The organism is Gayadomonas joobiniege G7 (assembly GCF_000300815.1).
GTDB classification, from domain to species: Bacteria; Pseudomonadota; Gammaproteobacteria; order Enterobacterales; family Alteromonadaceae; genus Catenovulum; species Catenovulum joobiniege.
This window is the reverse complement of the sequence record NZ_AMRX01000003.1, coordinates 57,672-115,342: the sequence shown is the minus strand read 5'-3', so window position 1 is coordinate 115,342 and position 57,671 is coordinate 57,672. Positions and strand designations below refer to the sequence as shown.

Annotated in this window: 53 protein-coding genes (2 of these 53 cut by a window edge); 10 read left to right on the top strand and 43 right to left on the bottom strand. The window is 42.3% G+C overall.

What is annotated here, in order from left to right; translation table 11 throughout:
- The 3 genes in view from C727_RS0104520 to ectA are tightly spaced (at most 11 nt apart) and all read right to left on the bottom strand, a layout consistent with a single transcriptional unit that may run on beyond the window.
- Positions 1–154, bottom strand: partial view of an ectoine synthase gene (locus C727_RS0104520; protein WP_017444437.1) — the 5' portion only. The gene continues 245 nt to the left of window position 1, outside the view; 154 of the gene's 399 nt are visible here — the first part of the coding sequence; it begins with the start codon at positions 152–154; its stop codon lies off the left edge, out of view.
- Positions 155–165: 11 nt separating this feature from the next.
- Complete coding sequence (gene ectB / locus C727_RS0104515) at positions 166–1,440, bottom strand: diaminobutyrate--2-oxoglutarate transaminase (protein WP_026052559.1); 1,275 nt, start codon at positions 1,438–1,440, stop codon at positions 166–168.
- Positions 1,437–1,967, bottom strand: a complete 531-nt coding sequence (ectA, locus tag C727_RS0104510; RefSeq protein WP_017444435.1) for a diaminobutyrate acetyltransferase — start codon at positions 1,965–1,967, stop codon at positions 1,437–1,439. Before ectA ends, ectB begins: the two co-directional genes overlap by 4 nt.
- Before the next feature lie 330 nt (positions 1,968–2,297).
- On the opposite strand from ectA, the gene C727_RS17960 reads away from it, so the two are divergent.
- Together C727_RS17960 and mdh are read left to right on the top strand one after the other, a co-directional pair.
- Positions 2,298–2,855 carry a MarR family winged helix-turn-helix transcriptional regulator gene (locus C727_RS17960; RefSeq protein WP_017444434.1) on the top strand — a complete coding sequence of 186 codons (558 nt, stop codon included), beginning with the start codon at positions 2,298–2,300 and terminating at the stop codon, positions 2,853–2,855.
- A 123-nt stretch (positions 2,856–2,978) separates the two neighbouring features.
- On the top strand, positions 2,979–3,917 hold the full coding sequence (gene mdh, locus C727_RS0104500) for a malate dehydrogenase (protein ID WP_017444433.1): 939 nt from the start codon (positions 2,979–2,981) through the stop codon (positions 3,915–3,917).
- A 75-nt stretch (positions 3,918–3,992) separates the two neighbouring features.
- Here the strand turns inward: mdh and C727_RS0104495 are convergent, their stop codons facing one another.
- From C727_RS0104495 to C727_RS0104475, 5 genes are all read right to left on the bottom strand, one after another.
- On the bottom strand, positions 3,993–5,480 hold the full coding sequence (locus C727_RS0104495) for a purple acid phosphatase family protein (protein ID WP_026052558.1): 1,488 nt from the start codon (positions 5,478–5,480) through the stop codon (positions 3,993–3,995).
- Positions 5,481–5,495: 15 nt separating this feature from the next.
- Positions 5,496–6,935 carry a purple acid phosphatase family protein gene (locus C727_RS17955; RefSeq protein WP_017444431.1) on the bottom strand — a complete coding sequence of 480 codons (1,440 nt, stop codon included), beginning with the start codon at positions 6,933–6,935 and terminating at the stop codon, positions 5,496–5,498.
- A gap of 49 nt (positions 6,936–6,984) precedes the next feature.
- Entirely contained in the window at positions 6,985–9,906 is a 2,922-nt protein-coding gene (locus C727_RS0104485; RefSeq protein WP_017444430.1) for a TonB-dependent receptor, read from the bottom strand.
- Between the two features lie 140 nt (positions 9,907–10,046).
- The gene (locus tag C727_RS0104480; protein WP_017444429.1) at positions 10,047–11,030 is read right to left on the bottom strand and encodes a FecR family protein; all 984 of its coding nucleotides are present in this window, start codon (positions 11,028–11,030) and stop codon (positions 10,047–10,049) included.
- Positions 11,020–11,541, bottom strand: coding sequence for an RNA polymerase sigma factor (locus C727_RS0104475; protein WP_017444428.1), 522 nt, complete (start codon positions 11,539–11,541; stop codon positions 11,020–11,022). The genes C727_RS0104480 and C727_RS0104475 overlap by 11 nt, the downstream gene beginning before the upstream one ends.
- A 198-nt stretch (positions 11,542–11,739) precedes the next feature.
- Between C727_RS0104475 and C727_RS0104470 the strand changes: the two genes are divergently transcribed.
- Together C727_RS0104470 and C727_RS0104465 are read left to right on the top strand one after the other, a co-directional pair.
- Positions 11,740–12,396, top strand: a complete 657-nt coding sequence (locus C727_RS0104470; protein WP_017444427.1) for a 2OG-Fe(II) oxygenase — start codon at positions 11,740–11,742, stop codon at positions 12,394–12,396.
- A 14-nt stretch (positions 12,397–12,410) separates the two neighbouring features.
- Entirely contained in the window at positions 12,411–13,145 is a 735-nt protein-coding gene (locus tag C727_RS0104465) for a 16S rRNA (uracil(1498)-N(3))-methyltransferase (protein ID WP_017444426.1), read from the top strand.
- 6 nt (positions 13,146–13,151) lie between these two features.
- On the opposite strand, the gene C727_RS0104460 is transcribed toward C727_RS0104465, so the two are convergent.
- Entirely contained in the window at positions 13,152–13,640 is a 489-nt protein-coding gene (locus C727_RS0104460) for a DUF2938 family protein (protein WP_017444425.1), read from the bottom strand.
- Positions 13,641–13,717: 77 nt separating this feature from the next.
- On the opposite strand from C727_RS0104460, the gene C727_RS0104455 reads away from it, so the two are divergent.
- Positions 13,718–14,116, top strand: a complete 399-nt coding sequence (locus tag C727_RS0104455) for a helix-turn-helix domain-containing protein (protein WP_017444424.1) — start codon at positions 13,718–13,720, stop codon at positions 14,114–14,116.
- Positions 14,117–14,156: 40 nt separating this feature from the next.
- Here the strand turns inward: C727_RS0104455 and C727_RS0104450 are convergent, their stop codons facing one another.
- From C727_RS0104450 to C727_RS0104430, 5 genes are all read right to left on the bottom strand, one after another.
- Positions 14,157–15,935, bottom strand: a complete 1,779-nt coding sequence (locus C727_RS0104450) for a TIGR03545 family protein (protein ID WP_017444423.1) — start codon at positions 15,933–15,935, stop codon at positions 14,157–14,159.
- 2 nt (positions 15,936–15,937) lie between these two features.
- Positions 15,938–16,447 (bottom strand): TIGR03546 family protein, encoded by a 510-nt coding sequence (locus C727_RS0104445; protein ID WP_017444422.1) that lies wholly within the window; start codon positions 16,445–16,447, stop codon positions 15,938–15,940.
- Positions 16,448–16,664: 217 nt separating this feature from the next.
- Entirely contained in the window at positions 16,665–17,063 is a 399-nt protein-coding gene (gene mutT, locus C727_RS0104440; RefSeq protein WP_017444421.1) for an 8-oxo-dGTP diphosphatase MutT, read from the bottom strand.
- Positions 17,064–19,760 (bottom strand): preprotein translocase subunit SecA, encoded by a 2,697-nt coding sequence (gene secA / locus C727_RS0104435; RefSeq protein ID WP_017444420.1) that lies wholly within the window; start codon positions 19,758–19,760, stop codon positions 17,064–17,066.
- 55 nt (positions 19,761–19,815) lie between these two features.
- Entirely contained in the window at positions 19,816–20,745 is a 930-nt protein-coding gene (locus C727_RS0104430) for a M23 family metallopeptidase (RefSeq protein ID WP_017444419.1), read from the bottom strand.
- An 11-nt stretch (positions 20,746–20,756) separates the two neighbouring features.
- Between C727_RS0104430 and C727_RS0104425 the strand changes: the two genes are divergently transcribed.
- Complete coding sequence (locus C727_RS0104425) at positions 20,757–21,215, top strand: hypothetical protein (RefSeq protein ID WP_017444418.1); 459 nt, start codon at positions 20,757–20,759, stop codon at positions 21,213–21,215.
- A gap of 14 nt (positions 21,216–21,229) precedes the next feature.
- Here C727_RS0104425 and lpxC read toward each other — a convergent pair whose 3' ends face one another.
- The 17 genes from lpxC to C727_RS0104340 form a co-directional block, all read right to left on the bottom strand.
- Entirely contained in the window at positions 21,230–22,141 is a 912-nt protein-coding gene (lpxC, locus tag C727_RS0104420) for a UDP-3-O-acyl-N-acetylglucosamine deacetylase (RefSeq protein WP_017444417.1), read from the bottom strand.
- A 129-nt stretch (positions 22,142–22,270) separates the two neighbouring features.
- Positions 22,271–23,431 (bottom strand): cell division protein FtsZ, encoded by a 1,161-nt coding sequence (gene ftsZ / locus C727_RS0104415; protein WP_017444416.1) that lies wholly within the window; start codon positions 23,429–23,431, stop codon positions 22,271–22,273.
- Positions 23,432–23,461: 30 nt separating this feature from the next.
- On the bottom strand, positions 23,462–24,694 hold the full coding sequence (gene ftsA / locus C727_RS0104410) for a cell division protein FtsA (RefSeq protein WP_017444415.1): 1,233 nt from the start codon (positions 24,692–24,694) through the stop codon (positions 23,462–23,464).
- 24 nt (positions 24,695–24,718) lie between these two features.
- Positions 24,719–25,456 carry a cell division protein FtsQ/DivIB gene (locus tag C727_RS0104405; RefSeq protein ID WP_017444414.1) on the bottom strand — a complete coding sequence of 246 codons (738 nt, stop codon included), beginning with the start codon at positions 25,454–25,456 and terminating at the stop codon, positions 24,719–24,721.
- 2 nt (positions 25,457–25,458) lie between these two features.
- Entirely contained in the window at positions 25,459–26,364 is a 906-nt protein-coding gene (locus C727_RS0104400; protein WP_017444413.1) for a D-alanine--D-alanine ligase, read from the bottom strand.
- The gene (murC, locus tag C727_RS0104395) at positions 26,364–27,845 is read right to left on the bottom strand and encodes a UDP-N-acetylmuramate--L-alanine ligase (protein WP_017444412.1); all 1,482 of its coding nucleotides are present in this window, start codon (positions 27,843–27,845) and stop codon (positions 26,364–26,366) included. Before murC ends, C727_RS0104400 begins: the two co-directional genes overlap by 1 nt.
- Positions 27,842–28,918: an undecaprenyldiphospho-muramoylpentapeptide beta-N-acetylglucosaminyltransferase gene (gene murG, locus C727_RS0104390; protein ID WP_017444411.1), complete on the bottom strand. Its 1,077-nt coding sequence runs from the start codon at positions 28,916–28,918 to the stop codon at positions 27,842–27,844. Before murG ends, murC begins: the two co-directional genes overlap by 4 nt.
- The gene (gene ftsW / locus C727_RS0104385; protein WP_017444410.1) at positions 28,911–30,128 is read right to left on the bottom strand and encodes a putative lipid II flippase FtsW; all 1,218 of its coding nucleotides are present in this window, start codon (positions 30,126–30,128) and stop codon (positions 28,911–28,913) included. Before ftsW ends, murG begins: the two co-directional genes overlap by 8 nt.
- A gap of 2 nt (positions 30,129–30,130) precedes the next feature.
- A complete protein-coding gene (gene mraY, locus C727_RS0104380) occupies positions 30,131–31,216 on the bottom strand; it encodes a phospho-N-acetylmuramoyl-pentapeptide-transferase (RefSeq protein ID WP_017444409.1) in 1,086 nt (361 codons plus the stop codon).
- Positions 31,210–32,592 (bottom strand): UDP-N-acetylmuramoyl-tripeptide--D-alanyl-D-alanine ligase, encoded by a 1,383-nt coding sequence (locus C727_RS0104375; RefSeq protein WP_017444408.1) that lies wholly within the window; start codon positions 32,590–32,592, stop codon positions 31,210–31,212. The genes mraY and C727_RS0104375 overlap by 7 nt, the downstream gene beginning before the upstream one ends.
- Positions 32,589–34,076 (bottom strand): UDP-N-acetylmuramoyl-L-alanyl-D-glutamate--2,6-diaminopimelate ligase, encoded by a 1,488-nt coding sequence (locus C727_RS0104370; RefSeq protein ID WP_017444407.1) that lies wholly within the window; start codon positions 34,074–34,076, stop codon positions 32,589–32,591. The genes C727_RS0104375 and C727_RS0104370 overlap by 4 nt, the downstream gene beginning before the upstream one ends.
- The gene (locus tag C727_RS0104365) at positions 34,069–35,811 is read right to left on the bottom strand and encodes a peptidoglycan glycosyltransferase FtsI (protein ID WP_017444406.1); all 1,743 of its coding nucleotides are present in this window, start codon (positions 35,809–35,811) and stop codon (positions 34,069–34,071) included. The genes C727_RS0104370 and C727_RS0104365 overlap by 8 nt, the downstream gene beginning before the upstream one ends.
- Positions 35,811–36,155, bottom strand: a complete 345-nt coding sequence (ftsL, locus tag C727_RS0104360; protein ID WP_017444405.1) for a cell division protein FtsL — start codon at positions 36,153–36,155, stop codon at positions 35,811–35,813. The genes C727_RS0104365 and ftsL overlap by 1 nt, the downstream gene beginning before the upstream one ends.
- A 4-nt stretch (positions 36,156–36,159) precedes the next feature.
- Positions 36,160–37,101 carry a 16S rRNA (cytosine(1402)-N(4))-methyltransferase RsmH gene (gene rsmH / locus C727_RS0104355; protein WP_017444404.1) on the bottom strand — a complete coding sequence of 314 codons (942 nt, stop codon included), beginning with the start codon at positions 37,099–37,101 and terminating at the stop codon, positions 36,160–36,162.
- Positions 37,102–37,117: 16 nt separating this feature from the next.
- Positions 37,118–37,576 (bottom strand): division/cell wall cluster transcriptional repressor MraZ, encoded by a 459-nt coding sequence (gene mraZ, locus C727_RS0104350; RefSeq protein WP_026052555.1) that lies wholly within the window; start codon positions 37,574–37,576, stop codon positions 37,118–37,120.
- A 423-nt stretch (positions 37,577–37,999) separates the two neighbouring features.
- Positions 38,000–38,527, bottom strand: coding sequence for a D-glycero-beta-D-manno-heptose 1,7-bisphosphate 7-phosphatase (gene gmhB, locus C727_RS0104345; RefSeq protein ID WP_017444402.1), 528 nt, complete (start codon positions 38,525–38,527; stop codon positions 38,000–38,002).
- A complete protein-coding gene (locus C727_RS0104340; RefSeq protein WP_017444401.1) occupies positions 38,520–39,572 on the bottom strand; it encodes a glycosyltransferase family 9 protein in 1,053 nt (350 codons plus the stop codon). Before C727_RS0104340 ends, gmhB begins: the two co-directional genes overlap by 8 nt.
- A gap of 84 nt (positions 39,573–39,656) precedes the next feature.
- On the opposite strand from C727_RS0104340, the gene C727_RS0104335 reads away from it, so the two are divergent.
- The gene (locus C727_RS0104335; RefSeq protein WP_017444400.1) at positions 39,657–40,382 is read left to right on the top strand and encodes a 3-deoxy-D-manno-octulosonic acid kinase; all 726 of its coding nucleotides are present in this window, start codon (positions 39,657–39,659) and stop codon (positions 40,380–40,382) included.
- On the opposite strand, the gene C727_RS17950 is transcribed toward C727_RS0104335, so the two are convergent.
- The 8 genes from C727_RS17950 to C727_RS0104295 form a co-directional block, all read right to left on the bottom strand.
- Positions 40,353–41,618 (bottom strand): 3-deoxy-D-manno-octulosonic acid transferase, encoded by a 1,266-nt coding sequence (locus tag C727_RS17950; protein WP_017444399.1) that lies wholly within the window; start codon positions 41,616–41,618, stop codon positions 40,353–40,355. The two genes, C727_RS0104335 and C727_RS17950, sit on opposite strands and share 30 nt — an antisense overlap.
- A gap of 1 nt (position 41,619) precedes the next feature.
- A complete protein-coding gene (hldE, locus tag C727_RS0104325) occupies positions 41,620–43,062 on the bottom strand; it encodes a bifunctional D-glycero-beta-D-manno-heptose-7-phosphate kinase/D-glycero-beta-D-manno-heptose 1-phosphate adenylyltransferase HldE (RefSeq protein WP_017444398.1) in 1,443 nt (480 codons plus the stop codon).
- A 3-nt stretch (positions 43,063–43,065) separates the two neighbouring features.
- A complete protein-coding gene (locus tag C727_RS0104320; protein ID WP_017444397.1) occupies positions 43,066–43,647 on the bottom strand; it encodes a D-sedoheptulose 7-phosphate isomerase in 582 nt (193 codons plus the stop codon).
- A gap of 70 nt (positions 43,648–43,717) precedes the next feature.
- Positions 43,718–44,611 carry a DUF6492 family protein gene (locus C727_RS0104315; protein ID WP_017444396.1) on the bottom strand — a complete coding sequence of 298 codons (894 nt, stop codon included), beginning with the start codon at positions 44,609–44,611 and terminating at the stop codon, positions 43,718–43,720.
- Between the two features lie 2 nt (positions 44,612–44,613).
- On the bottom strand, positions 44,614–45,375 hold the full coding sequence (locus tag C727_RS0104310) for a glycosyltransferase family 2 protein (RefSeq protein WP_017444395.1): 762 nt from the start codon (positions 45,373–45,375) through the stop codon (positions 44,614–44,616).
- Between the two features lie 9 nt (positions 45,376–45,384).
- A complete protein-coding gene (locus C727_RS0104305) occupies positions 45,385–46,368 on the bottom strand; it encodes a glycosyltransferase family 4 protein (RefSeq protein ID WP_017444394.1) in 984 nt (327 codons plus the stop codon).
- Positions 46,365–47,135 carry a glycosyltransferase family 2 protein gene (locus tag C727_RS0104300; protein WP_017444393.1) on the bottom strand — a complete coding sequence of 257 codons (771 nt, stop codon included), beginning with the start codon at positions 47,133–47,135 and terminating at the stop codon, positions 46,365–46,367. Before C727_RS0104300 ends, C727_RS0104305 begins: the two co-directional genes overlap by 4 nt.
- A gap of 80 nt (positions 47,136–47,215) precedes the next feature.
- On the bottom strand, positions 47,216–48,277 hold the full coding sequence (locus tag C727_RS0104295; protein ID WP_017444392.1) for a glycosyltransferase family 4 protein: 1,062 nt from the start codon (positions 48,275–48,277) through the stop codon (positions 47,216–47,218).
- A gap of 116 nt (positions 48,278–48,393) precedes the next feature.
- On the opposite strand from C727_RS0104295, the gene C727_RS0104290 reads away from it, so the two are divergent.
- Positions 48,394–49,428, top strand: a complete 1,035-nt coding sequence (locus C727_RS0104290; protein WP_017444391.1) for a glycosyltransferase family 4 protein — start codon at positions 48,394–48,396, stop codon at positions 49,426–49,428.
- Here C727_RS0104290 and C727_RS0104285 read toward each other — a convergent pair.
- Both C727_RS0104285 and C727_RS0104280 read right to left on the bottom strand, forming a co-directional pair.
- The gene (locus C727_RS0104285) at positions 49,406–50,215 is read right to left on the bottom strand and encodes a hypothetical protein (protein WP_017444390.1); all 810 of its coding nucleotides are present in this window, start codon (positions 50,213–50,215) and stop codon (positions 49,406–49,408) included. The genes C727_RS0104290 and C727_RS0104285 overlap by 23 nt on opposite strands.
- 44 nt (positions 50,216–50,259) lie before the next feature.
- Positions 50,260–51,099, bottom strand: a complete 840-nt coding sequence (locus tag C727_RS0104280) for an ATP-grasp fold amidoligase family protein (protein ID WP_017444389.1) — start codon at positions 51,097–51,099, stop codon at positions 50,260–50,262.
- Positions 51,100–51,209: 110 nt separating this feature from the next.
- Between C727_RS0104280 and waaA the strand changes: the two genes are divergently transcribed.
- Entirely contained in the window at positions 51,210–52,553 is a 1,344-nt protein-coding gene (waaA, locus tag C727_RS0104275; RefSeq protein ID WP_017444388.1) for a lipid IV(A) 3-deoxy-D-manno-octulosonic acid transferase, read from the top strand.
- 68 nt (positions 52,554–52,621) lie between these two features.
- A complete protein-coding gene (gene rep, locus C727_RS0104270; RefSeq protein WP_017444387.1) occupies positions 52,622–54,631 on the top strand; it encodes a DNA helicase Rep in 2,010 nt (669 codons plus the stop codon).
- Here rep and C727_RS0104265 read toward each other — a convergent pair.
- Together C727_RS0104265 and C727_RS0104260 are read right to left on the bottom strand one after the other, a co-directional pair.
- On the bottom strand, positions 54,598–57,156 hold the full coding sequence (locus C727_RS0104265) for a diguanylate cyclase domain-containing protein (protein ID WP_017444386.1): 2,559 nt from the start codon (positions 57,154–57,156) through the stop codon (positions 54,598–54,600). The genes rep and C727_RS0104265 overlap by 34 nt on opposite strands.
- A 181-nt stretch (positions 57,157–57,337) precedes the next feature.
- A protein-coding gene (locus C727_RS0104260) for a c-type cytochrome (protein WP_420196316.1) crosses the window boundary here: on the bottom strand, positions 57,338–57,671 show its 3' portion. 116 nt of this gene lie beyond the right edge of the window; 334 of the gene's 450 nt are visible here — the last part of the coding sequence; its start codon lies beyond the right edge, outside the window — the gene reads right to left on this strand; it ends in the stop codon at positions 57,338–57,340.

Here is a 57,671-nt window from a genome sequence, read left to right as displayed (position 1 = left end):
AGTGAAGGTGTAACTCAGCATCACGATAAATAGTGGTGATATGAAACGAAAAGCCCATGCCATCATTTTTTAAACATAAACGAGTGCTATCCCAACCTTCACTTACGATTTTACGATCAGACTGTTCAGCATCTTTTAAATTTCTAACTATCATTTAAATTCTCCTTAACTAGCGGCTTGCAGTTTATTGTTAAACTCAGCTGTCACCGCATTTTGTATAATTTTTAAACCTTTTTCTAAATCTTCGTGGCTAATTGTCAGCGGACAAAAACACTTAACGACCTGGCTGTGATTACCCGCAGTTTCAACGATTAAACCTTCGTCAAAACAGGCACCTGTAATACGATCAGCAATCTCGCCATTTCGAAACTCAATACCTTGCATCAAACCGCGGCCTTTAAGGCGTGCATGAGTGACCCCTAACTCGTCAACAATGGCCTGAAAATATTCGGTGACTAACGCTGCACGCTCGCAAATTTGTTTTTCAAAACGGTCATCGGCCCAATAATGATTTAGAGTAGCTGTTGCAGTGATAAACGCATGATTATTACCACGGAAAGTACCATTGTGTTCACCGGGAGCCCATTCGTCCAACTCAGGTTTTAATAAAACAACAGCCAAGGGTAACCCAAAACCACTGATAGATTTTGATAAAGTCACAATGTCAGGTTTAATCCCCGCGTCTTCAAAGCTAAAAAAGCGCCCTGTGCGACCACAGCCCGCTTGAATATCATCTAAAATTAGCTTTGCACCATGTTTATTAGCCAGTGCCTGTAAACCTCGCAGCCAATCAAAGGTAGCCACGTTTAAGCCACCCTCACCTTGCACACTTTCAACAATAAACGCCGCTGGTGCGTCAATGCCGCTAGAGGGGTCAGACAATTGTTTGTCTAACATTTTTAGCGTGTCTGCGTTATAACCATAATAACCACAATACGGCATCCGTGTGGTTCCAGATAATGGAACACCGGCACCGCCTCTATGATGCTGATTACCCGTTGCACTCACAGCACCTAAAGTGACACCATGAAAGCCATTGGTAAAACTAATAATATTAGTACGGCCAGTGACTTTACGGGCGAGTTTCATCGCAGCTTCAACCGCGTTTGCACCAGTTGGGCCGGTAAACTGCATTTTGTAGTCTAAGTTGCGCGGTTTTAATATAAGCGTTTGAAAAGCCTGCATAAAGCCGGCTTTGGCATCAGTATGCATGTCTAAACCATGAGCGACACCATCGGCCAAGATGTAGTCGACCAAAGCTTTTTTTACCGGCTCTGGATTATGACCATAATTTAGTGAACCAGCACCTGCTAAAAAATCTAAATAAGCACGGCCCTGTGTATCATATAAATAAGCACCTTTTGCACGGTTAAAAGTAACCGGAAAAGAGTTGGCGTAACACTGTACGTTCGATTCCATCTGCTCAAAAATACTCATCATTCTTCCTCTTTAATACTGGCTATTTTAAATGGCCCCAAACGGATGAGATGCTCATCATCATGCTGGCCACCAAAGTGTTTTTCGCGGGTAAAAAATTCGCTCTCATTTAATTCACAAGCCAAACGGTCGGCTAAACGTTTAAATACGCCCCGCGAAGCAGCATTATCAGACGTGATGGTTGTATCGATAAACTGTATACCACTGCAAACTTCTCGCACCAGTAAATGCTGTAACATTTTGCGTGCTAACGATCGTCCTCGCGCTTTTTCTGAGACCGCCATTTGCCAAACAAATAAGGTATCAGGTTGTTTTGGCTCAATATAACCAGACACCCAGCCGACAATCTCATTGTCTAGCTCGGCAACAACGCAAGTTTCTGAAAAGTGTGAACATTGCAATAGGTTGCAATAGGCAGAATTGGTATCAAGTGGCGGACAAGCCGCTATTAACTGATGTACGGGGTAGCCGTCTTCGGCAGTTGGACAACGTAATTTCAGTTGTCCGTTCAGATTGTCTGATTTATCCATAGTGGATTATTAATTCTCTTGTTGCTCGCCATTAGGCGCGAAATTATTTAGATGTCTAAACAAACAAATATATAGTACACTAAAGATTATGTAAAAATCCAGTGTTTATATGTTTAGCATTTTTTCTGACTATCTATACGGATTAAGTTTAGCCTCAGATCAAATGCACAATTATTAATCACTTATAATATTTTTATATAGTAAACAAAATAAGTGGTCTAAAGAATTTGAACTGTTTTTATGTCGTTAATCGGCAAAAGTCTTTTGTATAAAAATCTTCACAGTAAAAAGTTTTTATTAATAGATGCAGGATAAAAATGAGAGCTTATAATGCCCAACAAAAAAGAATATAAGGTAACCAGTCAATTGAGTGGAACATCTGAACCTATAGAAGAAGTATTAGTGATGTTGCGCCGCCTCATCCGGGCGACCGACCTGCATTCAAAACAATTAGTAAAAACGGCGGGTATTACTGGCCCTCAGGTTTTATTGCTGCGCGCCATCTTAGAAAATGGCGAAGTCACCATTGGCGAAATCGCCAATCAGGTTAGCTTGAGCCAAGCCACTGTCACTAGCATTTTAGACCGCCTTGAAAAACGAGGTTTAGTCTACCGCGCGCGCTCAAAAATGGATAAACGTAAAGTCCATGCTTATTTAACGCCTGAGGGAAAAGCAGTATTAGCCAATGCACCACCGCCATTGCAAGAACACTTTATATCTAAATTCAGTAGCTTAGAAAGCTGGGAACAGAGTATGATATTGTCGTCGTTGCAACGGGTTGTGCAGATGATGAACGCTGAAAATCTAGACGCTGCACCTATGCTTGAAGTGGGTGAATTAGATAGTTATAACAACCCGCTTAGCAAAACAAAAAAAACAAGCAATTAACAGGCTATTATCAATATAATTTATAGGCAAGATAAAGCAGCTGTTAATAATTGTTATTTAGCTGTTTATCTTTTATCTTGTAACAGATAATTCGCGTCTAAAAGCAAACGAATGGAGAACACAATGAAAGTTGCCGTTATTGGTGCCGCTGGTGGTATTGGTCAGGCCTTAGGTCTGTTATTAAAACTGAATCTGCCTGCAGGTTCTAAACTGAGTCTGTATGATATTGCACCTGTTACCCCTGGTGTTGCCGCAGATCTAAGCCACATTCCAACTGATGTTGAAGTGACTGGGTTTGGTGGTGAAGACTGCAGCCCTGCCCTTGAAGGTGCAGACGTTGTATTGATTTCAGCCGGTGTTGCTCGTAAACCTGGCATGGACCGAGCTGACTTATTTAACATTAATGCTGGTATTATTAAATCATTAACCGCTAAAGTGGCTGAAGTTTGTCCCAAAGCGTTATTAGGTATTATTACCAATCCTGTGAACACTACTGTGCCTATCGCTGCTGAAGTTTTGAAAAAAGCAGGCGTATACGATCCTAAACGTTTATTTGGTGTGACAACATTGGATGTTATCCGTGCAGAAACCTTTATTGCAGAGGCAAAAGGCAAAGCATGTAGCGACATTAAAGTAAATGTTATTGGCGGCCACAGTGGCGTGACCATTTTACCATTATTGTCGCAAGTTGAAGGCGTCTCTTTTACTGACGAAGAAGTGACCGCGTTAACAACCCGTATCCAAAACGCCGGTACTGAAGTAGTTGAAGCAAAAGCTGGCGGCGGCTCTGCAACCTTATCTATGGGTCAAGCAGCGGCTCGTTTTGGTTTGTCTTTAATCAAAGGCTTACAGGGCGAAGAAGTGATCGAATGTGCATATGTTCAAGGCGCTGGCGATAACGCTGAGTTTTTTGCCCAGCCAGTTAAATTAGGCAAAAACGGTGTTGAAGCCATTTTAGATTATGGTTCAATCAGCGAATTTGAGCAAAAAGCTTTAGATGACATGTTACCTACGCTTAAGGGTGACATTGAAAAAGGCGTTGAGTTCGGCCAAGCTGAATAATACAGCTAAATAACCACCAGCTAACAAGAGACCAAACAAGGTAGCTTATGTTAGCTGGTGATTTATACTTGCTGGTTAATGCCGCAAATCATCCCATTTTTTATAGGGTCCTAGCGCGTCCCCATCCCGAATTGGCCCTGAGGCCGCTGCGTGATTTTTGATGGTTTTTTGCTTACCTTTTTTGTTTAGGGAAAATGCATCATACAAGTTTCCAACAGGATCATAGGCCGCAAACCTTAACTCTTTTTCGTCAATTTCCACTACCGCAAAAATTGGTGTTTTGTTTGCGTATCTTGTTAGTGCATATTCTCCTTTAGTTTGCTCGCTAAATCTGTCCCATCCTTCTACTTTTGTATCCCCGCGTTTTGTAGAAGACGCAGTGACCACAAAAACTGTATCAACTTGATGCGCTTGACCTACGTTAAAGCGTGCAAGGTTTTCTCCTTTTTCCGCTCTTTGATAGGTATGACGATGTCCGGTGAGTACTAAATCAACGTCGTGCTCTGCTAACACATTCGCTAATAACAGACGTCGCTCCTTAGCTGCTGGGTGTTCACTGCCTCCCACAAATGAAAATAACGGGTGATGCATGGTGACAATACGCCATTTGGCTTTGCTCATCGCTAGCTCTTTTGCTAACCATTTCATTTGTTTATCAAACTCTATGCCCGAGCTATCTATTGCAAATATATGCAAGTTGTCATTGTAAAGGATCGCATAAACAGTTTCATGAAGTGCTAAAGGCAAACCTTTTTCAATTGGTAAAGTAAACTGAGCGCGCCACCAAGGTGTGACTGTTTTGTCAGCAACAAATAGCTTGCCGCCCTCTCTTTTACCTAGCCCTTTACGCACCGAAAAATTGACGTAGTCATGATTCCCTGGCACTAATAGAGACGGTACCATACGGTATGAGCGACCTCCGGCATCAAACCATTCAGCCCATTCTTGATCGTATTCAGCCGTATTCACTAAATCTCCTCCATGTATTAACAAATCAGCATCTGGCGCAACTTTTGCCGCAGCCGCGATCGTACGGCTAACATGAGAACGAATTCCTGTTTGTGCGTCACCAAAAAATACAGCTTTCACGTGACCAGTAGATGGGGCTGTTTTAACTTGATACCAAGCACTCCACTTACCCACTTCACCCCGTACTCGGTACGCGTATAAAGTATCTGGCTTCAGCCCAGAAAAAGTCACCGAGTGATAAACCACTTTATCAAGGCCCTGATTGAGCACAATATCTTCTTGGCCTTCGGGCGTGGCAAGCACAGCAGGATCAAATAACTCACTAGTTGCTTTTACGGTTTTGGCATTTAAATCAAACCTTGCATCGGCAGTTGCTGGCACAATTTCGGCCAATGCCACGCCAACCGTTTTACTCGTTCGCCAATTCACCGAAAAGCTGTCGGAAGGTGAATTAGTCACGGTCGCTACAATGCGATCGGGCCAAGTGGTTGGTGCTTGCCAAGGTGGGATCTGGTGATGGCCTCCATGAGCATTTGATTTGGAGCTAAATATGACTACAATCATTAGTAGTACTATTCTATTTATTTTATTCATTATTTGTCCTACCCTTTAACGTAAATCGTACCAGTCGATATATTTACCAGTATTGGTAAACAGGCGTTGCTCTCCGAATGCTGCTTTACCTTCGGTGAGTAGATTTCCTTGTGCGCTTTTTGTTAATGTAAATGCATCATACTGACTGCCGACGCCTGTATAGGCACGGTAATTTAAACTGTTACCTTCAATAGTAATAGCCTGATACATAGGTGTATTGCCCGCGTGGCGAGATATTTGCAGCAAACTATTTTTATCGTTTGCATATTCATCTATGTCGCTATCTAAATTGGTGTTTTTGGCACCCGATGAAGATACGACAAATACCGGGCCCATTATCTCACTAGCAGTTGTTATGGAGTCAGCAGTGCGGCTCGTTTGTTGACTCCGCTCACCTCTTAGGTAGGTATGTATGTGTCCGGTTAACACAAGATCGATACGATGACGGGAAAGTAACTGTTTAAATGCGGCTTTGCGCTTTATATCCGTTTTATTACGAGCAAATTTATCGGCAACAAAAAATGGATGGTGCATAGTCAAAACACGCCACTTCGCTTTGTCGCTCGCTAATGCTTCATCTAACCATTTAACTTGCTCCGTAAAGGTTTTTGTTGATGAATCGATGACAAACAAAGTCATAGTATCTGCAAAATTCACCATATAGTTAGACTCTTGCAGGCTCGAACTTAAGTTTTTTTCCTCCGGTAGAGTAAATTGTGCGCGCCAAAATGGGGTTCGGACACGTTTACGCCCGTTTTCATTTCTAACGGTGATGTTTTCATGATTGCCTCGCACAGGTATAGCAGGCGTCATTCGGTGGATAAAGCCTCCCGCATCAAACCATTCTGCCCAGTTAAGATCACTATCACCGACAGACACAAGATCACCTGCATGCAAAAAAAAATCGGCATTCGGTAACGTCTGATAAGCCTGTCGAATGACTCTAGACCAATGACTCCTCACTCCGTTTTGAGAGTCGCCGAGATAGATAAAAGATAACTTACCGTTAGTGGCCGCCGTTTTTGTTTGCAACCATTCACTCCATTTACCCCGCTCTCCTCTAACTCGATAGGCGTACAAAGTATCAGGTGTTAAATTTTCAAATGTAAAACTGTGGTAGTGTACAGAGTCAAGCAGGCTATTTTCACTACTATGGTGAAGCCCCGCATCTGTTTGCATATGTTCTAAGTTGAATACTTCCATTTGTGCTTTATAAGTTTGCGCCGCTAAATCAAAACGGGTATCAGCTGAGGCGGGTACAAGCTGAATCACAGATCGAGCGACATGAGAGGCAGTTCGCCAAGTCACACTAAAACTCGTCGTTGCATCTTTACCTGGATTAACAATAATTCGATCAGGCCAACCTGACGCTTGTTGCCATAGCGGGGCATGTCCATGGTTATGCGCATGGCTATGGCTTGATAACATGAGTATTAATAAAAAAATTCTTAACATAAAAGCTGCCTAGGCCGCCAATTGGTGGCGGCTGATTGTCAGTTGAAAGTTACATTGAATAAGACATAGTAACGCTGAAAATACGGCCTTCATTATCTATATTGGCAAACCGTGTCGCTTCATCATAGTATCGGTACTCTTGCTCTTCGGTGATATTCATCACATCAAACGAAATCCGTAAACCAGATTCAAAATAATACCGGAATGCAAAATCTAGCCGTCCTCCTCCTTGGCCATATACGGTGTTACTGTCTGATAAACCATCACCATTGAAGTCGTCGACTGCTGGGTCAATTAAAAAGTCATCGCGGTAGTTGTAAGAAAAACGAGTGCTGAAAGCATCGACCTCATAATATAGTATGGCATTAAAGGTATTTTCTGATGCACCAGGAAACGATCGCTCAGTCCCGTCTGCGTCAGTAAAGGTTGAATCAGTGTAGGTATAGTTTAAATTAACTCCAAAATCCCTTAGATGGTCTGATATTATCTCTAAACCAGACTGGAAGTTGACTTCGATACCCTTGACTTCGGCTTCCCCTCCATTGCGGTATGATGAATAAGAATAAAGAGTGTCCGGCTTTAAGCCCTGTAAATTTGAAGTCGTTGCATCAACTTCGTAAACATCGGCCAATGTGAAATTTTCAACATCTTTGTAAAATAAACCAAAAGCCAAAATCGACGGGTTGTTTGGGTTAAAATAATATTCGACACCCAAATCATACTGCCAGGCTAAAAACGGATCCAGTTCGGCATTGCCCGATGACAACTCATTTTCATCATTGTTAACATCGAGGACTGGAGTGATTTGGTTAATCTCTGGGCGAGTTAACGCGCGGCTTACAGACGCTCTATAAATAGTGGGACTCATGCCCACATTGTCAACTAAAGCAATATTTGCCGACGGTAAAAAGTGTGATGATTTAGTGTGCACTACTGAACTATTATCACCAAAGTCTTGCAAAACTCCGTCAATTCGCACTGCGCCGACACTTTCGGTATCCATGCTTACCCATCGTCCACCGAGGTTACCACGAAGTGTATACTTATCTAAAAAATGCTCAAAATCACTCATTAGATAAAGTGCTGTGGTCTCTTCAGTAATGTCATAGCGGTTATTGTCTGCAGTGTTTATGTCATTAAAATCAATATCGCTGGCTAAAATGCCCAGACTATTTAATTGCAATGTGGGGCGAATATCAGATAACTCTGAGTCCGTCGCAAGTGCGTAATTTAACGTGAGATCTAAATCGCCAATTTTTGTCGGTGCATAATTGTAACCCTGCATTCTAGAAAATTCGGTTGATTTCTTTTTTGCACCAAAATAAAGAACATCAAATGCACCTAAGTTGATTTCTTTTTCGCCATCAAATTGGATAAACTTTTCTTCTATTTCAATCAACCTGCGCTGCCAATCAAATTGTCTCACGGTAATATCACTAAAATCAGCTTTAGCGATCCCAGCTTGATACAGAGGTGTTTCTGCGTCATTTCTAATATCGTAACTGGCAATATCATTATCCTCTCGGCCGGTTATCCTTGCTTGATAACGATCTTCTTCACTAGCACTTAGGCCAAATTGTGTTTTAAATTGCCAGTCTTTAAGTAAATAAATGTTAGCCAACGTTAAGCCTCGGCTGTTAATGCTAGTATCGCGTTCAAACACACGTAAATCAGAGCGCACATTCTCAAATTCACCGTAGGTTAATACCTTTCCATCAGATTCACCGCGGACTAAAATGGCACTCGCATTTTGAGGTTTAGAAACACGGTTAAATTGAGAATCTAACCGTTCAATTCGTTCGATTTTATCTTCGTTGCTATAAAACCCATCAAGATAAAATTCTAAATTAGAATGTGGCCGATATTGAGTCACTAGGTTAAAGTTAATTTTGTCATTGTCACCCGAGCGCTGTTCTTTACGAATATTGGCACTTGAAAATGCCCCAACTAAATTAGCGTCAAGGTCATTATCAAATCTATCTTCTGTAATGGGAGCCCAACGATCGCCTTGCGGTGTTGATATTTTAAGCAGGTCGCGGTCTTGTTTTTTAGCGCTGGCAGACATCAGTACACCAACCTTATCTTCATGGTTGAGGCTATACATTAAATAACCAGACGGCTCTGCTTTTTCTTTTGCTTGATTTTTAGCATAGCCCACTTGACCGCCAACCAACTGGCCTTTGCGATTTAGAGGTTTGGGTGTTGATAAACGAACAATCCCTCCAAGGCCACCTTCTTCGTCTTTAGCAGTTGGCGATTTAACTACTTCAATGGTCTGAAATAATTCGGAAGACAAGCTGGACAACGTACTGGAACGTCCTGGGTCTGAAGAATCTGACGTTATAAGTGAAGTACGGCCATTAACTTCAACACGAGTAAAATTTGGTGATAAGCCTCGAATCGACACTTGTTCACCCTCGCCATTTGAACGAGTAATAGCGACACCAGAAATTCGTTGCAACGATTCAGTAATGTTTTGGTCGGGTAAAAGACCAATATCCTCAGCAGTAATAGTATCTACAAACTGATTGGCAACTTGTTTGCTAGCCAATGAATTCAATAGGCTACTGCGATAACCAACAGTCACGATTTCTTCCATTTGATTTGGACTTTGCAACGGTTTTGAGGTCTCACGAACAGGCTTTTGTAAGCTTTTACCCAGCTCACTTTTCACAGCTCTAGAAATAATGAAGCTGCCACTAGAATCTTGTGAAGCCTTTAGCCCCGTGCCCTTTAACATAGTTTCTAAAGCTTGCATTGCTGGCATTTCACCATCAACGACGGTAGACGTTTTTCCTTTTAGCAAACTGGCTGGGGCCAACGCTGGTTGGTTAGACTGACGTGAAAACTCTTTCAGTGCTTTTTCTAACGATATCGCGGGAATATCAAAGGCAACTATCTCCGATTGAGCTGAAGCAACAGCCGAAATTAAAGACATTGATAAAAGAGATGCTATTGTACGGTGTTTCATATTGTTATTTTTCCATTCGATTAGCTTTAATGGCGGGATAGCATATATTCCCGCGACTCGTTTGCTAGGACGAACGAAGTTGCAAAATTTTTCACTATAAATGATGTTTTAATAAAACCTTCATTTATAGTGATCTTTTGTTAATTCATTTTATCAACGATTAAGTACTCCCCCGACTCAGCTTTTTCAATTTTAAGCGGATAACTTGCTGCTAATCCGTTGAGAAAGGCACCTATCTGAGACAGGTTAAATGAAGCGGTTATATTATCTATATTTGCATTAGCTAATAAAACGATGCCCGGCGAGTAGTACGAATTCAGACGCGCGACTATCTGAGACAATGGCCGGTCTTCGAAGTCGAATCGCTTGTCCCGCCAATTTGCTATCTCATGCATGTTAATCGCTTTAATTTCGCCGAGCCCTTGTTGTTCAGTAAAAACAATACCCTGGCCCGCAATTAACGCTTGATTTTGAGTTCGCCCTTGATAGATTGCTTGCTGGTCAGTGATTTGTACACTTCCTTCAGCAACATTGAGTTCAACTTGTGATTGCTGATGTTTAATTTCAAATTCAGTGCCTAAGACGGTCACTTTGGTCCGGCCTGTTTCCACCACAAATGGACGTTCTGAATTTGCGACTATATCAAAATATGCTTCACCGACGTCCAGCCGTGTGTATCTCTTATCTGCAGAAAACTGAGAAATAAATAAACTATTCCCGCCCAGGGTAACAACAGAGCCATCACTTAATACAAAAGATTTTATTTGACCCACTTGAGTTCGGTATATTTTTTGTGTGGCGTCCGGTGCGGAAAAAAACGACAAAAAAAGAGATACTAGAATCACTCCGAAACAAGCAGCCACAGATGACCATTGCCAGACCTTAAGCTGTTTGCGCGCTGGACGATTTTGGCTGTCAGACAGCTTAAGCTTTTTGTTATGATTTTGCAGATGCTTACTACTAGGCAAAGCCTGCCAGAGATCTAAAACACTGTTAAAGGCTTTCAAGTGTTCATCACTTTGCTCTAGCCAGACCTTAAACTCAGCCTGAGTTTGAAAACTACAATTTGGATCATTTAATGCGGTTAACCAATCAACTGCTTGCTCAACGCTACTACGACTCATTATTCCCTCCGGAAGCTTGCATGTTGGCCGCTAAAATAACCAAACTCTGATTCAGTTGACGACAGACATGAGCAATAGAGCATCCTAAATGTTGGGCAATCTCTGCATAGGTTTTACCGTCAATACGATGCATTACTAAAATTGTTTTTTGTTGTTCGCTTAAACTTTCAACTGACGCCTCTAATAAATCGATTTGTTGCTGAGTGCTTAAACAATCTTCTGGACTATGATGGCCCTCGTGAGGTGTACTCAATTGCGAATCTATGAATGCAGCTTCCAACTTTTGCCGCCTATGATAATCAATATAATCATTTTTAGTGAGTTGGTATAAATACGCTTTTGGGTTGACGACTTGTGTTTTTTGGTCAAGTTCTGAGAACTTAATAAAAGCGTTTTGAATCGCATCTTCGTAGTCAAAGCCTGAACCTGATAATTTGTGCCGAAACAGTTTGCTTAAATCTGCCCAGTAGTTTTGATAAAGATCTTTCAGTCTGTTCTTCTTTTTAGACATGGTTGACTATCCAACTGATCCAGTAAAATTAGAGTCAAACCCACAAGCTTTTGCGGGAAAGCTGGATATGCTATTTGATTCTTGTTAAAAATTTATGTCACCCCATAAAAGACTATATTTTTTGGATACGGATATTTTCCTTGGCAAACTTTCAATATTGGATAAAATACGCTCCCCTATATTTTGGATGCTACTACCATGTTTGAATTAGCCGATTCAAATGCCAGTTCAATCAACTTTTTAGCGATCGCGAATGCATTGCAAAGCCAAGGTTATGCCATTATTCCACACGCCTTGCCAGTTGATATTGAAACCAGCCTGATTAAACATGCGGTGCAATTATCCGAAAAACAAATGAAACAAGCCGCGATTGGGCGCAACCAAAATGAAACCACCAATAAGTTTGTTCGCCAAGATAAAATTGTTTGGATAAAAGAAGGTTCTGCGGCCGAAAAAGCTTGGCTGGCCCAAATGTCGTTATTGCGCGAGCAATTAAACCGCCAACTTTTTTTGGGGTTGTTTAGTTATGAATCCCACTTTGCCTGCTACCCTGAAGGGGCATTTTATAAAAAACATCTAGATGCGTTTAAAGGCCAAGCCAACCGTATTCTTTCAACTGTGTATTATCTAAATCCCAATTGGCAACCTGAAGATGGGGGTGAACTGGTGATTTACGATCCGGCCGACAACAATAAAATTCTCACCCAAGTCAGCCCACAAGCTGGTACTATGGTGGTATTTTTAAGCGAAGAATTTCCACATGAAGTACTAGCCGCCAAACGCACTCGTTATAGCATTGCCGGTTGGTTTAGGTTAAATACTTCGGTTAAAGGACAAATAGACCCGCCCAAATAACCATTGGAGCTGTTATGCGTATTAGTCGAATTTACCACCCAGACCCATTAACAACTGGCCAAGAGGTTGAATTAACCAGCGAGGCCAGCCACCACTTAGCTAAGGTATTAAGAGCCAAAGGTGGCGAAGCCATAGTGCTGTTTAATGGAGATGGTTATAACTATCCTGCTTCAATTAGCCAAGTAAGTAAAAAGCATGTATCCGCCAAAATACATGACAAAACGCCCAATGCGACTGAATCAAATCTTAAAATTGAACTCGCACAAGTGATCTCGCGCGGGGATAAAATGGAGCTGACCATTCAAAAAGCGGTTGAATTAGGCGTCACCCATATAACGCCCTTGTTAAGCGAGCGATGCGGCGTAAAGTTATCCAGTGAACGTTTTGCAAAAAAACGGCAACAGTGGCAAAAAATAGTGCAATCGGCCTGCGAGCAATGTGGTCGCTCTATCGTTCCAAAAATCGGTGATATCACTCAGCTAGAGGATTTGTTTAAACAAAATTTTGATGGTTTAAAACTTAACTTGCATCCACAAGCGAACGCCGGCATTGCCAATTTAAAAGTGCCTGAAAATGGCAAGATACAACTATTGATCGGCCCAGAAGGCGGTTTAAGCGAGCACGAAATACAGCTTGCGCATGCTTCCGGTTACCAAGACATATTAATGGGTCCGCGTATTTTACGAACAGAAACGGCCGGCTTAGCGGCCATTAGCATGCTGCAATGTGTGTTAGGAGATATGAACTAACCCTTATCACCTACCGACTTGCACCAATAAATAGGCACCCAGATATAAACCCAGCCCAAATATGCTGTGATTAAACAAGCTATGCAGCCGCATCAGGTTTGGCTGCTTGCTTTGGCTGGCCGCAATACCTAACCCTAAACAAGGCTGCATAATAAAAAACGGTGCGATTAAAGTTATAACGCCAAACAATAGCGCAGGCCAGACACTGGGTGCCGTTAGCCAATCGCTACCTGTACAAATAACCAATAAAACTGCATAAACTAGACCCGTTAAATAGTGAGTGAACCAACCCAAGACAGACTCATATTTAAGTGCTGTGCTATCGCCGATAAAAGCATGTGTGAATTGACCTTTAAACATATGCCCAACCCAGCGTCCAACCATCCCCCAGTTGGGTGGCGCGACCGCAAAAATTTTATATTTTAGCCATAAAACAATGTCCATAAAAATTGTTGCTGAAACACCTATTAACAAAATCTTCCACCCGTTATCCATATAACCTCCAAAACTTGCATTCAAATTTGTTGAAATGCTAATGTACAACTTCAAGTTAACTTGAGGTCAAGTAATTTATGGACATTACCAAGGTGGCTAAAAAATCCGGCGTTGCCGCGTCAACACTGAGATATTATGAAGAACGAGGTTTAATACACTCTATCGGTCGGCAGGGATTGCGCAGAGTATTTGATGATAATATTTTACAAAGGCTTGCCCTGATTGCATTAGGTCAGAGTGCTGGCTTTACCCTAGATGAGATTGCACTTATGTTAGGCGATCAACGCAAACCCGAAATCGATCGCGCTCGCCTCCAGCAAAAAGCGGATGAATTAGATAAAAAAATAAAACAGTTAACCAGTATGCGCGATGGACTACGCCATGTTGCCGTGTGCAGCGCCCCAAGTCACCTGGAGTGCCCCAAATTTAGACGCCTAATGGGATTGGCCGCAGCCGGTAAGCTTAAATCCAACTAGGCCATAAAGGCGGTTAAACCGCCTTTATGGCCTGTTAGTTTTAACCAAAAATATTGCCTATTTTGTCTTTTAACTTGTCTTTGGCTTTATCTTTAAGTTTTTCTTTTTGCTGCTCTTTAAAGTCATCAATTTTACTTTCTAATAACTTGTTTAAGGTGCCTTCTGAGTCTTCTATCCAAGCGTTTAAATCCGTGATTTCCGATACTTCCTGCTCAGATAATTTAAGCTTATCCGCAACTTTTTGATTTAATTTAGCTTGGTATTCTGTTTTTAACGAATCAAGCTCACCTTTTGCTTTGGCGGTCACACTGTCACGCACAATTTGATCCATGTTACTGTTTATGCCAATAGAAGGCGCAAAAGCCGAGCCATCTAAACGTATTTCAGCAGGTATGCTCGCTTGTTGGCTTAACGATTTAATCACCTCTTGGATCCATGGCGAACCTGAGGTGCTGGTAAACTTAGGCTGCAATAACTGCACTGAGTTATCTGAGTCAATTTGGCTATTGTTTAATTTTAATTGACCTTTCGCCGATATACCCGCTTGTTGCAATGAGAATTTTGCGCCTGATGGTTCTGATTTTTTAAACAACATATCTTCTACTGCCCACTGACCATCACCAATAAAATCACCTGACTTTTGCATAAAGTAGGCAAAATTGCCATCGAGTTGTCCATTTGAAAAGCTGTCAGAAAAGAACTTAATTTGGCTGTCTTGGTTACGCAGCCAGTTTTGGGTATTAATTTCGCTCAAATCTATTTCAACGCGACCCAATTGAGTAATTAATGAGATTTTACCATCTTTAACTAACCAGTCTGGCATTGGATTGTCATCAACAAAGTGAACAAAACGACCAACTTGAACCTTATCTATTCCAGCTTCACCGCTATCTCCACTACCAGCCGGCAAATATGGTTTGATAAACGCATAAAGTTCTTTGGCTTGCTCAGTGTATTCACGCGCTTTTTCACCAAACAAAATATGCGCTAAATCTTCTACTTCTAAAGTATCTAACTGATATTTGTTTTTAACTTGCTGCCAATCTTCTGATGGTGCTTGTTTAAGGGCTTTGCCTGCGTTTACTAGCTTATCTTTGCTCGCCACTAAATCATCTTTGACCTTTGACAATTGTTCTTTATCGGCTCGGATATCATCTTTTAAAGCTTCTAGCTCTTTTTGCAGCTTAACCACATCTTCAACCGTTTTTATCTCAGTCTCTTTTAAAGCTTTGATGCGTGTTTCATAAGCTTGGAGTTTTTCTTTATCTGGCAATGCCTGCTTGCTTTGCTGATAGGTTGCTTTTGCCTCGTCTAATGCAGTTTCTAATTCTTCGGCTCTTTGCACTGTGATCAGGTTACTGTTATCTAACAAGGTCTGCAGATCTGGAATACTGACTGCTAAGTCTTTAACATCCTCTTTAAGTGCCCCTTTTCCATCTTCACTGCTGCTAGTATAAACTTCACCCGGTGATTGACGCGGCTGATCCATTGCCACTTCAGTAAAGCGAACTTTTTCAAAGACGTATCGGCCTAATAAATACTCCCATAAATCCATTTGCGCGCCTGCTTGCTCAAATTGCAGCATATTATTGGCTGGGTTTTTTGGATCGGTCGCCTGAAATTCGTTAATGGTTAGGGTAAACGGTGACCAGTTAACATCAACTGACTCTACATTCACTTCTGCACCTAGCGCATACCCACCAGCTTCTTCTATCGTTAATTTAATTAACCAACCGGCAAATACGTAAATAAAACCAGCGAGCAATCCAATAACAGCAACAAAACCTAACAGGCCTTGCCAACGTAAATATTTTTTCATTGTTATACTCCCTGTAACTTCTCGTACATTTGGAAAATTCGGGTACTTTTAAGCATTTGCACCACCCGTAATTTAAGTATGTAAGCCATGACATGTACTCGGTACTCTAAAACCAAATAGTTAATCAAATAAACGATCGGAAAAAACAGCACTAAGCCAATCACTAAACCACCTAAGGTCAGCGTATGATGCAAGTGTGCTAGTTTAAAAAAGGTAAATTGATATAACGACTGCCACATAGACTCTAACGCTGGCATAGTTAACAAATACTCCCCCACTTGCGCAAAGGGTTGTTCAGCGAGTTCTCCAACAATTGCAAAGAGCGCAAAAGACACAAAAAATGCGCCTAAGTGAACCCGAACTAAAAATGCAATAAATAAAATAATTAGATTATGTAAACTAAGCAGTGGCGTTAACCCAATGATCATCCCAAGTGCAAAAGCATAAGCAATTTGTTTAGGTGAGTCTTCGGAGTTTAGCGCAATAAAAAGTTTTAAAATTTGTGTGAGCATATCAATCCCTTCAACCTTTATTATGCAGTGTCTTGATTTTTAATGTTAAGCCAAAACAAAAGATCAGTTTACATCTATCTTAACGGAAGTTAAAAACAGATGGGTAACGATTTACTTAAAAAGTTGTGTTTTGTGATAGATGTGCAAGTAAAAACAAAGCAGGTAAATCAACTCAGGCGTTATTTGCAGAGGGGTGTCGCGATTAATTCGCAAACACCTATGCCTTTGGTAGCTTGTTGAGGGCTTGAATAATTTCTAAATTAGCTGGCGGAAACTGGTGGTCGTACAACTCCTCAAGGCTGACCCATTTAATCGGTTGACCTTCTTTCCCGCTGGCTTGGCCACTAAAATGGCGACAAACCCAAGTATCTAAGATAACTTGTTTGTCACCATAGTCGTGGCTAATTTTAATTAATGGCTGACAGTCGGCTAATTCAATACCGCATTCTTCGAGCAACTCCCTTTTAAGGGCTGTTGTTACGTTTTCATCCGCTTCTACTTTACCGCCTGGGAACTCCCAAAATCCGCCTTGATGCTGATGATCAGCCCGTTTTGCAATTAAAATTTGTTGGTCGCGATTAAAAACTACCGCGACCGCTACATGCACTTGTTTCATTTAACTTAATTTACCGCAGCAGTTTTTATATTTTTCGCCCGAACCACAAGGACAAGGTTCATTTCTTCCGACTTTACGGCCTTCGCGAACAACGGCTTGCCCTTTGTTGTTTTCTAACGGCTTGTCTTCGGCATGCTGGTACTGCTTAGGCGCAGCTTCACTCTCTCGGCGTTTGGCTTCAACCGCTTCAACATCTGACTCTTCGCGCACTCTAACCTTTGACAGTATGCCTACCACTTCTTGTTTTAATGTTTCAAGCATATTAGAGAAAAGCTCAAACGACTCTCTTTTATATTCTTGTTTTGGATTTTTTTGAGCATAACCCCGTAAATGAATCCCTTGACGTAAATGATCCATGGCAGCCAAATGCTCTTTCCAATGGCTATCCAAGGTTTGCAACATAATGGCTTTTTCAAAATGACGCAGTACAGGCGCACCAACGGCTGCTTCTTTTTCTTTATAAGCTTGATCAAATTCTTCTCGAATACGTTCACGAAGCTTTTCATCATCTAGTTTTTTATCTTCGTCTAACCACTGTTGAATAGGTAGCTCTAGTGCTAAATCATGTTTTAAGCGTTCGGTTAGTCCGTCTATATCCCACATCTCTTCAACTGACTGACGAGGTACGTAAGCATCAATAGTGCTTTCGATAACGTCGGCACGAATTGCAGTAATGGTTTCACTGATGTCTGATTCGTTCATTAGCTCATTGCGCTGCTGATAGACCACTTTACGCTGGTCATTCGCTACATCATCGTATTCCAATAACTGTTTGCGGATATCAAAGTTACGCGCTTCAACTTTACGCTGGGCATTCTCAATCGCTTTGGTTACCCAAGGATGTTCAATGGCTTCGCCTTTTTCCATGCCCAGTTTTTTCATTAACCCAGATACTCTATCGCTGGCGAAGATACGCATGAGCGAATCTTCCATAGATAAGAAGAAACGCGAAGACCCTGGATCGCCTTGACGGCCGGCACGACCACGCAACTGGTTATCAATCCGTCTAGATTCATGACGCTCTGTACCAATGATGTGTAAACCACCCGCTTCAACCACAGCATCATGGCGAGCTTTCCAATCTTCTTTTACTTTAGCCACTTGCTCTTCGGTTGGATTTTTTAACTGTGCCAGTTCAATATCAGGGTTACCGCCCAATACAATATCAGTACCACGACCGGCCATATTAGTCGCAATAGTTACAGCACCCGGACGACCGGCTAACGCAATAATATCCGCTTCTTTAGCATGATATTTTGCGTTTAAAACTTGGTGTTTAACTTTGTTCTTTTTCAAAAAAGCCGAGATAAGCTCAGAGTTTTCAATTGAAACTGTGCCCACAAGCACAGGTCTGTTTTGCTCAACAACGGCTTTAATGTCTTCCACAATGGCCTGATATTTTTCTTCTGCCGTTAAATACACAAGATCAGGGTAGTCTTTACGGATCATTGGTTTATTGGTTGGCAAAATGAGGGTTTCTAAACCATAAATAAAATTAAATTCAAAAGCTTCGGTATCTGCCGTCCCTGTCATGCCAGATAGCTTTTTATATAATCGGAAGTAGTTCTGGAAAGTAATTGAAGCCAGTGTTTGGTTTTCGTTTTGAATTTGCACTCCTTCTTTTGCTTCGATGGCTTGGTGCAAACCTTCTGACCAACGGCGGCCTTCCATTGAGCGGCCTGTATGCTCATCAACAATGACGATTTGACCATCTTTTACTAAATAATCAACGTCTTTGTGATATAGAGTATGAGCTCTTAATGCGGCATTAATATGCGCAACAAGTCCAATATTAGCAGCATTGTATAAAGAGTCGCCTTCTTGAAGCACTTTGCGCTCAATTAAAAGCTCTTCGACTTTCACCTGACCTTTTTCAGTTAGGTGCACCTGTTTTGACTTTTCGTCAATGGTAAAATGCCCTTCGCTCTCTGCTTCTTCTGTGTCCTCTTTATCAGCCCGCTCCAACATAGGCACAACCTGATTAATCTGTTGATAGAGTGCAGAGCTATCCTCAGCGGGACCAGAAATAATCAGTGGTGTTCTTGCTTCGTCAATTAAAATTGAGTCAACTTCATCTACAACAGCAAAATGCAATTCGCTTTGTACACGCTCTTCAGGACTAAACGCCATATTGTCACGCAGGTAATCAAAGCCAAATTCATTGTTAGTACCATAAACAATATCTGAGCCATAAGCCTCGCGTTTTTCAACCTGACTTAAACCTGGAATATTGCAACCAACGGTTAATCCTAAAAATTCAAATAATGGTCGGCTCCAGTTTGCATCCCGCATCGCTAGGTAATCATTCACTGTTACTACGTGGACTGAACCAGCCAGAGCATTTAAGTAGGTCGGTAAAGTTGCCGTTAAAGTTTTACCTTCACCTGTACGCATTTCGGCAATTTTACCTTGATGCAGCACCATACCCCCGAGCAACTGAACATCAAAGTGACGCATACCTAACACTCGTTTTGACGCTTCACGACAAACGGCAAAAGCCTCAACCAATATGCTATCTAAGGTAGCGTCTGCAGCTAATTGTTTTTTAAACTCAGCTGTTTTAGCTTTTAGCGCTTCATCACTGAGCGCGGCATAATCTTTTTCTAAAGCGTTAATTTCGGCCACAACTTTATTCATTTTTTTAATCATTCTGTCGTTGCGGCTGCCAAATATAGATGTCAGTAATTTTGTAATCATTCAGTTATCCCAACCTGTTTTTGCAGGTAGTGCGTCCCCTGGTTAAATAGTTTGCTTATTTTGCACGACGATAGACATATTTCAACGGATCTATCTGTTTTCCATGGCGTAATATTTCGTAATGGACGTGCGGCCCAGTCGAGCGCCCGGTCGACCCCATTACACCTATCTGGGTGCCTTTGTTGACAACATCACCAACCGACACCAGGATCTCTTGATTGTGGCCATACCGGGTTTTTAGTCCTTGGCCATGATCAATTTCGATCAGTTTACCATATCCATAACGTTCACCGGCAAAAGTTACGATACCAGCCCCTGTGGATATAATTGGACTGCCATTTTTGCCTGCAAAGTCTAAACCTTTGTGCATAGCGGGCATTCCATTAAACGGATCTTTGCGTAAACCATAATATGAGGACAACCAACCCGATTTTATAGGTCTGCCACTAATATAAATTTCATCGCTGATATTTTGGTTTAATAATAAAGACTCTAACAAGCTTAACTGCTGCTCTTGTTTTTGATACTTACTCATTAAAGTATCCATTTGTGTCAGCAATTCATGATCGATATCCAACTCTGCAATCCAATCAACTGATTCACTCGCTGGCCCGCCGATTGCCGATGGCTGAGTAAAATCAAATTCTGCTGGATTTAAATCAGATTCATCAACCAGTTTTGCACCTAGCGCGTTCATACGTATCGCATAACTTTGCAGTTCACTTAGTTTAAGTTTTATTGCGGCAAGTTCTGCCAAGGTATTCGACTTTAACAGATTTAACTCTGTTTTTTGCGCCTTGACTTGCTGCAGAGGCTGCTCGATAGGATTTAATAATGTTTCATTCGTAGTTAAATATTGATTTACGCTGTACACTAAAACCAGCATTAAAGCAGCCACAGACAACAACATTAAAAATAATTGTTTTTTACTCAGATCAATGTGAACTATTTGGTTGCGTCCTGAGTATATTAGTTTTATAGACATAAAAGTTAAAGATGCGCCCCAGACCGAAAAATTTAAAACAAATAATGCGAGAAAAATGGCCAGAACAAGCCAGCTCTCAAAAAATAAACAATGAGTATAACAGCGAGCTTTCTAATGAGCTAGAACTTTACTTACCTGAAAATCTACATAAACAAGTTAGCATTGAGGGCTTCAAACAAGGTTTATTAGAACTAACTGTGCCAACTGCCACCCAACTATTGGTTTTAAACAGACAGCGAAGCCAATTAATCAGCCAATTGCGTAAAAATAACCCTCAGCTTATCAGCATTAAATGTTCGGTTAAACCTGTCAGTCAGCAACGCTATAACACTGCTCAACCCACACCAGAACGCAAACTAAAAAATCAGTTATCGGCCCGCAGTCGACAGCATTTAGAGGATTTTTTAGCAACAGCGCCAGAAGAGTTAAAAGGCGCTTTAGAGCGCCTTTTAGATAAAAAAAGTAATTAAGTTCAGTGTTTTATTTAAGCGGGTTCAACGGCAAGAAACTCTAACGGAGCCTGCTCAGTGGATTCAAACTCAACTAAGCTCCAACAATCTGTTTGCGTTAAAATTTCTCTCAATAGCTGGTTATTCAACGCATGCCCTGTTTTAAAAGCTCTAACTTCACCTAACAAAGCTTGACCACTCATGTACAAATCGCCTACGGCATCTAATATTTTATGCATGACAAATTCATCGTCATAACGAAGGCCATTTGCGTTTAGTACCTGAAACTCATCTAATACAACGGCGTTATCAAAGTTGGCCCCAAGTGCTAAATTATTCGCCCGTAAATATTCAAAATCTTTCATAAAACCAAAAGTACGTGCTCGGCTGACCTCATTGATAAAGTTTTGGCTAGAAAACTCAAAGTTAACATGCTGGCGTGTTGCCGCGATCGCTGGATGCGGAAATTCGACTTTAAAATCAAATTTATAACCAGGGTACGGTAATATTTCGGCCCATTTGTCGTCAGCTTCAACCCGTATCGGTTTGTCGATACGGATAAACTTTTTATTGGCAGAAAGCTCTTCTATGCCAGCTTCTTCTATTAACAAGATGAAAGGACTCGCACTGCCGTCAACAATAGGGACTTCATTGGCTGTCAGCTCAATGATCACATTATCAATCCCTAATCCCGCTAAAGCAGACATTAAATGCTCAACAGTTGAAACAGCGACACCATTTTCATTTGTCATACAAGTACACATAGTGGTGTCTGTTACTGCCTGAGGTGAAACAGGCATATCAACCACGGGATTTAAGTCAACTCGTCTAAATACGATCCCAGTATTTGCAGGTGCGGGACGCATCGTTAGTTTAACTTTTTCGCCGCGGTGCAGGCCAACACCCAGTGTACTGACACTTTGTTTAAGTGTGCGCTGTTTAATCATTTAATTTCTCCTAGCTCAAAACACGTATGTTTCGGGAATGCGAAGACAGATCATACCAGTTTGCTGCTTTTTTCAAAAGCAACAATAGATATTCACTTAGTTTTTGTTAGCTAAACCACAAAAAACTGCCTAATCTGCTTGCTTTCGCAAAAACGCTGGGATGTCTAAATAAGTGCCTTCGCTATTTGATTGCACGTCTTCACTCGGCTCAATCGCTGCTTTACCCGCACCGACTGCAACCGCTTGTGAGCTCGCACCGGAAGCATCTGTAGTGCCGTAATGCGCTGCGGTTTGCTGCGGACGTGAGTTAGGCACCAGAGAAATATCAGGTTTAGCATCACCGATACCAGTAGCCACAACGGTCACCCTTAGCTCTTCGCTCATTTCGGCATCAATCACCGCACCCACAACAACTGTGGCATTTTCTGAGGCAAAAGCTTTAACTGCATTACCAACGATTTCAAATTCTTCGATACTAATATCCATACCAGCAGTGATATTAACCAAAATACCACGAGCACCCGCTAGATCTACATCCTCCAACAGTGGGCTAGATATCGCGGCTTCTGCTGCTTCTTCAGCTCTATCTTCACCGCGTGCGACACCAGTGCCCATCATGGCTGTGCCCATCTCCGACATAACCGTTTTTACGTCAGCAAAATCCACATTGATCAAACCTGGACGGGTAATTAACTCTGCAATACCTTGTACTGCCCCTTGCAAAACATTATTAGCCGCTTTAAAAGCATCCAACAAGCTGGTGCCTTTACCCAATACTTTTAATAATTTGTCATTGGGAATAGTGATCAACGAGTCGACATTACGGGCAAGCTCTTCAATACCGGCTTCGGCGTAAGCCATTCGCTTTTTGCCTTCAAATGGGAAAGGTTTAGTCACTACAGCGACAGTTAAAATGCCCATTTCACGAGCGATTTCCGCAACCACTGGCGCTGCACCTGTGCCAGTACCGCCGCCCATGCCAGCCGCAATAAAGACCATATCTGCACCACGAATCGCTTCTTCGATCACCTGACGATCTTCTTCAGCTGATTTACGACCGATCTCAGGATTGGCACCTGCTCCCAAGCCTTTGGTCACATCGCGACCCAGCTGAATTGTCATTCCCGCAGAAGAAGCTCGCAATGCTTGCGCGTCTGTGTTGGCAGCGACAAACTCAACCCCTTCGATGCTGTGATGAACCATATGCTCAACGGCGTTACCACCGCCACCGCCGACCCCAATTACTTTAATGACTGCTTCGTCATTATGCTCGCTCATAATATCAAACATTATATTTACCTCTTGCACCTGCAGTTAAAATTAAAATTCACCTTTAAACCAGCTTTTTAAAAGCTGAAAAACACCTTTGACGGACTGCGTCTCATCCTGACTGAGACCCTCTTTCAAGTTTTCTTTCCCATAATGTAATAATCCAATCACTGTGGCATAAGCAGGATCGTCCGTATATTCGGTTAATCCTTTTATACCAATTGGACTACCCAGGCGAACTGGCACTTGAAATATTTCCTCAGCCAGTTCAAGCGCACCTTCCATTTTGCCGGTGCCGCCCGTTAAAACTACGCCAGCTGCAATTTGATCATCCCAGCTGCTTTTTTCTACATCTTTCTGAATTAACTCATATAGTTCTTGATACCTAGGCTCAACAACTTCGGCTAATGTGTGGCGCGACAAACTTCTTGCTGGTCGTCCGCCCACACTGTGTACTTCAATATTTTCTTCTAAGCTCACCAAGTTTCGCTGTGCACACGCATATTTTATTTTTAACTCTTCGGCGTGCCCCAATGGAGTGATGAAAATTTGCGCAATATCTTTGGTCACCTGATTCCCAGCGACTGGGATCACAGAACTATGGCGAATACCACCACCGGCATAGACCACTAGGTCGATAGTGCCACCACCAATATCAGCAACACACACACCAAGCTCTTTTTCATCTTCTGTTAATACCGCTAAACTGGAAGCAAGCGAGGAAGACACCAAAGCATCTACTTTTAAGCCGCAATGTTTAACACATTTAATTAAATTATTAGCCATATCATTGGCGCAAGTGACTAAGTGAACCTGCGCGGACAAACGCACCCCAGACATGCCGATAGGACTTTTAATACCTTCTTGAATATCAACACAAAACTCTTGTGGTAATACATGTAAAACCATACGCTCCGCCGGCAGCGGAACAGATTTAGCCGTGTGTATGACGTTATCAACATCCTCACTGGTCACTTCGTGCTCATGAATGGGCACCATGCCATTTTCGTTTTGACATTTAATATGTTTGCCTGATATTGCTAAATAAACCGACGAGATCTGACACCCAGACATTAATTCAGCTTCACTAATGGCCTGTTTGATTGAATGAGTAACCATAGTGATATTATTCACACCACCTTTATCCATGCCCTGAGATGGGTGTGAACCAACCCCAATAACATTAATGGTATCATCCGGCAGGATCTCGCCCACAACAGCCACTACGTTTGTTGTGCCAACATCTAAACCTACAACCAAATTTTTCTCTAATGTTTTAGACATATCTTGTCTCAATCCACCCGATAATTATGATTGTGATACCTTTTTACCCACAGCAAAGCCGGTATCGTATCGTAAATCTACATATTCTAAATTTTCCTGATGCTGCAACTCGGAATAATGGCGTAAAAAGCGTTTTACTCTTGTTTCACCATTTTCGCGGCCTAACTTAAGTTGCAGCCCCCCTTTTAACTTTAATTGCATCGAAAAGCGTGGACTTATCATTAAAGCCTGAGCTTCAAAACCATGTAACTTCAACAAACTTGCATATTGTTGATAGGTTTCCCACACTCTTTTCGCAGCGTCTGGTGGCCCGGTTAATTCAGGTAGCTCTCTGTCTAACCGATTTTTATCCGCTTGAAAAATTTCCCCGTTTTCGTTCAGTAAATAATCCTGATTCCATACTGCAACAGGCTTTTGCTCTACAACAAAAATATTTAACGTTTCTGGCCACTCTTTGCGCACAGAGGCATATTCAACCCAATTAATCTGCTGCAGCGCAGCTTGTGCTCGGTTCACATCAAGCATAAAAAAACTTTTATGCAGCTCAGGCTGCAATGCTTTATAAAGCTCATTGTGACTGACGTAATGTCTCTCTCCTGCCACTTTCAACTGACTAATAGGCAGCTGCTGACTATCTTGCAACCATTTTTGTGCAGCCAAAAATAAATACACACAGCTAACCACTACCGCGAGAAAAAATACAACCCCCATCCAAAAAGGTGCATTTATCTCAATTTGATAGTCGTCGCCAATTTGCCTCATGGTTACCGTTCTGCCGTTTGTAAAATTTTACCAACCAACTCATCAAAACTAATGCCTGCAGCGGCTGCCGCCATTGGAACCAAACTTTTTTCAGTCATTCCTGGCACTGTATTCGCTTCCAATAAATAAAATTGACCATCGGCATCTCGCATTACATCAACCCGTCCCCAGCCGCTTGCATCTAGAGCCTGATAAGCAGCTACTGCCAGCGCCTGCACCCTTGCTTCCTCTTCTGCGCTCAAGCCACACGGACAATGATATTGAGTTGTATTAGATTCATACTTTGCTTGATAGTCGTAGAACTCACCGGCTGCTTGCATGCGGATCACAGGTAAAGCGACTCCGTCTAAGATAGCGACTGTGTATTCCGGCCCATCGATGAATCGCTCCACCAAAATACTGCTGTCGTATTGCCCTGCCAGTTCTATTGCTTGCACCAATTGCTGTTGATTATGCACTCGACTCATGCCTATGCTACTGCCCTCATGTGCAGGCTTCACAAATAGCTGATTGCCTAACTGCTCGATAATTTGGCCACATTTTGTGACATCACCAGCCATAATTTGACAATAACCTGCTGTGGATAAACCACAGCTAAGCCATATTTGTTTACTGCGAATTTTATCCATCGCTAGCGCTGAACCAAGAACCCCACTGCCGGTAAAAGGAATCTTCAAGTACTCTAACAGCCCTTGGATTTGACCATCTTCACCGCCACGCCCATGTAAAGCAATAAAAGCCTTTTGGTATCCAGCTTGTGCTAACTGCTGCACAAAACTGTCTTGGGTATCAATCAGATCGACGTTTAACTTTAACCTTTGCATCGCCTGATACACTGCACGTCCGGATTTTAATGAAATGTCACGCTCAGCTGAGTCGCCGCCGTATAACAAAGCAATTTTTCCCATTATTCAACCTCCTTAACGTACTCGGCTGAATAAGCGCGCATTTTTTCACAATCCAGCGATAAATCTTTCAGTAACTTGGCTATTGAGCCAATGTTGCCAGCCCCTTGCGTGATTAAAATATCGTCAGGCGATAATAAATTCGCGAGCTCGGCCGGAAGCTCTGCAATATTACTAACATACACAGGGTCAACTTTGCCGCGCTGACGAATTGAGCGTGACAAGCTGCGACTGTCTGCACCCACGACTGGGGGCTCTCCCGCACTATAAACTTCGAGCAATAACAAAACATCGACTTTACTAAGTACTTGCACAAAATCATCATATAAGTCGCGTGTCCGGCTAAACCTGTGCGGTTGATAAGCCATGACCAAGCGGCGCTCCGGGTAAGCTGCTCGAATTGAACGTATTGTTGCTAATACTTCAGTCGGGTGGTGGCCATAATCATCGATAAAATCAACCACACCATCATCAACCGGATATTGTCCCATATGCTCAAAACGGCGACCAATACCTTCGAATGCTGCCAGTGCCTGCTGGATTTTGTCTACCGCGACGCCTTCATCAATCGCAACTGCGATCGCCGCGGTTGCGTTTAAGGCGTTATGACGGCCGGGTAGGTTTAACTTAACTTTGATTGGTGCTGCGTCTGGTTGGCGGTTTTGATGAACCAAAAATTCACTTTGTTTACCTAGTTGTACAAAGTCTGAAACCTGAAAATCGGCTTGTTTAGAAAAACCATAAGTTAAATAATTGCGCCCCAGTTGCTCGGCTAACTTCTGTACATTTTCATCATCGATACATAACACAGCCAAGCCGTAAAATGGCAAGTTATGCAAAAATGCATGGTAGGTTGACAACATTTTATCAAAGTCACCGTCATATGTGTCCATATGGTCGGCTTCGATATTAGTCACCACTGAAATCATTGGCTGCAAGTGTAAAAAAGACGCATCACTTTCGTCGGCTTCAGCCACTAAATAACGGCTTTTACCTAATCTTGCATTCGTTTGGGCGCTGTTTAAACGCCCACCTATGATAAAAGTTGGATCAAGTTCAGCTTGCGCAAAAATACTGGCAATTAAACTGGTTGTAGTCGTTTTACCATGGGTTCCGGCAACCGCAATGCCGTGACGGTAACGCATGATTTCAGCGAGCATTTCAGCACGGCGGATAACAGGTATGCGGCGAGATAAAGCTGTTGAAATTTCTGGGTTGAGCTTGTCGATGGCACTTGAAACAACAACAACGTCCGCATTTTTAACATTATCTTCATGATGTCCGATTTTAATATCAGCACCTAGTTCAGCCAATCTATGGGTGTTATTGCTCGCTTGCATATCAGAGCCAGAAACATGGTATCCATCGGTTAACAGCACTTCGGCAATACCACACATACCAGCACCGCCTACGCCCACCATATGGATGAGCTTAACACGCCTCATTTCTGGTACTATATATCCGCTGTTATCTATAGTTTTCATGATTTTCCTACACTTAATTCTTTTAGTTCAAACGCAATTTGATTGTGTGCATTTGCTTTAGCTTGGTGTTTTGCTGCTTGCGCCATTTTGTGCAAACGTTCTGGATCGGCCAAAATCTCATCTAAAATAGTCACCAATTTTCCACTAACAAGGTCAGCTTGTGGTACTAGATACGCAGCCCCCTGACGAACCAAAACCTGCGCATTTTTTGTTTGGTGATCGTCAACAGCATGCGGCAGCGGCACAAAAATAGCTGCTCGCCCCACCGCACTAATTTCGGACACTGTTAATGCACCTGCACGACAAATAATTAAATCAGCCTGCTGGTATGCAGATGCCATATCTGTGATAAACTCTGAAACTTCCACTTCACTTGCTAGCGTTTGATAAGCCTGCTGAACGGCTTGATTTTGCTGTTTACCCGTTTGATGCTGCACTTTAATTTGTTGCTGCTGCTCGACCGTTAAGGCAGTCAACGCAGCGGGCACCGCCTGATTTAATGCTTGTGCACCTAAACTCCCGCCAACGACCAAGATCCGGATACATTCATTTTTTACCACGTCCCCACACGCTAGTATGTTTGCCCGCACCGGATTTCCAACAACACGCGTTTTTGCAGGTAGTCCTTGAGTGCCATCAAAAGCACAAAGTGTGCGCTGAGCGAATCGTGCTAAAAGGCGGTTGCTTAATCCAGCATAAGCATTTTGCTCGTGGATCATTAAAGGCACACCGGCCAATTTGGCTGCTAATCCACCGGGTAACGAAACATAACCACCAAATCCAGCAATCACATCTGGACGGCAGGTTTTTATTATTTTTTTGGCCTGCCAAATAGCTTTAATTAAATTAATCGGCGTCATTAATTTACGCAGCCAACCTTTGTTACGCACACCCTGTATTTTTACAAAATGAATTGGATAACCGGCTTGTGGAACCAGCTCGGCTTCCATACGGTCGCTTGTGCCTAACCAATCAACGTGCCAACCTTCAGCGGCCAGAGTATCCGCCACAGCTAAACCAGGAAAAATATGCCCACCAGTACCACCAGCCATGATCAAAATACGTTTAGCCATGGCGCTTTCCTCCGTAACCTTCGATGGCCTGGCAGCGTTGCATGCGTAGTTCAAAATCAATTCTTAATACTATTGCCATTGCACAACTCATCACCAAGAGGCTGCTGCCGCCATAACTGATAAAAGGTAAAGTTAAACCTTTGGTTGGAAACAAACCCGCACTTGCCCCAATATTGACCGCTGTTTGGATCGAAGTCCAAATGGCGATGCCATAGGCTAAATAAGCTAAAAAAGGTTTTTCTTGATGCATGGCTTTACCGCCGATACGAATAACACGAACCACAACAGCAAGTAATAACAAGGTGGTCACTGCGACGCCGAAATAACCTAACTCTTCGGCTAAAATGGCAAAAATAAAGTCGGTATGTGCTTCTGGTAAATAATTTAATTTTTGGATGCTGTTCCCTAACCCAACTCCGAACCAATCCCCGCGGCCATAAGCCATCAAACTTTGAGTTAACTGATAACCAGCACCGAACGGATCTTCCCAAGGGTTCATAAAAGATAAAATACGGCGCATTCGGTAGGGTTCAAACACTATCAAAGAAACAATTGCTATCAACCCCGCCAAAAACATAAAAAAGAACTGCACAACTTTTGCGCCGGCTAAAAACAACAGCCCCAATGTGGTGGCAAACATAACTATCAGAGTACCAAGATCAGGCTGACATAAAAGTAAAACGGCCATGCATAAAAACACGGCTAACGGTTTAATAAAACCTTTAGTTTTGTTTTGCACATCATGCTGGTGACGCACAAGGTAACCAGATAAATAAACAAATAAAAGCAGTTTCGCGAGTTCTGCTACTTGCAGGTTAAAAGGCCCAAGCGGGATCCAGCGAGTCGCACCATTAACGCTTTTGCCAATGATTAGCACAGCGATTAGCAAAGCCAATGATAAAATAAGTAAATAACCACCGGTTTTCAGCCACCAATAAGTGGGTATTTGTACAACAATCAAGACACCGACTAAAGACATTGCTAAATAAGCCAAATGTCTATACACAAAATGCATTGGGTTCTCAAATGTAGTATTGGCATAGGGGATAGAGGCTGATGCAACCATAATGATACCTAATACCGATAATGCTAATATCAGACACAGCAAAGTTCTGTCATAAACAACCGCTTGTTTATAAACTGGCAAAGCGCCTGTGAAAAGGCGCTCTAATAATGACGGATATTTTGTCAAACTTTGTTCTGCTTGCACTTTTATCTCAACTTAAGCGTCGCTAATCCAACTAAAACTAAAACCAGACTAATAATCCAAAAACGAACGATCACTCGTGGTTCTGGCCAACCTTTTAACTCATAATGGTGATGTATCGGCGCCATCCTAAAAATACGCTCGCCGCGTAATTTGTAGCTGCCTACTTGCAAAATCACTGACAAGGTTTCAATAACAAAAACCCCACCCATAATCACTAATACAATTTCTTGTCTTACTAATACAGCAATCACTCCCAAGGTTGCACCGAGTGCGAGTGAGCCAACATCACCCATAAATACTTGTGCCGGATAGGTGTTAAACCATAAAAACCCTAACCCAGCCCCAAAAATGGCGGTGCAAACAATCACTAACTCACTAGCTTGCGGCAAAAAAGGAATATTTAAATAAGCCGAAAAATTAACATTGCCGGTCACATAGGCGATGATCGCAAAAGCGGCTGCTAACATGATGGTAGGCACTATCGCTAAACCATCTAAACCATCTGTCAAGTTAACCGCGTTACTGGTACCGACAATAACAAAGTAGGTCGTGACCAAATAAAATAAACCGAGTTGCGGCACAACTTCTTTAAAAAACGGAATTAACAATTGAGTTTCTGCGGCTTGCTCACGGGTAAAAAACAAAACACAAGCCACTAAAATGGCGGTTACGCTTTGCCAAAAATATTTCCACTTGGCAATTAGACCTTTGCTATCTTTGCGAATGACTTTGCGATAATCATCAATAAAACCAATTACCCCAAACGCAGCCACAACAAATAGCGTGATTAATACGTATTTGTTGCTTAAGTCAGCCCACAGCAGTGTGGCCACACTAATAGCGCCTAAAATAAGTAAACCGCCCATGGTTGGTGTACCTGATTTAGATAAGTGCGATTCAGGGCCGTCGTCACGCACGGTTTGTCCGATTTGCATTTGCTGCAAATAACGAATCAATTTAGGACCTAGATACAATGACAAAAATAAGGCCGTTAAAATGCTTAAAATTGATCTAAAAGTCAGATATGAAAAAACATTGAAGCCAGGGTCGACGTTTTCAGTCAGCCATTGTGCAAGCCAAACTAACATGACTGAAGCTCCTTAAACTGTTCTTTTAAATAAGCAACTACGGCTTCCATACCTGCACTGCGAGAACCTTTTACCAAAACAAAAACCTTTTTATTGTTATTAGAATGAATTAAATCTTTAATAAGAACTGTTAACGCTCGCTGTAAATTAACCAAATCGTCAAAACACCAGTTTAAATCAGGCTGTACAAAACGAGCTTGCGATCCTACCGCGAGGACATGCGTAAGAGACTTTTGCTGCCAGTATTGTGCAATATCCTCAGCAACAGCCTCAGCGTATTGTCCCATTTCGGCTAGCTCTCCTATGACTAAAATCGTACTAGCATCAGCGGCATCTAATAAGTCGATTGCAGCTTTAACAGAGCCTTCGTTCGCGTTATAACTGTCATCTATTAAGGTCAGCGGGCCTAGTTGATAGCGAGTCACCCGACCTTGCATCGACTGCATTTTATTTAAACCCGCACATATTTGCACTGCTTGAATACCTGCGGCCAACGCACAGGTAATAGCGGCTAGCGCGTTATTCACATTGTGTACACCAGGCGCTGGCAACTTAACAAAATAAGATTGACCGCGATAAAACCAGGTGAATTGCGCACACAAATTTTCATCTAATTGAATATCTTTTGCATAAACATCTGCAAAAGGTTGCATTGAAAAACTGAACTGAGATAAACCTGCGATAGCAGGCTGCCAAGCGGGTAAACAATCTAAATCAGCGTTAACAACAGCAATACCTTGTTCGCTCAGCCCTTGGTAAATTTCGCCTTTCGCTTGAACCACACCGTCAATGGAACCAAACCCCTCTAAATGCGCGGCACTCACATTGTTAACTAAGGCGATGTCCGGCTGAGTTAATGCCACAGTCTGGGCTATTTCGCCAATGTGGTTAGCGCCCAGCTCAACAACCGCATATTGGTGGCTATCATCAAGCGCCAATAGAGTAAGTGGTACACCAATATGATTGTTTAAATTGCCATGGGTGGCTAAGGTTTTACCAGCTTCTTGGCAAATGGCTAACAGCATCTGCTTGACTGTACTTTTACCACTGCTACCTGTAATCGCAATGGTTTTAGCTGTGCTTTGCTTGCGGTTATAAGCGGCTATCTTGGATAAGGCCTCTATTGCATCCGGCACGACTAATTGAGGGATTTGAATATCAGTTTGCAACTGCTCAACAATCAGACTGGTTGCACCTTGTTTTACCGCGGCTTGACAAAATTGATGACCATCAAAATTTTCACCTTTGATGGCTAAATAAGTATCCCCTGCACTTATTTTTCTGCTGTCATGGCAAATACGGCTAACTAAAGCATCATTACCTTGATAGCTAAAACTAAATAGCCGGCTAAGTTCACTAAACGCTAATGGGATCATTCGTTAACCTCCATTAACTGTGAGACAAAAGCTCGCTCGTCATACTTGGACGTTTGCTCAGCAAAAATTTGTTCGGTTTCATGTCCTTTACCAGCTATTAAAACCCAGTCTTGCGGTTGCGCATTTTTAACCGCGGCGGCGATGGCTTGCTGCCGATCCGGGATACATGATACGCGCTCGCTATCTGCTATCCCTTGTAAAATGTCATTCATAATCGCTTTGGGATCTTCACTGCGTGGATTGTCATTGCTGAGATAAATACTGTCGGCTAAGCGCGCCGCAATTTCACCCATCAGAGGACGTTTTTGCGTGTCTCTATCACCACCACAGCCAAATACTAAATGAACCCGCTTCTGACAATGTAAACGACACGCTAATAAAGCTTTTTCTAATGCATCTGGTGTATGAGCAAAATCGACCACGGCAAACACTTGCTGTTTATTTTTAAAACTTTGCATTCGTCCTGCGGTGGCGGTGAGTTGGCTGCAAAGCGGTGCAATTTTGTTCAATGAATGACCTTTTAACAGCAGCACAGCAATCGCTTGCAATAAATTACTAATATTAAACTCACCCAGCAGGTTTAGTCGTACAGCTGCTACTTGCTGTTGCCAGTGCAAATCAAAACTAAAGCCTTGCTCGTCGGCTTGGATATTATTCGCCGACAAACACGCAGGAAGTTGTTTTTGATCGGGGTTACAACTGATCGCAATGAGTTGACGACCTGGGTTGTCCGCTTGCAGTTGTATGAAAAGTTTTTGTCCCCACTGGTCATCCATATTAATGACGGCTGCAGCATTTTTATGCGTGCTAAATAAGCTAGCTTTGCAAGCAAAATAATTTTTAATGGTGCCGTGATAGTCAAGATGTTCATGCGACAGATTGGTAAAAACCAATGCATCAAAATCAACACCTGCTGCTCTGTGTTGGTCAATTGCATGCGAGGATACTTCTATTGCAGCTAGTTCAACCGACTCTTGCACGAAACCCGCTAAAATTTGCTGTAACTTAACTGCATCTGGGGTCGTTAAACCTGTTTTAAGCTGACGCTTTTTAGTGTGAGCACCTAGTGTACCAATATATCCGGCGGGTTGTCCTGAAAGCAGGCTTAATTGATAAATAAAGTCCGCTACCGAAGTTTTTCCATTAGTGCCAGTTACTGCACAGGCGTATAAGTGTTTTGCAGGCTGCTGATAGGCAATCGCCGCTAAGTAACTGACGTGTTTACGCAAGTTAGGTAAATAAACCACAGGGATTTTGCCAATTTTGGTTTTATTAGATGCTTTTTTGTCATCGCTAAAAATAATGACAGCACCGTTGGCAATAGCCTGATCAGCATAATCCAGTGCATTATTTTGTCTGCCTGCTAACGCCATAAAAGCATCACCAGGTTTTACTAAACGACTATCGAGCGCAATCCCGATTATTTTTATAGCGGGTAAGTCAATAGCTAAATATTGACTAAATGCTAACGTTAAATCAGGCATCTGGTTGCTCCCGTTTAATGTTAGCTAACTGGAGTGGATCAGGTTCAGCTTCGCCTTTATCCGTTGGTACATTTAATAGCTGTAACGAGCCACCCATCACACTGCTAAATACAGGGGCTGCAACATCACCACCATAATATTTGTCACCTTTAGGGTTATTTACCACTACAACAATCGCCAATCGCGGATCTGAGATCGGCGCAACACCAGCAAACATAGCAACATAATCACTACCATAACCACCAGCAATGGCTTTTCTGCTAGTACCTGTTTTGCCACCAACCCGATACCCCTCAACAGCAGCTTTTGGACCTGTACCGCCTTTTTTAACCACAGACTCGAGCATATTTAAAACAAGGTTTGCATTTTTTTCGCTGAAGACTCGCTCGCCTGGCAATGGATTATCTATCCGTAAAATACTTAATGGACGACGCACTCCACCATTGGCAATGGTGGCATACATGCGAGCCAGTTGCAGCGGAGTGACGGATAGGCCATAACCATAAGATAGGGTAGCCAACTCAAAGTCTGACCAGCGACGACGATCATAAAATACTCCTGCACTTTCGCCTAATAGACCTGTGCCTGTGTCGATGCCAAAACCAGCGTTATAAAATGCCCCTAAAAAGTGTTCAGTTGGAATCGATAACGCGAGCTTAGTAGTCCCTACGTTACTGGATTTTTGCAAGATACCCTCAATGGTTAACTTACCTCTATTCAAGCCGTCACGAACTCGCCGCCCACCAATCTGCATATAACCTGGAGAGGTATTTATAACTGTCTCTTCATCCACAGCCCCAAATTCTAATGCTGCCAGCACTGCCAGTGGTTTAACCGTTGAGCCGGGTTCAAATGTATCCGTGATGGCTCGGTTGCGCATTGCGCTGCGAGTTAAGGTTTTGCGGTTATTGGGGTTATACGAAGGGTTATTCACTAGAGCAAGCAGCTCACCGGTTTTGACATCAACCGCCACTAAAGAACCCGAGTCAGCTTGGTAGTATTGCACCGCTTTTTTTAGCTCTTGATATGCCAATGTTTGAATTCGCTGGTCGATAGACAGATAAATATCTTGGGCTAGCTTAGGCGCTTCTTCATCTAAAACATCTATGACCCTATTATTGGCATCTTTTAAAATACGCTTTTTGCCTTCGGTGCCGCTCAGCTCTTGGTTATACAGCTTTTCAATACCGTCTATGCCTTGGTCATCAATATTCGTGATGCCAACAATATGGGCATCTACTTCAGCGGCCGGATAATAGCGTTTGGACTCAGGGCGGAGTTTTACACCCGGAAGTTTTAAATGACGAACATATTCAGCCATAGCGGGTGACACTTGCCGTGCCAGATACTCAAAACGTACCTTGGGATTACTTAATTTTTCTTTAACTTGAGCTAAATCTAACGACAATATTTCAGCAAGCGCCCGCCACTCACGGGTATAACTGAAAGAATTAGTTTGCTGAACAATTTTAGGATCGGCCCACACCGTATTTACAGGGACACTTATGGCGACTTCTAAGCCATTACGGTCTTTAATCATGCCCCTCAAAACAGAATTAGATAAGGTTCTTTTAACTCGCAAATCTCCCTGTTCGCGTAGCATATCTGGTGACACAACTTGGATGTAGGCAGTACGAACCAGCAGCGCAGCAAATACGCACAAAATTAGCCCGGAGACTGCGTAGAGTCGCCAGCCAGGGGTCTGCCATGTTTTTTGCTGAGTTCGTTTTTTCATTAGTCTTTAATAATTATTTCATCTTTGCCCAAAGGCCGTTTCATCTCAAGTTTATCTTTGGCGATTTGCTCTATCCTATTGTGTTCTGATAGCGCATTGTGCTCTAACAACATATGTCTAAAATCTATGTCTAATTTATCTTTTTCCTCTTGTAAAACCTGTAACTCGCTATTGAGTTGCCGATTTTTCCAAGCAAAATCAATTACCATGTGAGCGCTCGCTAAAATCCCTATTAACAGCACAGGGATTTGCCAATGTTTGGCCAAATCTGCCAGTAATAAGCGCGCCAAATTCGGCTGACGATCATTACTTTGCGGCTCAGTTTTGTTTCCTGCCTGTGCCAACTTGCTACTCTCTAATTCTGGCAGCGACTCGCAACACAGAGCTACGAGATCTCGGATTAGCTTGTATCTCACTTTCGCTCGGTTTAATGGCTTTAGAGACCAACTTAAGCGAAATATTTTTATTCAGTTCACTATCCATAATCGGCAGACCTCTTGGAATTGCCGGCGGTTTACTGTGTTGATTAAAAAAACGTTTAACCAATCTATCTTCCAGCGAATGAAAGCTAATCACAGATAACCTACCTTGGTGTGCCAATACGGTTAATGCCCCCTCAAGCGCTTTTTTTATCGCTTCCAGTTCACCGTTCACCTGAATACGAACCGCCTGAAAGGTTCTTGTAGCAGGGTGTTTACCCGGCTCTTTCTTTTTGATTATGCGTTCTAACAAAGACGCCAGTTGCCTAGTGGTGGTAAATGGCGTATTCGTTCTGTCATGCACGATCGCCCTGGCTATTTTACGGGCGAACCTTTCTTCACCGTATTCTTTAAGCACAAACGCAATTTCACTTTCTTCTGCGCTGGCTAACCAATCAGCCGCACTTTGGCCAACCTGATTATTCATCCGCATATCGAGCGGCCCTTCCCGCATAAAACTAAAACCACGTTCGGCTTCGTCTAATTGAGGAGAGCTAACTCCTAGATCCATTAACACACCATCAATCTGGCCAACTAGATTTTTCTCTGCTATCTTTTCTTCGATATCAGAAAAATTGCTATGGATGATTTCAAAACGGTCATCGTCGATAAAACTTTTTGACCAAGTTATCGCTTGTGGATCCAAGTCAAAAGCAATCAAGCGTCCGTTTGGGCCTAATTGCTCTAAAATTTTTCTACTGTGACCGCCGCGACCAAACGTACAATCTATGTAACAGCCGTCTGGCTTGAGGGCCAATCCATCTATGGACTCATTTAATAGCACACTAATGTGCTTATCGGATTCCAACATGCTTTATATCAGCCTTTTATAAGCTAAAGTCTTGCAAACGCTCTGTCACTTCAAAGGTTTGCGACTCAATAATTTCGGCATCCCGCTGCATTTGTTCATGCCATGCGTTCTGATCCCAAATTTCAAATTTGTTCAACTGACCAACTAACATCACTTGTTTGTTTAAACCCGCATGCTCTCGTAAATGGCTAGGGATTAAAAAACGTCCATTTTTGTCAATCTCACAATCTGCGGCATTCCCTAAAATACGGCGTTTAAACATTTTTTCACTCGGGATCATGTCTGATAGACGCTTCAAGCTTTTCTCAACTGACTCCCACTCACTCATTGGGTACAATAACAAACAGGGATTTTGCAAATCGATTGTGCATACAACTTCACTGGAACCATCTTCAGACAATGGGGCACGGTAGCGCGTCGGCACTGAAATCCGCCCTTTTACATCCATTGATATGCTGCTGGAACCTCTGAACATGTTAATTTATGGTGAAATTTCACCACCCCTAGTTTGAATTTGGGAAATCATTACCATTTTAATCCACTTTTTCCCACTTTATACCACATTTGTACAGTTTGTGAGTGGACAAAGTTTTTGTCAAGGCAAAATTCACCAGCAAAGTGCGCGTTATTTCTCGAAAAAATAAGCCGTGAGAACAAGTCTATGATTAGTGTCTAATTTGTTGGCAAAAATGCTGGGGAACTTAGATAGATCGAATTGATTGCGGTTAATAGCTAACTATTATATAAAAACCTAATTGATAACTATTTTTATTTGCATTTATAGAAAATACTGTTATGCTTAGTTCCGAGTTAATAAATACCCACTTATTAACTTTCTCCGTGGCTTTAGGCGGTGTTCTTAGGTGTTGCTCATTGCACCTAAGACACTTGCCCTTTTTTACAACTTAATTTGCTCGAGCTTTTGAATAACTTGAGTCGCCGCATCACTGTTTTGATCGTATTGACTACTCAGTAAAATTCGTCGCTGAATACCCGCCCTTTTGGCCGCAAGCATATCTGAGTGTTTATCGCCTAACATAATGGAGTCAGGCAAAGCGACTTCATGTTGCCGAGCTGCTTCAAGCAATAGACCAGGTTCTGGTTTGCGACAGCTGCACTTTATGTCGTATGGAGGCTCCCCCTTTTCACTATGATGGGGGCAGAAATAAAATTGAGTGATATGTGCACCGCGTTGTTTGAACTCGTATTTCATCCATTGGTGTAGCTGATGCATTTGCTGCACGCTGTACAAACCTCTGGCAATGCCCGATTGATTAGTAATAACAAAAATCTGCCATCCTTCTCTCGTGGCTTGTTGGCACAATTCAAAAACCCCTTCAACAAATTTACAGTCTTTGATTTGGTACAAATACCCTGTATCTTGGTTGATAATGCCGTCTCGATCTAAAAAAAGCGCTTTACGCATGGTTTAGCCTCTGCTCGACAATCAATTTATCAAACACCTCTATCACATCAGACACCTCTATCATTTGCATTAAATCTTCACCTTTCGCCCGAGTCCCCCATTTTAATTGTTTTGCATCCTTTTTATATTGTTGCTTAACCGCTTGTTCATAAACGCTGACGACATAATGCAAAGAATTGTATGGCCCAGTGCGTGCTGGATTGCTGTGTGCGTATAAACCAATAACAGGTGTTTGCTGCGTGGTTGCCATATGTGCTGGCCCTGTGTCTGGCGCGAGCACTACATCGGCTGCTTCTATTAACGCCAATAACTGTGTTAGATTTGATTGTCCAGTCAGGTTTATCACTGGTTGTTTGGCTGCCGCTTGGATCTCTTTTGATAGTTCTTTTTCAGTGACACTCGGGCCCCCCGTTAAGATCACCTGAAAACCCTTTGCCACCGCATAATCGGCTACCTGAGCGTAACCAGTAACCGTCCAGTTACGTTCAGCTTTACTGGCGGCTGCCGCTATCAATAGCGTATGTTGGCCTTCTTTTATATAGTTTGCGACCCAGTTCCGGTCTTTTTCGGCTACCTCAAAAGTCCAGCGAGGCGGCAATGCCTCAACACCAATAGCACGCGCAAATGCCGCAAACCCCTCAAGCACATGAGGGCGTTCTGGCATTTGGCAATGTTCTGTGACGACCAATGAATGCAGCTCTTTGCTTAGATTTTTTGCAAAACCAATTTTTCGTTTTGCTCGAATACATAACGCGGCAAGATTGGCGCGCAGCGCAACTTGCATATGTAATAAAACATCAAATTTTTGCGGGAGCTGATGGCGAAGTTGTTTGTAGGCAGCTAAACCTTGTTTTTTATCAAAAATAACAAATTTGATGCCAGGAATGCTTTTCAACAACGCATATTCAACTTTTCCGACAACCCAGGTGATCTCCGCTTGGGGGTAACATTGTTGAATAGCTTGAACGCTTGCCAGGGCATGGCAAACGTCGCCGATTGCCGAGAGTCGCAAGATGCAAATTGATTGAATATCTGAATGTTTCATTTGTTTTCCAAAGCTTATCGTCTGTTTGGATCTCGCTAAAGACTCGTTTATACTTTTGCTTAAACAGAACTCGAGCCTAAAATTTTGCCACAACTAACGCCAATCACAAACACTCAATCTTTGATCTTACCGAAAAACAATATAGCTGCGGTCGATAACGACTGGTTTAACGCTGAGTATTGGCGGCAAAAAAATCAGATCACAGGTGAGTCGTACGGCCGCAACACCACTTATTTTTTTAGCTTTAACAAACAAGAATATGTGCTCAGACATTATTTTCGTGGGGGCATGGTTGGCCGCATTCTGCAAGATGCTTATTTTTTTACAGGGTATAAAAATACCCGCGTTTGGCGCGAGTTTGCATTATTAGAACATATGGAAAAAGCTGCCTTACCGGTTCCCAAACCAATAGCCGCTAGGGTCCAGCGACGCCTTTGGTATTATACCGCAGACATCATAATAACCAGGATTGATGGTGCTAATGATCTCTTGCATTGCTTAAAAAAAATGCCGTTAAATGAACAACAATGGCAGCAAATTGGAAAAACAATCGCTCTTTTTCATCAACATGGTATTTATCATGCCGATCTGAATATCCATAATATAATGTTAGATGCTAACGACAAAGTTTGGCTTATTGACTTTGACAGAGGCCGAAAGCGCTCTATCAAAGCGAGTTGGCAGCAAGCAAACTTGAACCGTTTGCAACAATCCTTTTATAAAGAAAAACGTAAACATCCTGGACTACATTGGCAGCCAAGTGATTGGCAGAAACTATTATCAGCTTATATGTCGGCGCAACAGCACTAATTGTTTGCTCAATACTTGATTATTTTTATTAACAACTGCGGGCCCCGCCTCTGACGCTTGCTGATAAGCCTCACCGTCTTGCCACCATAACATAAGCGCTGACAGCAGTTGCTCGCTGGTTTGTACGGTTTTAAGTCCCCCTGCTTTTTTTAATTCATTGGCCGATGCCAAACAGTTCGTTTGAGAGGGCCCCATGATCACAGGCAACCCCAACCCGGCAGGCTCAAGTGGATTATGTCCGCCTCGTTCAATTAAACTACCGCCTACAAAAGCAATATTAGCAAGCCCATAAAAAGATTTTAGTTCGCCTAATGTATCTAGCAGCCAAACCGCCTCTCCTGCCGTTGGTTGCTGATGCAAACTGCGCTGCACAACCGATAATCCAGCTGCTTGTGTCTGTTGTAAACATAAAGAAAACCGTTCAAGATGCCGTGGCGCTAAAATTAATAGTGCATTTGGTATTTGCGCTCGTAATTGTTGCTGCGTTGACAAAATAATATCCAACTCTTCAGGATGAACACTCCCCGCTATCCATACTGGTTGGGGCCATGGATACTTATGCTCAACGCCAACAGGTAACTCAGGTGCTTTTGTTGGCTGTACAAACTTAAGGTTGCCCAACAATTCAGTAGCTGGATTAAAACAATGATAGCGGCGCGTACTGGCTTTATCTTGCCCATAAATAGCGGTAAATCTTTGCAATGCGGGTTTAAATAAAGCAGCCAATCGTGCGTATTTTCTCGCCGATTTTTTGCTCAACCTAGCGTTGAGTAAAATTAAAGGCCGCTCATTTTTTGCTAATGCAGCAAGCCAATTTGGCCAAATCTCTACTTCACTAAACAAAGACACTCTGGGTTTTAAACAGATCACAAATAAATGGCTCGTAAAAAAGCCATCAAGCGGAGCCATTAGTTGGCTCACTTGGTCACCAAATAAATCGTGAACTCGCTGGGCACCAGCTGGCGTTGAATTGGTGACTAATAACGGCGATTCAGGATAAGCTTTTAGCAATTCTGGCAGCAAAGCCGACAAGGCGTTTACTTCACCAAGTGAGGCACAATGCACATGAATACAGCGGCCTCTCAGATGTTTGATAATGCCGGGGGAGTACAGCGAAAAACGTTGGAATAACGCGTTAAAATATGCCGGGTTTTTACTCCCCCGATAGACAAAATAAAATAAAATGCCAGGAAAACACAAAAGCCATAAAAAGCTATACAGAAGCCGCCAAAACATCTTAGTTTGGGCTTTTTATACGCTTGATAATGGCCGAAGTTGAGCAACCATCAACAAAGTCTATTAATTGCACTTCGCCACCATCGGCTAACACTTCGCGCGCGCCGACGGTTGTTTCTATCGTGTAATCACCACCTTTAACCAGCACATCAGGTTTTATTGCTTTTATCAATTCCAATGGTGTATCGTCTTCCGGTGTACCAAACGGAATCACCCAATCAACCGCTTTTAACGCTGTCATCACGGCTGCTCTTTGCGCCAAAGGATTAACCGGACGATCTGGACCTTTCAGCCGAGCAATGCTGTCGTCTGTGTTGAGCCCTAAAACGAGTCGATCCCCTAATGAACGCGCTTTTTCAAGATAGCTGACATGACCCGCATGCAAAATATCAAAACAGCCATTCGTAAATACAATACGCTCGCCAGCCTGTTTGGCAAAAGCTATATGGGCTAAAACATCATCAAACGGACATTGATAATGTTGCCCTTGACTCAATAATTGGCTATTCACTTTATGTGCTAATTCTTCCGGCTTGACGGTGGCGGCACCGAGCTTAGCAACAACAAGACCTGCTGCTAAATTAGCATACAACGCAGCATCAGCCAATGGGAGCCCTAAGGCGGTCATAATTGCCAAGGTGGCAATCACTGTATCACCAGCACCGGTAACATCACTAACTTCACGGACCTCAGCCGGCATATCTACTTTTTCGGTCGCACTGATAGCCGACATACCTTTTTCGCTGCGCGTTAACAGTATTGACCGAATGTCATTGTCAACCAGCATTTGTCGAGCACTCTGCTCTATCTCAGCTTCACTGCCGTTAATACCGCCAGCTAAACAGAATTCTTGCATATTTGGGGTAATAATGTCGGCACCGCGGTATAAACTTAAATCTGACTGCTTAGGATCGACCAAAACTAACTTGCCAGCCGCTTTTGCCACTTGAATCATCTCACGAATGTATTTTAATGATCCTTTGTTATAGTCTGAAAAAACAACCACATCATAATTTGCCAATACGCTCGCCAGTTTGGCTTTTAGCGCGATGGCAACTTGGTCACTAAAAGTTTCTTCAAAATCCAGACGCACCACTTGTTGATGCCGGCTGATGACTCTTAATTTAGTAATAGTGGGTTGCTCAGATTGGCTAATCAATTCAGAAAGAATATTTTCACGCTGTAAAATCTGTTCAAGTAACTGGCCATTTTCATCAGCGCCTATAATGCCGAACAAACCCACTTGACCGTCTAAATGGGCAATATTACGCGCGACATTGGCCGCACCGCCGAGCTTATCTTGAGTTTGATTTATTTTAACCACAGGCACTGGAGCTTCGGGCGAGATCCTTTGCGAATCACCAACCATATACCTGTCTAACATCACATCGCCGATGACTAATATTTTTGCCTCTTTCAGGCGTGAAAATACCGATAAATCCAAATTTTACTCCGCGTAGATAAGATCAAAAGCTTCGCACAACCAATGGCCCATAAATAAATGAGCTTCTTGAATACGTGCAGTTTCAGGGTGATTGATAATAATAGACATTTGTGCGATGTCTTTAACCTTTCCACCGTCCCTGCCAGTAAAAGCGATAGACGTTGCCCCTAACTCATTCGCCGCTTGTAAAGCTAGGTTAATATTGGGACTTTGTCCCGAAGTCGACAAACCAATCACCACATCTTTATCACAACATAAAGCTTCAACTTGACGGGCAAACACGGTATCGAAGCCGTAGTCATTAGCATGTGCGGTTAAAATCGAGGTATCTGTTGTTAATGCGATTGCTGCTAATGCTTTGCGATCTTTTTTAAAGCGCACAACAAACTCAGCCGCTAAGTGCTGGCTGTCTGCGGCACTGCCGCCATTGCCGCAAAAAACAATTTTGCCACCGTTTTTGATGGCACTATGGCATACGTCGACCAGTTTAAGTAACTTGTCTTGATGCGTCTGCAGGGTTTTAAACAGTTCAATATGACTGTTTAGGTTATCTGCATAGCTTTGGCTCAATGAATTTGCTTGCATATACTCTCACTATTAGTGTTTGGCTTAAGCGTAGCAGGAAAATTACTTTATATTGCTCCCAATTGCCAAGTTATTTTTTGATATAAGGTGCCACGGTTTGCCAAACCTCGGCCGGTTCTAACATTGATTTACTGCCGACCACACAAAATAAGCCAGTTTGATCTTTAGCAAAAGTTTTTGCTGGCTGCCAACTTTCAAAAGGGTGGGCATCATGGACCAGCAGTTGTTGTGGCCGCTCCCTGTTGCCACAACAAATGTGGTAATTGTGCAATAAGTCGCTTTTTAAAGCAGACAAATAGTATAACGAATACTCTGTCCATTTAAGCTGTAAAAAACGTGACAAACGCCAATTGTTAGGGTTTTTGGGGTTGTGTAAGCGACATAAATAGTCAGCCCAGTGTTTTTTCCCGCCAATATGCTGCATCGCATTTTTACTTAATTCAGTCGCTAATATAGCCGGTGTGACCGACATTCCTATTTCTGGATCACCAAGCTTTGTTGATACTTTTAAAATACGAGCAGACGATCGCCACCACTTCGGGTGCAGAGCCCTTTTTTCGTATTGTATTATCGCTTTATTATTGATAATTAGTTGCGATTCTTTTATCGGCCGCAAGCAAATAACATCGGCGTCAAAAGTAAGGTAAAAACCATCTGGTAAATAATTAGCCGCAGCTAATTTTACCAACTGCTGTTTGCGCCACCCCCGAATATGGCGATGTTTTTTTAGTTCAGGCACTAAGGTTTCTTCACTTTCAACACGGATCGGGAACCTTTCACTCCAAGGCTGGATGCGCTTTCGAACCACTTCAACCTCATCTGGCGGTGTTACGATTAAAAAGCAATTAAAGAACCCTGAGGGGGTAAATTCTGATAAAGACTTTAATAATATTTCTGTGCGTCCTAAATCATCAACATCATAACTACCACGAACCGACAGCGGCAAAACAGCGCCCAAACTCATACCTATCTCCTTTTAGTTTTTTCTGCTTGATACAGTTTTGCTTCTTTTAAAAATGCATACATGGCAGAGATCATGGCGTGAACAAAACCGCGAACGCCCGATAAGAACATTTTACGGATAAGGTACTCTTTTAAAAACATAACAGGAAAAACACCAAAAAGTTTTAACAAAGATGCTTTTTTACCTTTTTTATACTTTTCTTTCGCTGATAGACTCGAATACTTATTTTGTTTTGCCATCAGATTTCCCACATCGGCATAACCATGATGGATAATACAGCCATTAATTTGTGCAACTTTGCCTTCTACAATCACGTTTTCGTGCACCAAGCGATCTTGGGGGTAACGCACTTTATGCCGATTAAACACCCGCACAATGGAACGTTTATGAGACTTTTTGTGCATAGGTTGCTGCATAAAAATGTCTTCAAAGTTCACTCGGATGGCATCACAGCAATCACTGGCAACAAGTTGCATTATTTCCTTATTTACATTTTCAGGAACAATTTCATCCCCATCCAGGTTAAAAACCCAATCATTTCTACATTGTTTCATCGCAAAAGACTTTTGCGCCGAAAACCCCAACCAGCTTTGTTTAATCACACGAGCACCCAGTGATTCAGCAATCTCGACTGTGTTATCGGTCGAACCAGAATCAACCACGATAATTTCATCGGCAATCGCTTGCACTGATTGAATCGCTTCAGCAATGGTTGCTGATTCGTTGAGAGTGATAAAATAAACACTGATGGGTTTTACAGTCACGGTAAATCCTTAGCTAAATGGTAATAACTCAGTTAAACCGCCGCGGCTGGCTGGTTTTCTGGTGTTGAGTTGCTCACCGGCCAACACCTTTTCGTAACAGGTTTGATACCCTTGTGCCATTGTTTGGGCACTGAATCGATCTTTAACAGAATAATGGCAGGCTCTGCGATCAAACTTATTTAAATCAGCTAACCCTTCGGCTAACACTTTGCTTTTATCAGATAACAAACCGGTCGACGGATCTTCAATAAGCTCGGGCAATGAGCCATATGGTGTCGCAAAAACAGGGCATCCTAAATATAAACTTTCGATATATGCAAGGCCGAAAGGTTCATGCCAGCGAACCGGTAATAAAAGCGCCGCAGAATTAGCAATTAATTGATTTTTTTTCTCACCGCCAACCATACCTTTAAAACGAACATTCGGTGCCAAACAATGATACGCGTTTCGACCAAAATTAAATCTATGACCACCCAAAACATATAGTTTTTTTGAAGCTTGTCGACTAATCGAAATAGCACCTTGAATATTTTTAGTTGCGGTTTTCGCTTTCCCAAGAAAGTGAATGTATTTTTTTGCTGAATCTAAGTTAGGTTCACCATATAGCGACCAATCCAGGCCGTTGTAGACATAACAATTGGCACCGTTGAGCTGGGCGTGTTTTTTAGATAAAAAAATTGTATTGATGTCATACTCGCAGGCTTGCTGCGAATTAAAATGTTCGGTGACAACATAAGGTTTATCAATTGGCTCATCGGGTGCTTTATGAAAGTGTACGATATCCGGCCAATCTCCAATTAACGGGTTCAGTGGTTGCCCTTTAATGGCTTTAATTGTGCCGACTGGCACTTCGGGGGCATCTCCCCACAAAAACCTTACTTGATGTCCTTGTGCCTTTTGCGCCTGAGCTAATGACCAGACTACACGCTGAGTGCCGCCATACTTACGCGGAGGTAGAGATACTCTGGTGACTAAAACATGCAGTATTTTCATTTTTTTTCAGCCATGGTTAAAGCAGCCAGCGCCGCATATTTATGAAACCCATATTGGGCTAAGATCATGGCCATAAAAAAACCTCGTTTACCATCTAAAAAACCAGCTCGGAAAAAATATTGCTGAATAAAATCGGTAAAAAAGCGCAGCACTGCAAAACTTAAAGAGCTACGTTTACCTTTTGCATATTTTTCTTCTGCTAACAAAGCCGCATATTTAAGATGTTTCTCCTGAGCATGTTGATAACTGCGCCAGCTATAATGGAATACAGGAGACTTGAGTACCGCAACTTTTTCGTTAGGCAACTGCAAAGTTTCATGGACTTGAGAGTTTTTGAATTGTGCATCAACTTTATAAAAAAGTTTGCCTTGCGGGCTGGCATAACGACCTCGTTTTACGAGCCCTCCAAACAAATAGGTATGCCAAGGGATCTTTACAAAATTAATATCTAAGTCTGGTTTTGCTAACAGGGCATCAATTTCATCTTTCGCGCCTTGCGATAAGCGTTCATCTGCATCAATGTTAAGCACCCAATCATGCTTGCAATATCCTAAAGCTCGGTTACGTTGTGGGCCATACCCCGGCCAATCAGTTTGATACACATGATCAGCGTAACGCTGGGCAATTTCAACCGTACTATCCTGACTGCCAGAGTCTAAAACTATCAGTTGGTCAACCCAGCCAGCCAAAGACTGCAAACAAGCTTCAATTCGGTCAGCTTCGTTGCAAGCAATTACAAAACAAGATATTGGGGGGCGTTGAGTCATGATTTGGCAAATTAAAAAAATAATGACTAGGATAACAGAAATTACCTTAAGCTGTCACAGTGTTGTCAATATTTTCAGCTTTAGCTCAGCGTTTGATAAACCTCGATCAATTGTTTGGCTTCCTGTTCTACCCTAAAATGAGTCACAACCTGCTGTTGCGCACAAGCAGCTATTTCTGCCCCCTTCGATGGGTCACCTAAGATTTGTTCTAATTTCATATTCAATTCAGTTTGAGTTCGCTCTGCCAATAAAAAACCATTTTCGCCATCGCGAATAATTTCCGGCCAAGCCCCAGCCCGGTTGGCAATTACAACGCAGCCACAAGCCATTGCTTCAGGCACTGTTAGACCAAAACCTTCATTTTTACTTAGCGCGGTGACTATATCGCATGCTTGCATCAGCTGTTGTGCACGGCTGAAACTTTGCTCAGCTAAAATATGCACGCGCTGATCTAACCCCGCTTGCTGTAATTGAATCTTGAATTCAGCCACCAGCTCTGAATCATCAATCGCGCCACACACAATGGCTTGCGCGGTTGCAAACTTTGGTAAAACGTCAAGACAGGCTTGCAAAAACATATCTGTGCCTTTTTGCTTACGCACGCGCCCAAAAATGCCAATTAAAGGGCCTTTTGCAAACCCTAGTTCTAACGCCAGCTGTTGTTTATCCGCTGGTGGATAATAGACCTTAGTATTTATCCCGTGTGGGATAATGGCCATTGGTGCTATGGTTAAGTAGTTTGCAGCCGCTTGACAAGTGGAAATAACCCCGTCCATACGAAGCATCAGTTGTTTGGTAAACCTGGAGTGATGGCGCTGCGCGGTTGATGTAAAAAGAATTTTTATGCCATTTTGTGTTAACTTTTTAAGCAGCAAGGCTTGAATCATTTCATCATTGCGACGAGCATGAAAAACAACAGGTTGCTGATTTTTACCAGCTCGACGGATCAATTTTATCGCTTGCCAAAAACTAATTGCCAGCTCTTTTTTGGGCAAATGATGGCCGCCTAATACTCGCACTGGGATTAGATGCTGATGAACTTCCAGCACTTGTAACATGGTCGAGGTTACGCCGGAAAATCGGCGATTTGAATTTCCTAAAATCACCAATGGCAACTTGGTTTGACGATTATTATGCGGCATTTAAACAATGTTTAGACAATATGATAGCAACCTAGTGTAAACATAAATATTTACATTTTAATGTCATATTAAGGAGGTAAACTTTTTATATTTAAGGCTTTGTTAAACACTCACCGATGACTGTACCTTTACACATAGTCCATATCATATTTTCGCGCGGTTTTGCCGGTTCAGAACGCTCAACCGCAGAGTCTTGTAATCAACAAATAAAAAATCATCAGGTAACTCTAATCATTCGAAAAGGCCACCGAAAAAACCAACGCTCAATTGTTGATCGTTTAGACAAACGGGTTAAGTTAATTGAAGTTCATCATCAATGGTTTACCGGTCGGAGGCTGAAACAACTTTTTAGTCAATTAAAACCGGACGTGATTCATTGCCACCTTCGCCGTGCAACCCGTTTAGTGGCAAACCTGCAACCGAATGCAGCAACTTTGTCTACACTGCACATTAGTGCCAATGGCAGGGGGTTTAAAAAGATGGATGGTCTGGTCTGTAACGCTCGCTGGCAGGTGAACGAAATAACCCCTTGGTTTAAAGGTCTCATTCACAAAGCTAATAACTCACTCACCCCACATGCCCAAATAAGTGCACAAAAAAGACAAACGTTACGGTCAGGGCTTGGTGTTGACGATCAAGACATTTTACTTGCGGCCGTTGGTCGTTACCACAATAGTAAAGGTTGGGATACACTGATTAATGCGCTGCAAATAAGGCCTGAGTATCATCAATTGAAAGTGCGTTTTTTTGGCAACGGTGGCGATGAGCGGCAACTTAGAGAGCTTGCACAAAACGACCCCCGCATTCAGTTTGTCGGCTTTCGTGATGATATAAAAGATTTATATCAATGTTTTGATTTATTAGTGTGTCCTAGCCGCTTTGAGCCCTTACCCAGAGTCATATTAGAAGCTATGGATGCAGGAACGCCTGTTATTGCTTCTGATATTGGTGGCTGCAAAGAATTAATCGATGATTATGGCGGTGCTTTGTTTAAAGTAAACGACGAAGCGGATCTCGCTAATCGAATAGACGAATTTTTACTAAACCAACCTGAGCGCCATCAGCCCGATCTGAGTGCTCACTATGTTGAAAATGCCAATTTAGCCATGTTGGACTTTTACCAACAGCTTATTCACGCCAAAGGTCTTTAACCCACTGAGTTGGCAAAATGTAGTATTTTAAATGTTTCCATAAACTTTCGTGGCGCTTGCCGATTATGCCGTTGCGGATATACTGTAATGGCGGCAGATGATCGCCATACTTCTTGTGGTGAACCCCATTGATAGCATCTTGCGGACCCAATCCTCCTGGAAAAATGACTATTTTTGCGTTTTCATGAAGTTTTGATTGCAAAAAATAGTTCAATGGAAACGGCCGTCTACAATGACGCCTAAAATGCCTGACCCAAACTTTCGGCCATAACTTCACACCACCTGGGGCATTTCGGGTAACGTATCTTTGTTCAAAAGTATATTGCTCGATTAAAGCTTTTGGATCTTTTTCAAACTGTTGCAGCAAAGGATAAAGCTTACCGACTGGCGCTCGGTAAACTGAGGTTTGACCCAACCTTTCAAATGGATTGGTCGGGTTTGGCGCTAAAATAACATCGTCTGGATCGCCATATTCAAAAAATGCATCTAGATTGCTGGTGATGACCAAATCTAAATCCATAAATAAAAAGGGTCCAGTTAAATCGCCAAGTTGTTGGTTCCAAAGTCGACTTTTAGGCCAGATCCCTTTACGGGTTTTCGGTATTTCACAGTTTATTGGCGGTAAGTCAAAACACTCGATTTCTTCGCGCATGCCTGCTGCGTCATCGCAAAAACATACAAACCGAAAAGGGGGGGTTATATTACGCGCAACCATTGCATACAAACGGTTTACATAGCTTGGCCCGTATTTGTCTCCCCAATGGATACAAACTATTTGTTTTTTCATAACTTCCTCTTGTTACCGTTTTATTTTAGCCAACGAGCGCGCGATTAGAGTTGGTTCGTAGGCTCAGGCCATAATTGCCCCCACTCACAGTCATATTTTTTTGGGCTAAATTTGCGAAAACCTGAACCATGAGCAAAGGTCAACTCACCAAAATAGATATGTCCATTGATGTTATATAAATCGACCCTGACATAATCAAAATCGGCCGCTAACGATTTTGCCAATTCAACCATCAGAGGATAATTTTTTATTTCGCCGAGCGATCTCTGATAAATTTTTTTTCCTAATCCAATATCCGTTAATTGCCGCTGATGGTCATACATGCTTCGTTTATGCTGGCTGCCTCTGTCGTAATCAACTTGCAAGTAATACTCGGTTTTTTCCGATGCATTAAAAATGTGAAATTTATAGTCGTTCGGTAAGTTGCCAGCATTATCTAATAAACAGGCTTCAACGATGATTTTGGGCTGAATTTCAGAGTACCAGTGTTCGTTCCGTTTTTTTCCAGCGTCCCGGGATAGATGTTTTTCAAGTTTTTTAAACAGTTGATCTGTATTAACCTTTCCGCGACGGCAAACAAAGACCCCACCCGAATCATGGGTGGTTTTGATCACAAAGCGCTCGCCATATGCGTTTAAATTGAGCTGCTCAGGTTTATCAACCACATCAAGCAACGGGATGAGATGCTGTTCTCCAATTTTATTGGTAACATATTCACGTACGCGATATTTATCCGCACAAAGACTATATAAGGGATTGTTATAGGCATAAAACTTTCGGTGTTGAATTTTTTCATTAAAAGTTTTTGGTTGCTCTATATTTGGCCAATACCCTAATTTTTTATAAAAACGTATCTTTGTTTTAAATAATGACCAATTAAACATCTAAACCACTCACGACTACTTGTTAGCTTCAAAAATACGTCATCTTTATTTCATCTCAATGACACGCCAAAAGAGCAAGATATAAGTCATTAAGCTGAGGGAATCGCCGAATGATGCACTTTATCTATAGCCAACTCATGCGTATCTTATTGCCGCTGATGTTATTGCGTTTATTAAAAAAAGCTAAACTAAACCCAGATTATAAAAAACGCTGGTGTGAGCGCTTATGCAAAAGCCAGAAAAAATTAAACGCTAAAAAAGGGGGTTTTGTGGTTCATGTTGCTTCCCTAGGAGAAGCCATTGCCGCCAACGCTATTATTAAAGCCCTGCTAGAAAAATATCCGCACGAAGCCATTACAGTCACCTGCACAACACCAACGGGTTCGGCGCAGATAATCAAAAGTTTTGCCTCAAGTGTTCATCATTGCTATTTACCATTTGATTTACCTTGGTTGCAAAATCGCTTTATAAAACATCTGCAACCCAAAGTATTAATTCTGATGGAAACCGAACTTTGGCCTAACCTCATCAATGCTGCTAAAAAGAACCATTGCAGAATTTTTGTCATGAACGCTAGAATGTCAGAACGCTCAGCAAAAGGTTATAAAAAACTAGCCCAGCTGACCAATTCAATGATGAAAAAACTGGATGTGGTTGCCGCTCAAGATTCAACTGATGGGAAGCGATTTGCCGAATTAGGTTGCCGGGCGCACCGAATAAAAGTCACAGGTAACTTAAAGTTTGATACTCACCTTTCAGCCGTACAAAAAAGTCAAATTACTTCGTTTGGCGAACAACTAAAATTAAAACGTCCAGTATGGTTAGCTGCGAGTACACATCCAGGCGAAGATGAAATTATCTTGCAAGCGCATCAGTATTTATTAAAGCAGCAGCCTGACTTATTATTAATCCTAGTGCCGCGCCACCCTGAGCGGTTTTTGCCTGTCTATCAAATTGCCAAAAAAACGTTTAACAGCCAACAAAAAAGTCAATTGACAGGGCCGCTAGCAAGCACAGTGCAAGTATTGGTGGGTGATACGCTGGGTGAAATGCACTTATATAATAGCCTAGCCGACATTGTATTTATCGGTGGCAGTTTAGTCGAACGAGGCGGACATAATCCTTTTGAAGCGGCTTGCCAATACAAAGCCATTATTCATGGCCCCTATACGTTTAACTTTGCCACCAGCTACCATTATTTAACTGAGCAAAATGCCAGCTTGTTAGTCACTGAAAGCAGTTTAGCAAATAACGTCGCTCAGCTATTGCAAGATACACAAGCCCGACTGAGATTAGCAACCGCCGCAAAATCCTCTCAGCAGAAAATGCAAGGTGCGACAGAAAGAACTTTACAATTAATAGACAATCAGTACCGGATTGCAAAACGTATGCAAAAACAACCAGCACACCAGCAAACAATTAACTTAACTCGCTTATTGCGAATACGCAGTTAAACTTTTGCGCTAGCGGCAGTAAAAGCATACAATTTGCGCCCGTTTTATTGTTTTTACCGGTCGTGAATATGAAACTTAACCCCGCCCAATCTGCAGCTGTCAGCTACATTAAAGGACCCTGTTTGGTGCTTGCTGGAGCCGGTAGTGGTAAAACCAGAGTGATTACCAATAAAATCGCTTATCTGATTGAGCACTGTGGTTATACGGCAAAACAGATTGCTGCAGTCACTTTTACGAATAAAGCGGCCCGCGAAATGAAAGAGCGGATTAATCAAACGCTACCAAACGGTAAAGGCAAAGGACTTATGGTATCCACTTTCCATACCCTTGGCCTAAATATAATAAAAAAAGAAACCCGAACGTTGGGCATCAAGGCCGCCTTTAGCTTGTTTGATGATCAGGATACCCTAGCACTTTTAAAAGCCCTGAGTGAAAAAGTATATGATGGCGACAAAGATAAACTGCGCGCACTGCAAAATAAAATATCACAGTGGAAAAACGACTTAATATTGCCACCACAAGCGCTAAATCAAGTAACTGACGACGAAAGCAAACTACAAGCTGAATTTTATCACGCCTACCATAAACAAATGACGGCATATAATGCATTTGATTTTGATGATTTAATTTTGGTGCCTACCCTCTTATTAAAGCGCTCAGAGGAAGTTCGTGAACGTTGGCAACGCAAAATACGCTATTTACTGGTTGATGAATATCAAGATACCAATACCAGCCAATACCTATTGGTTAAATATTTGGTGGGCTCACGCGCGTTATTCACTGTCGTTGGTGATGATGACCAGTCAATTTATAGTTGGCGCGGTGCTAAACCACAAAACTTAATGTTATTGCAAAAAGATTTTCCTAACTTGCGATTAATTAAGCTAGAGCAAAATTATCGGTCGATGCAACGCATTTTGAATGCTGCCAATATTTTAATTGCCAATAACCCACACGTTTTTGAAAAAACCCTCTTTAGTGAAATGGGTTATGGTGACCCGATTAAAGTTCTGTTTGCCCGCGATGAAGAAAACGAAGCAGAAAAGGTCGTTTCTGAGTTAATTGCGCATAAGTATATGAAACGCAGTCACTATAAAGATTATGCCATTCTTTACCGTGGTAACCATCAAGCCAGAGTGTTTGAAAAAGTACTGATGAATAATAGGATCCCATACAAAATCAGTGGCGGAACTTCCTTTTTTGCGCGCGCTGAAATCAAAGATTTAATGGCCTATTTACGTTTATTAGTGAATCCTGACGACGACAACGCTTTTTTGCGTATTATCAATGTGCCTAAACGAGAAATTGGCCCTGCAACATTAGAAAAATTGGGCATGCTGGCAAACAAATATCATATTAGTTTATTTGCTGCGGCATTTGAAAACGAATTAGAACTCAGCTTAAGCGGTAAACGCTTAGAAAACTTGCAACAGTTTTGCCGTTGGATGGTGGAGTTGGATGACAGGGCGCAACGCGGCGATGCGACCAGCGCAGTTCGGGATTTGATCAAAGGTATCCGCTATGAGAGCTATTTACACGAAAGTGCTCCAAGTGGCAAAGCGGCTGAAATGCGAATGAAAAACGTCAGCCAATTGTTTACCTGGATCAGTGAAATGCTTGAAGGTAATTCTGATGAAGCACCGTTAACCTTAAAAGAAGCGGTAAATCGACTCACGCTACGAGATATAATGGAGCGAGGGGAAGAAGAGAGTGAAGCCGACCAAGTTCAATTAATGACGTTACACGCATCCAAAGGATTAGAGTTTCCCTATGTCTTTTTAGTGGGCGCTGAAGAAGGCCTGCTACCCCATCAGTCCAGTATTGATGAGGGCAATGTTGACGAAGAACGCCGTTTGGCTTACGTGGGTGTAACGCGTGCGCAAAAAGAGCTATTTTTTACCTTGGCTAAAGAGCGCCGACAATTTGGTGAAATAATAAAACCAGAACCCAGCCGGTTTTTATACGAAATGCCACAAGACGATATCCAGTGGGAACAAAATAAACCTAAAACGAGCCAAGCAGAACGCCAACAAAAAGGCCAGGCTCACATTGCAAACTTACGCGATTTACTCAAATGACGGTTTTTTTTTGAGTCAGATCGCAAACTTCTCGGAGTCTCCCCCGTTAAAAATTGACCTTGGCAATATTCAATACCGAGTTTGGCTGCATTGGCCGCAAGCTCGGTATGTTCGACCTCAACCGCAACCAACTGTATATCCAAACGCTTTGCAATGGCTACTGATTCTATAATGCTCGTTCGTAAATCTGTATCTTTCTCTGCTTTTTTGAGTAACTGAGCCGGTAATCTAAGCACATCTAATTGTTGACTAAACAGCAACTGGAAGCTGCCGCCTGACGTTAAAAAATTATCTAATGCAACCTGAACGCCATAATGACGCAGCTTGCGAAGTGCCGGTAAAAATGCCGCAATATTTTGAATAACATCCATTTCATCAAATACCAGGATTAGCTTTTTATTGACCGCCGTGGACAGGGTTAACAAACTTTGTAAGTTCACCATAGATTGATTATCTAACAGGGTAACAGAGGTCAAATTGACCGATAATTGGTTGATATCTGTTGGTAAACTCTTCCCGCTAAGCGCTTCTATTGCATCTTCTAACATAACAAACTCAAGTTGCTGTAATAAACCTCTATCCTCGGCTAAGTGAAAAAAGTTGTTAGGGGCCACAACCCCTTTGTCAGGGTGGTACCATCTGGCCTGAGCTTCAACAGAACAAACACCATTATTTTCAAGTTGCACTATCGGCTGATAAAGATAGCGAATGTCACCTTGTTTAATGACTCTCCGCAGATCGTATTCTTGCGTTAATTGTTCGATGAGCTGAAGGTGCATCTGTTTATCAAATACAACGTATCGCCCCCGCCCTAATTTTTTCGCTTGATAAACAGCGGTATCTGCATCTCTTAATACATCTGCCGGTTTTTGATATCCGTGTTCTGAGCTCGTGATGCCAATACTGCAGCTGGCATAGATTGCTCGCCCTTCAATTTGATAACACTGGTTTAAACGATCAATTAACTGCATTGCAAGCTGCTTAGCTTGCTCAACCGTTGGACAGCTATTTAACAACACCACAAATTCATCACCGCCTAAACGAGCGAGCACATCTTCTTCGTGAACAAACTCAGTGATGCGACGACTCGCCTCTAATAAAAAGCTATCTCCTACCTGGCTACCAAAAGAGTCATTGATCAGTTTAAATTTATCCAAATCGATAAATATCACCGTAAAGGCACTATCTTCATTCATACTGCAGGACGCTACTGCATGTAATAGTTTACGGTTAAACAGCTGACGGTTTGGTAGCCCAGTGAGTAAATCATGGTTCGCATCATAGTACAGCTGCTCTTGAATTCTCTTGTGTTCAACAATTTGCTGTTTTAACTCATGATCTGCCGATGAATCGCTTTGGCTCTTGAGATAATATTCGAATTGATTAACTGATTGTTGAGCTTGCCATTGTTTTAATATCAACCGAAGCTGGAAACATAGATAACTAAATACTTCATAATCGTCAGTTGATAAGCTCTGTTCTTCGTCTTCGGCCTGCATCACCAACAAAACACTTTGCTCAGAGTTATTTAACAATACAGCACTAGCAAGCGTGAAGTTTTTTAAAGACTGCATAGCCTCAGGTATCAGCTGTAACTTAATTAGATCATTCAGCTCTTTTTGCTCTAGTACTCTAGGTTGAGGTTCCATTGCCAGATATTGGTTTAGCGACCTCTGCGTGGCTAACGAACGAATTGACTTGCACCTTAGCTCACTTAAGATTTGCCACTCATCTGAACTTTTATCACATTGAACTATATAATGCGGCAAGCTAAATTGTTGCTGAATCAAGTCACTTAAACATGAGTACATGTTCTCGGACTGGTCCGCCAAATCATATTTTTCGTAGACAGAAAATACGGCTTGATTGATGTTAACGAATTTGCTTTTACAGCGCTTTTCGGTTTCTATTTTTTCTCTGAGTTCGCGCATAGCAGTTGCTCGGCTGCCGATTTCTCTCGCCATTTGCGCATGGTAAGTCACTCGGTCGATCGCATGAATAATATGTTCTGAAATAAGTTCAAGCACCAGTTTATCCTGCTCTGAAAAAAGCACATCAGACTGATAACTTGCAAGTGCGATCACACCAGGGTCACCGTTTTCTCGAGTAATATAAACGCCTAACCAGCTGTTTGCAGGCTGCCCCAATTCGATAATCTCGCCTTGCTCAACCAGATTTTGATAATCTTGATACGAACACAACAGCGAAGATTTTTGCCGTAACAAATATCCAGTTAACCCCATCTCTAATACACTGTCTGGCAGATTTGGTTTTTTCAGTGGTTCATTTTGGGTAGCATAATAAGGAATTTCTAAACGTTGAGTTAAGTGATTCCGGAACACGATAAATAAATTCGGAGCTTTTACTAAACGCGCAATAATTTCATGCAGTTGTAAATAAAAATAGTCTAATTCGTTGCTCGTTGCAGCTAAACCAGCAAGTTCACGGATAACCGAATGCACGGTCACTGCTTGTTTTTTTAGTCCTAACAATTTTTTTAAGTGGCGCAATTTATATGACTGCATCGTCTCGAACTCGTTTATCGCCTTCGCTTTGGTTAGTATATTTTGCTGCTATTATTTTTGCTCAAATATCACTATAGCAGATAGCTAGGATATGCGCGTATTTGTGAGAGAGTTTTATTTTTTAAACATAGAATAGGCCGCGTTTAGTGTTGAGGTAACAAGGGTACGCGGCCGATAATTTTTACAGGCCTGATGTCATATAGTCGATAGCGGCCTGAATTTCTTCATCTGAGCAATCCCCACAGGTGCCTTTTGGAGGCATTGCATTAAAACCATTAATGGCATGCTTAAGCAAGGTCTCCATGCCTTTTTCTAATCTAGGTTGCCAATCAGCGGCATTGCCTGGTTTAGGTGCGCCTAACACGCCAGCGCTGTGACAGGCTGTACACGAGGCGTTAAAAATAGCTTCTCCGCTTCGAGCGCCACCCGCTGATGCATTTCCAGCTGCCCCATCAGCACTTGCAATATGCACAGAACCGACTGGTTTTAACCGTTCAGCAATAGCTTGATCACTC

Excerpts from the sequence above, each read along its gene's own strand:
- C727_RS0104340 (WP_017444401.1), bottom strand. The coding sequence starts at position 39,572 with ATGAAACATTCAGATATTCAATCAATTTGCATCTTGCGACTCTCGGCA.
- C727_RS0104365 (WP_017444406.1), bottom strand. The coding sequence starts at position 35,811 with ATGAAAAAACGAACTCAGCAAAAAACATGGCAGACCCCTGGCTGGCGA.
- C727_RS0104485 (WP_017444430.1), bottom strand. The coding sequence starts at position 9,906 with ATGAAACACCGTACAATAGCATCTCTTTTATCAATGTCTTTAATTTCG.
- C727_RS0104450 (WP_017444423.1), bottom strand. The coding sequence starts at position 15,935 with ATGAAAAAATATTTACGTTGGCAAGGCCTGTTAGGTTTTGTTGCTGTT.
- murG (WP_017444411.1), bottom strand. The coding sequence starts at position 28,918 with ATGGCTAAACGTATTTTGATCATGGCTGGTGGTACTGGTGGGCATATT.
- ectB (WP_026052559.1), bottom strand. The coding sequence starts at position 1,440 with ATGATGAGTATTTTTGAGCAGATGGAATCGAACGTACAGTGTTACGCC.
- C727_RS0104470 (WP_017444427.1), top strand. The coding sequence starts at position 11,740 with ATGTTTGAATTAGCCGATTCAAATGCCAGTTCAATCAACTTTTTAGCG.
- C727_RS0104290 (WP_017444391.1), top strand. The coding sequence starts at position 48,394 with ATGACTGTACCTTTACACATAGTCCATATCATATTTTCGCGCGGTTTT.
- murC (WP_017444412.1), bottom strand. The coding sequence starts at position 27,845 with ATGAAAACTATAGATAACAGCGGATATATAGTACCAGAAATGAGGCGT.
- C727_RS0104295 (WP_017444392.1), bottom strand. The coding sequence starts at position 48,277 with ATGCCGCATAATAATCGTCAAACCAAGTTGCCATTGGTGATTTTAGGA.
- C727_RS0104495 (WP_026052558.1), bottom strand. The coding sequence starts at position 5,480 with ATGAATAAAATAAATAGAATAGTACTACTAATGATTGTAGTCATATTT.
- C727_RS0104370 (WP_017444407.1), bottom strand. The coding sequence starts at position 34,076 with ATGCCTGATTTAACGTTAGCATTTAGTCAATATTTAGCTATTGACTTA.
- C727_RS0104320 (WP_017444397.1), bottom strand. The coding sequence starts at position 43,647 with ATGCAAGCAAATTCATTGAGCCAAAGCTATGCAGATAACCTAAACAGT.
- C727_RS17960 (WP_017444434.1), top strand. The coding sequence starts at position 2,298 with ATGCCCAACAAAAAAGAATATAAGGTAACCAGTCAATTGAGTGGAACA.
- C727_RS17950 (WP_017444399.1), bottom strand. The coding sequence starts at position 41,618 with ATGTTTTGGCGGCTTCTGTATAGCTTTTTATGGCTTTTGTGTTTTCCT.
- mutT (WP_017444421.1), bottom strand. The coding sequence starts at position 17,063 with ATGAAACAAGTGCATGTAGCGGTCGCGGTAGTTTTTAATCGCGACCAA.
- gmhB (WP_017444402.1), bottom strand. The coding sequence starts at position 38,527 with ATGCGTAAAGCGCTTTTTTTAGATCGAGACGGCATTATCAACCAAGAT.
- C727_RS0104445 (WP_017444422.1), bottom strand. The coding sequence starts at position 16,447 with ATGCTCACACAAATTTTAAAACTTTTTATTGCGCTAAACTCCGAAGAC.
- C727_RS0104315 (WP_017444396.1), bottom strand. The coding sequence starts at position 44,611 with ATGAGTTTGGGCGCTGTTTTGCCGCTGTCGGTTCGTGGTAGTTATGAT.
- C727_RS0104300 (WP_017444393.1), bottom strand. The coding sequence starts at position 47,135 with ATGACTCAACGCCCCCCAATATCTTGTTTTGTAATTGCTTGCAACGAA.
- C727_RS0104285 (WP_017444390.1), bottom strand. The coding sequence starts at position 50,215 with ATGAAAAAACAAATAGTTTGTATCCATTGGGGAGACAAATACGGGCCA.
- C727_RS0104460 (WP_017444425.1), bottom strand. The coding sequence starts at position 13,640 with ATGGATAACGGGTGGAAGATTTTGTTAATAGGTGTTTCAGCAACAATT.
- secA (WP_017444420.1), bottom strand. The coding sequence starts at position 19,760 with ATGATTACAAAATTACTGACATCTATATTTGGCAGCCGCAACGACAGA.
- C727_RS0104265 (WP_017444386.1), bottom strand. The coding sequence starts at position 57,156 with ATGCAGTCATATAAATTGCGCCACTTAAAAAAATTGTTAGGACTAAAA.
- rsmH (WP_017444404.1), bottom strand. The coding sequence starts at position 37,101 with ATGTTGGAATCCGATAAGCACATTAGTGTGCTATTAAATGAGTCCATA.
- rep (WP_017444387.1), top strand. The coding sequence starts at position 52,622 with ATGAAACTTAACCCCGCCCAATCTGCAGCTGTCAGCTACATTAAAGGA.
- C727_RS0104375 (WP_017444408.1), bottom strand. The coding sequence starts at position 32,592 with ATGATCCCATTAGCGTTTAGTGAACTTAGCCGGCTATTTAGTTTTAGC.
- C727_RS0104400 (WP_017444413.1), bottom strand. The coding sequence starts at position 26,364 with ATGGGAAAAATTGCTTTGTTATACGGCGGCGACTCAGCTGAGCGTGAC.
- waaA (WP_017444388.1), top strand. The coding sequence starts at position 51,210 with ATGATGCACTTTATCTATAGCCAACTCATGCGTATCTTATTGCCGCTG.
- C727_RS0104405 (WP_017444414.1), bottom strand. The coding sequence starts at position 25,456 with ATGAGGCAAATTGGCGACGACTATCAAATTGAGATAAATGCACCTTTT.
- C727_RS0104280 (WP_017444389.1), bottom strand. The coding sequence starts at position 51,099 with ATGTTTAATTGGTCATTATTTAAAACAAAGATACGTTTTTATAAAAAA.
- lpxC (WP_017444417.1), bottom strand. The coding sequence starts at position 22,141 with ATGATTAAACAGCGCACACTTAAACAAAGTGTCAGTACACTGGGTGTT.
- C727_RS0104430 (WP_017444419.1), bottom strand. The coding sequence starts at position 20,745 with ATGTCTATAAAACTAATATACTCAGGACGCAACCAAATAGTTCACATT.
- mdh (WP_017444433.1), top strand. The coding sequence starts at position 2,979 with ATGAAAGTTGCCGTTATTGGTGCCGCTGGTGGTATTGGTCAGGCCTTA.
- C727_RS0104480 (WP_017444429.1), bottom strand. The coding sequence starts at position 11,030 with ATGAGTCGTAGTAGCGTTGAGCAAGCAGTTGATTGGTTAACCGCATTA.
- mraY (WP_017444409.1), bottom strand. The coding sequence starts at position 31,216 with ATGTTAGTTTGGCTTGCACAATGGCTGACTGAAAACGTCGACCCTGGC.
- C727_RS0104475 (WP_017444428.1), bottom strand. The coding sequence starts at position 11,541 with ATGTCTAAAAAGAAGAACAGACTGAAAGATCTTTATCAAAACTACTGG.
- C727_RS0104425 (WP_017444418.1), top strand. The coding sequence starts at position 20,757 with ATGCGCCCCAGACCGAAAAATTTAAAACAAATAATGCGAGAAAAATGG.
- mraZ (WP_026052555.1), bottom strand. The coding sequence starts at position 37,576 with ATGTTCAGAGGTTCCAGCAGCATATCAATGGATGTAAAAGGGCGGATT.
- C727_RS0104455 (WP_017444424.1), top strand. The coding sequence starts at position 13,718 with ATGGACATTACCAAGGTGGCTAAAAAATCCGGCGTTGCCGCGTCAACA.
- C727_RS0104305 (WP_017444394.1), bottom strand. The coding sequence starts at position 46,368 with ATGAAAATACTGCATGTTTTAGTCACCAGAGTATCTCTACCTCCGCGT.
- ftsA (WP_017444415.1), bottom strand. The coding sequence starts at position 24,694 with ATGTCTAAAACATTAGAGAAAAATTTGGTTGTAGGTTTAGATGTTGGC.
- C727_RS0104465 (WP_017444426.1), top strand. The coding sequence starts at position 12,411 with ATGCGTATTAGTCGAATTTACCACCCAGACCCATTAACAACTGGCCAA.
- ectA (WP_017444435.1), bottom strand. The coding sequence starts at position 1,967 with ATGGATAAATCAGACAATCTGAACGGACAACTGAAATTACGTTGTCCA.
- C727_RS17955 (WP_017444431.1), bottom strand. The coding sequence starts at position 6,935 with ATGTTAAGAATTTTTTTATTAATACTCATGTTATCAAGCCATAGCCAT.
- ftsZ (WP_017444416.1), bottom strand. The coding sequence starts at position 23,431 with ATGTTTGATATTATGAGCGAGCATAATGACGAAGCAGTCATTAAAGTA.